52 protein-coding genes and 1 pseudogene are annotated in these 57,671 nt (G+C 37.3%); 16 read left to right on the top strand and 37 right to left on the bottom strand.

Features of this window, described 5'->3' with window-relative positions; genetic code table 11:
* The first annotated feature begins 57 nt into the window (after nt 1-57).
* Nucleotides 58-627, top strand: coding sequence for a DUF2062 domain-containing protein (locus tag ACS604_RS16185; RefSeq protein WP_440202992.1), 570 nt, complete (start codon nt 58-60; stop codon nt 625-627).
* A gap of 31 nt (nt 628-658) precedes the next feature.
* Here ACS604_RS16185 and ACS604_RS16180 read toward each other — a convergent pair whose 3' ends face one another.
* From ACS604_RS16180 to ACS604_RS16170, 3 genes are all read right to left on the bottom strand, one after another.
* Entirely contained in the window at nt 659-1,531 is an 873-nt protein-coding gene (locus tag ACS604_RS16180; RefSeq protein WP_474772250.1) for a 5'-methylthioadenosine/S-adenosylhomocysteine nucleosidase, read from the bottom strand.
* 143 nt (nt 1,532-1,674) lie between these two features.
* Entirely contained in the window at nt 1,675-2,865 is a 1,191-nt protein-coding gene (gene apbC / locus ACS604_RS16175) for an iron-sulfur cluster carrier protein ApbC (protein WP_004794276.1), read from the bottom strand.
* Between the two features lie 145 nt (nt 2,866-3,010).
* Entirely contained in the window at nt 3,011-3,511 is a 501-nt protein-coding gene (locus ACS604_RS16170) for a hypothetical protein (protein WP_013198830.1), read from the bottom strand.
* A 393-nt stretch (nt 3,512-3,904) separates the two neighbouring features.
* Here ACS604_RS16170 and metG point away from each other — a divergent pair, with 393 nt between their 5' ends.
* Entirely contained in the window at nt 3,905-5,971 is a 2,067-nt protein-coding gene (metG, locus tag ACS604_RS16165) for a methionine--tRNA ligase (protein WP_174741599.1), read from the top strand.
* Between the two features lie 108 nt (nt 5,972-6,079).
* Here the strand turns inward: metG and ACS604_RS16160 are convergent, their stop codons facing one another.
* The 3 genes from ACS604_RS16160 to ACS604_RS16150 all read right to left on the bottom strand — a co-directional run bounded on the left by ACS604_RS16160 (nt 6,080) and on the right by ACS604_RS16150 (nt 7,370).
* Nucleotides 6,080-6,415, bottom strand: a complete 336-nt coding sequence (locus tag ACS604_RS16160) for an EF-hand domain-containing protein (RefSeq protein WP_004794282.1) — start codon at nt 6,413-6,415, stop codon at nt 6,080-6,082.
* Nucleotides 6,396-6,584 carry an NF038215 family lipoprotein gene (locus ACS604_RS16155; protein ID WP_217487255.1) on the bottom strand — a complete coding sequence of 63 codons (189 nt, stop codon included), beginning with the start codon at nt 6,582-6,584 and terminating at the stop codon, nt 6,396-6,398. Before ACS604_RS16155 ends, ACS604_RS16160 begins: the two co-directional genes overlap by 20 nt.
* A 162-nt stretch (nt 6,585-6,746) precedes the next feature.
* Entirely contained in the window at nt 6,747-7,370 is a 624-nt protein-coding gene (locus ACS604_RS16150; protein WP_474772248.1) for a LysE family translocator, read from the bottom strand.
* Nucleotides 7,371-7,548: 178 nt separating this feature from the next.
* On the opposite strand from ACS604_RS16150, the gene ACS604_RS16145 reads away from it, so the two are divergent.
* The 5 genes from ACS604_RS16145 to ACS604_RS16125 all read left to right on the top strand — a co-directional run bounded on the left by ACS604_RS16145 (nt 7,549) and on the right by ACS604_RS16125 (nt 13,183).
* Nucleotides 7,549-8,118: a TetR/AcrR family transcriptional regulator gene (locus tag ACS604_RS16145; protein WP_474772247.1), complete on the top strand. Its 570-nt coding sequence runs from the start codon at nt 7,549-7,551 to the stop codon at nt 8,116-8,118.
* A complete protein-coding gene (locus ACS604_RS16140) occupies nt 8,115-9,758 on the top strand; it encodes an MFS transporter (protein WP_474772246.1) in 1,644 nt (547 codons plus the stop codon). Before ACS604_RS16145 ends, ACS604_RS16140 begins: the two co-directional genes overlap by 4 nt.
* Before the next feature lie 40 nt (nt 9,759-9,798).
* Entirely contained in the window at nt 9,799-10,920 is a 1,122-nt protein-coding gene (locus ACS604_RS16135; protein ID WP_474772245.1) for an HlyD family secretion protein, read from the top strand.
* A 64-nt stretch (nt 10,921-10,984) separates the two neighbouring features.
* On the top strand, nt 10,985-11,866 hold the full coding sequence (locus ACS604_RS16130; RefSeq protein ID WP_474772244.1) for a 1-aminocyclopropane-1-carboxylate deaminase/D-cysteine desulfhydrase: 882 nt from the start codon (nt 10,985-10,987) through the stop codon (nt 11,864-11,866).
* 117 nt (nt 11,867-11,983) lie between these two features.
* Nucleotides 11,984-13,183: a BaiN/RdsA family NAD(P)/FAD-dependent oxidoreductase gene (locus tag ACS604_RS16125; protein ID WP_111855911.1), complete on the top strand. Its 1,200-nt coding sequence runs from the start codon at nt 11,984-11,986 to the stop codon at nt 13,181-13,183.
* Nucleotide 13,184: 1 nt separating this feature from the next.
* Here the strand turns inward: ACS604_RS16125 and ACS604_RS16120 are convergent, their stop codons facing one another.
* The 3 genes from ACS604_RS16120 to ACS604_RS16110 all read right to left on the bottom strand — a co-directional run bounded on the left by ACS604_RS16120 (nt 13,185) and on the right by ACS604_RS16110 (nt 15,615).
* Nucleotides 13,185-13,355 (bottom strand): hypothetical protein, encoded by a 171-nt coding sequence (locus ACS604_RS16120; RefSeq protein ID WP_238612669.1) that lies wholly within the window; start codon nt 13,353-13,355, stop codon nt 13,185-13,187.
* Nucleotides 13,356-13,483: 128 nt separating this feature from the next.
* Nucleotides 13,484-15,160 (bottom strand): mechanosensitive ion channel, encoded by a 1,677-nt coding sequence (locus ACS604_RS16115; RefSeq protein ID WP_174758236.1) that lies wholly within the window; start codon nt 15,158-15,160, stop codon nt 13,484-13,486.
* Nucleotides 15,161-15,381: 221 nt separating this feature from the next.
* Complete coding sequence (locus ACS604_RS16110; RefSeq protein ID WP_004794299.1) at nt 15,382-15,615, bottom strand: hypothetical protein; 234 nt, start codon at nt 15,613-15,615, stop codon at nt 15,382-15,384.
* 290 nt (nt 15,616-15,905) lie between these two features.
* On the opposite strand from ACS604_RS16110, the gene ACS604_RS16105 reads away from it, so the two are divergent.
* Complete coding sequence (locus ACS604_RS16105) at nt 15,906-16,325, top strand: hypothetical protein (protein WP_171065174.1); 420 nt, start codon at nt 15,906-15,908, stop codon at nt 16,323-16,325.
* 48 nt (nt 16,326-16,373) lie between these two features.
* Here ACS604_RS16105 and ACS604_RS16100 read toward each other — a convergent pair whose 3' ends face one another.
* A complete protein-coding gene (locus ACS604_RS16100) occupies nt 16,374-17,135 on the bottom strand; it encodes a ferredoxin--NADP reductase (protein WP_174758237.1) in 762 nt (253 codons plus the stop codon).
* Nucleotides 17,136-17,221: 86 nt separating this feature from the next.
* On the opposite strand from ACS604_RS16100, the gene gigC reads away from it, so the two are divergent.
* Nucleotides 17,222-18,106, top strand: a complete 885-nt coding sequence (gene gigC / locus ACS604_RS16095) for a LysR family transcriptional regulator GigC (RefSeq protein WP_474772243.1) — start codon at nt 17,222-17,224, stop codon at nt 18,104-18,106.
* A 19-nt stretch (nt 18,107-18,125) separates the two neighbouring features.
* On the opposite strand, the gene ACS604_RS16090 is transcribed toward gigC, so the two are convergent.
* The 15 genes from ACS604_RS16090 to ndhC form a co-directional block, all read right to left on the bottom strand.
* Entirely contained in the window at nt 18,126-18,419 is a 294-nt protein-coding gene (locus ACS604_RS16090) for a cold shock domain-containing protein (RefSeq protein WP_005803269.1), read from the bottom strand.
* 115 nt (nt 18,420-18,534) lie between these two features.
* Nucleotides 18,535-19,170: a uracil phosphoribosyltransferase gene (upp, locus tag ACS604_RS16085; RefSeq protein WP_151964524.1), complete on the bottom strand. Its 636-nt coding sequence runs from the start codon at nt 19,168-19,170 to the stop codon at nt 18,535-18,537.
* A gap of 100 nt (nt 19,171-19,270) precedes the next feature.
* Nucleotides 19,271-20,767: an NADH-quinone oxidoreductase subunit NuoN gene (gene nuoN, locus ACS604_RS16080; RefSeq protein WP_004794312.1), complete on the bottom strand. Its 1,497-nt coding sequence runs from the start codon at nt 20,765-20,767 to the stop codon at nt 19,271-19,273.
* Nucleotides 20,768-20,769: 2 nt separating this feature from the next.
* Nucleotides 20,770-22,368, bottom strand: coding sequence for an NADH-quinone oxidoreductase subunit M (gene nuoM / locus ACS604_RS16075; RefSeq protein ID WP_004794314.1), 1,599 nt, complete (start codon nt 22,366-22,368; stop codon nt 20,770-20,772).
* 1 nt (nt 22,369) lies between these two features.
* Complete coding sequence (gene nuoL, locus ACS604_RS16070; RefSeq protein WP_474772241.1) at nt 22,370-24,259, bottom strand: NADH-quinone oxidoreductase subunit L; 1,890 nt, start codon at nt 24,257-24,259, stop codon at nt 22,370-22,372.
* On the bottom strand, nt 24,256-24,564 hold the full coding sequence (gene nuoK / locus ACS604_RS16065; protein ID WP_000529822.1) for an NADH-quinone oxidoreductase subunit NuoK: 309 nt from the start codon (nt 24,562-24,564) through the stop codon (nt 24,256-24,258). The genes nuoL and nuoK overlap by 4 nt, the downstream gene beginning before the upstream one ends.
* Entirely contained in the window at nt 24,564-25,082 is a 519-nt protein-coding gene (nuoJ, locus tag ACS604_RS16060; protein ID WP_014205902.1) for an NADH-quinone oxidoreductase subunit J, read from the bottom strand. The genes nuoK and nuoJ overlap by 1 nt, the downstream gene beginning before the upstream one ends.
* Nucleotides 25,082-25,624: an NADH-quinone oxidoreductase subunit NuoI gene (nuoI, locus tag ACS604_RS16055; protein WP_004794319.1), complete on the bottom strand. Its 543-nt coding sequence runs from the start codon at nt 25,622-25,624 to the stop codon at nt 25,082-25,084. Before nuoI ends, nuoJ begins: the two co-directional genes overlap by 1 nt.
* Before the next feature lie 18 nt (nt 25,625-25,642).
* Entirely contained in the window at nt 25,643-26,659 is a 1,017-nt protein-coding gene (nuoH, locus tag ACS604_RS16050) for an NADH-quinone oxidoreductase subunit NuoH (RefSeq protein ID WP_004703499.1), read from the bottom strand.
* A gap of 3 nt (nt 26,660-26,662) precedes the next feature.
* The gene (gene nuoG, locus ACS604_RS16045; protein WP_144735480.1) at nt 26,663-29,347 is read right to left on the bottom strand and encodes an NADH-quinone oxidoreductase subunit NuoG; all 2,685 of its coding nucleotides are present in this window, start codon (nt 29,345-29,347) and stop codon (nt 26,663-26,665) included.
* A gap of 11 nt (nt 29,348-29,358) precedes the next feature.
* Nucleotides 29,359-30,690, bottom strand: coding sequence for an NADH-quinone oxidoreductase subunit NuoF (nuoF, locus tag ACS604_RS16040; RefSeq protein WP_474772234.1), 1,332 nt, complete (start codon nt 30,688-30,690; stop codon nt 29,359-29,361).
* Nucleotides 30,687-31,196 (bottom strand): NADH-quinone oxidoreductase subunit NuoE, encoded by a 510-nt coding sequence (nuoE, locus tag ACS604_RS16035; protein ID WP_474772232.1) that lies wholly within the window; start codon nt 31,194-31,196, stop codon nt 30,687-30,689. The genes nuoF and nuoE overlap by 4 nt, the downstream gene beginning before the upstream one ends.
* 13 nt (nt 31,197-31,209) lie before the next feature.
* A complete protein-coding gene (nuoC, locus tag ACS604_RS16030; protein WP_004794331.1) occupies nt 31,210-32,997 on the bottom strand; it encodes an NADH-quinone oxidoreductase subunit C/D in 1,788 nt (595 codons plus the stop codon).
* 84 nt (nt 32,998-33,081) lie between these two features.
* On the bottom strand, nt 33,082-33,759 hold the full coding sequence (locus ACS604_RS16025; protein WP_002050353.1) for a NuoB/complex I 20 kDa subunit family protein: 678 nt from the start codon (nt 33,757-33,759) through the stop codon (nt 33,082-33,084).
* A 6-nt stretch (nt 33,760-33,765) separates the two neighbouring features.
* A complete protein-coding gene (gene ndhC / locus ACS604_RS16020; RefSeq protein ID WP_003653481.1) occupies nt 33,766-34,317 on the bottom strand; it encodes an NADH-quinone oxidoreductase subunit A in 552 nt (183 codons plus the stop codon).
* Between the two features lie 424 nt (nt 34,318-34,741).
* On the opposite strand from ndhC, the gene ACS604_RS16015 reads away from it, so the two are divergent.
* Together ACS604_RS16015 and ACS604_RS16010 are read left to right on the top strand one after the other, a co-directional pair.
* Nucleotides 34,742-36,160, top strand: a complete 1,419-nt coding sequence (locus ACS604_RS16015) for a GGDEF domain-containing protein (RefSeq protein WP_474772230.1) — start codon at nt 34,742-34,744, stop codon at nt 36,158-36,160.
* Nucleotides 36,161-36,251: 91 nt separating this feature from the next.
* Complete coding sequence (locus tag ACS604_RS16010; RefSeq protein ID WP_002120022.1) at nt 36,252-36,605, top strand: hypothetical protein; 354 nt, start codon at nt 36,252-36,254, stop codon at nt 36,603-36,605.
* A gap of 22 nt (nt 36,606-36,627) precedes the next feature.
* On the opposite strand, the gene bfmS is transcribed toward ACS604_RS16010, so the two are convergent.
* From bfmS to ACS604_RS15995, 3 genes and pseudogenes are all read right to left on the bottom strand, one after another.
* A complete protein-coding gene (bfmS, locus tag ACS604_RS16005) occupies nt 36,628-38,277 on the bottom strand; it encodes an ATP-binding protein (protein ID WP_213072133.1) in 1,650 nt (549 codons plus the stop codon).
* A 32-nt stretch (nt 38,278-38,309) separates the two neighbouring features.
* Nucleotides 38,310-39,026 (bottom strand): response regulator transcription factor BfmR, encoded by a 717-nt coding sequence (bfmR, locus tag ACS604_RS16000; protein WP_003653488.1) that lies wholly within the window; start codon nt 39,024-39,026, stop codon nt 38,310-38,312.
* Nucleotides 39,023-39,206 (bottom strand): annotated as a pseudogene (locus ACS604_RS15995) (hypothetical protein). Before ACS604_RS15995 ends, bfmR begins: the two are co-directional and overlap by 4 nt.
* A gap of 353 nt (nt 39,207-39,559) precedes the next feature.
* Here ACS604_RS15995 and ACS604_RS15990 point away from each other — a divergent pair.
* The 3 genes from ACS604_RS15990 to ACS604_RS15980 all read left to right on the top strand — a co-directional run bounded on the left by ACS604_RS15990 (nt 39,560) and on the right by ACS604_RS15980 (nt 44,002).
* The gene (locus ACS604_RS15990) at nt 39,560-42,391 is read left to right on the top strand and encodes a ribonucleoside-diphosphate reductase subunit alpha (RefSeq protein ID WP_004794340.1); all 2,832 of its coding nucleotides are present in this window, start codon (nt 39,560-39,562) and stop codon (nt 42,389-42,391) included.
* Nucleotides 42,392-42,445: 54 nt separating this feature from the next.
* On the top strand, nt 42,446-42,580 hold the full coding sequence (locus tag ACS604_RS15985) for a preprotein translocase subunit YajC (RefSeq protein ID WP_081399196.1): 135 nt from the start codon (nt 42,446-42,448) through the stop codon (nt 42,578-42,580).
* 138 nt (nt 42,581-42,718) lie between these two features.
* The gene (locus ACS604_RS15980; RefSeq protein WP_174738671.1) at nt 42,719-44,002 is read left to right on the top strand and encodes a ribonucleotide-diphosphate reductase subunit beta; all 1,284 of its coding nucleotides are present in this window, start codon (nt 42,719-42,721) and stop codon (nt 44,000-44,002) included.
* Nucleotides 44,003-44,704: 702 nt separating this feature from the next.
* Here ACS604_RS15980 and ACS604_RS15975 read toward each other — a convergent pair.
* Nucleotides 44,705-45,289 (bottom strand): recombinase family protein, encoded by a 585-nt coding sequence (locus ACS604_RS15975; protein ID WP_004794350.1) that lies wholly within the window; start codon nt 45,287-45,289, stop codon nt 44,705-44,707.
* 801 nt (nt 45,290-46,090) lie between these two features.
* Here ACS604_RS15975 and ACS604_RS15970 point away from each other — a divergent pair.
* Together ACS604_RS15970 and ACS604_RS15965 are read left to right on the top strand one after the other, a co-directional pair.
* Nucleotides 46,091-46,678 (top strand): recombinase family protein, encoded by a 588-nt coding sequence (locus ACS604_RS15970; protein WP_034596371.1) that lies wholly within the window; start codon nt 46,091-46,093, stop codon nt 46,676-46,678.
* A 576-nt stretch (nt 46,679-47,254) separates the two neighbouring features.
* A complete protein-coding gene (locus tag ACS604_RS15965; RefSeq protein ID WP_004794354.1) occupies nt 47,255-47,623 on the top strand; it encodes a hypothetical protein in 369 nt (122 codons plus the stop codon).
* A gap of 91 nt (nt 47,624-47,714) precedes the next feature.
* On the opposite strand, the gene ACS604_RS15960 is transcribed toward ACS604_RS15965, so the two are convergent.
* From ACS604_RS15960 to ACS604_RS15925, 8 genes are all read right to left on the bottom strand, one after another.
* A complete protein-coding gene (locus ACS604_RS15960) occupies nt 47,715-48,122 on the bottom strand; it encodes a hypothetical protein (RefSeq protein ID WP_004794355.1) in 408 nt (135 codons plus the stop codon).
* 480 nt (nt 48,123-48,602) lie between these two features.
* A complete protein-coding gene (locus ACS604_RS15955; RefSeq protein ID WP_174742407.1) occupies nt 48,603-49,592 on the bottom strand; it encodes a hypothetical protein in 990 nt (329 codons plus the stop codon).
* On the bottom strand, nt 49,546-51,060 hold the full coding sequence (locus tag ACS604_RS15950; RefSeq protein ID WP_440202983.1) for a glycosyltransferase: 1,515 nt from the start codon (nt 51,058-51,060) through the stop codon (nt 49,546-49,548). Before ACS604_RS15950 ends, ACS604_RS15955 begins: the two co-directional genes overlap by 47 nt.
* Before the next feature lie 10 nt (nt 51,061-51,070).
* The gene (locus ACS604_RS15945) at nt 51,071-52,120 is read right to left on the bottom strand and encodes a YheC/YheD family protein (RefSeq protein WP_116772764.1); all 1,050 of its coding nucleotides are present in this window, start codon (nt 52,118-52,120) and stop codon (nt 51,071-51,073) included.
* On the bottom strand, nt 52,120-52,914 hold the full coding sequence (locus ACS604_RS15940; protein ID WP_440202982.1) for a serine hydrolase: 795 nt from the start codon (nt 52,912-52,914) through the stop codon (nt 52,120-52,122). Before ACS604_RS15940 ends, ACS604_RS15945 begins: the two co-directional genes overlap by 1 nt.
* Before the next feature lie 3 nt (nt 52,915-52,917).
* Entirely contained in the window at nt 52,918-53,643 is a 726-nt protein-coding gene (locus tag ACS604_RS15935; RefSeq protein ID WP_004794365.1) for a CatB-related O-acetyltransferase, read from the bottom strand.
* 3 nt (nt 53,644-53,646) lie between these two features.
* Nucleotides 53,647-55,305 carry a glycoside hydrolase family protein gene (locus ACS604_RS15930; RefSeq protein WP_474772228.1) on the bottom strand — a complete coding sequence of 553 codons (1,659 nt, stop codon included), beginning with the start codon at nt 55,303-55,305 and terminating at the stop codon, nt 53,647-53,649.
* Between the two features lie 115 nt (nt 55,306-55,420).
* On the bottom strand, nt 55,421-57,671 hold a 2,251-nt coding region (locus ACS604_RS15925), incomplete at its 5' end, for a BapA/Bap/LapF family large adhesin (RefSeq protein WP_474772226.1).

The raw sequence follows: 57,671 nt of genomic DNA, 5'->3' as shown, positions 1-57,671 counted from the left end.
TCAATTCATATATTGTTTCTGATTTTTTTATATAGAGCACCGCGCTCTACTACTTTAATGATTATGGCAAAGCACTTTTTTCAATCTTGGCTTCCCTCGCCCGAGAAAGTTTCAAATATGAAATTTCTAAGGATTTTTGGTAAAAAGACCTTGAATCCTGTGCTTTGGTATGTCAATCGAAAATCAATTACTCGAGCTGTTTTTGTTGGGACTTTTTTTGGTTTACTGCCTATCCCTTTTCACAGTGTATTTATTGTGATGGCAGTCTTACTATTCGAAGTAAATTTACCAATTAGCTTGATGCTAGCTTGGCTTAGTAATCCACTTACTCTAGTTCCTATTCTGTATATTGGTTTTTGGTTTGGCGCACATATTTTTCATGTGCATATGATCAACAAAGAAATGTTACTAGGTGTATTGCATCAAATTTCTCGCTGGATTACTCATTTCGGACATGGACACATTGATTTTAGTCTCGCAAAAATTTTGATGACGGGTCTGGTTGTCGAAGCTTTTGTATTTGCCGTTATTTTATATCTATCTACAGAAATTTTCTGGCGTTGGATGGTTATTAAAAACTGGAAAAGTAGACGCCGTCATAAAAAGCAAGAAGAAGAAGTTTTATAAATCTCCAAGCTTCTTGCTAAGTCTTAAATTATTATTTTGGTAGTTTTGATTTCATATACTCTTCGGCGACATTGAGTACATACTCTTGGCAAGCCTCTCCCGTACCTGAGTCATAAGCTCCGTTATTGGTAATATTATTAGATAAAATTCGAATTCCTAGAAAAGGAACATTCAACTGACTTGCAATTTGTGCAACTGATGCCGCTTCCATTTCCTCAACTGAAGTGCCATAACGCTGATGGAAAAATTGAATACGATCAAGTTCGTTATTCCAAACATCTGCTGAACCAATCGTTCCCTCAACTACCTCACCTTTGTCATAACGGACTTTATGTGCCGCCATTAACAGCTCTTGATCACCTTCAAATTTGCGTATTGCAATCGGTTCTGGATTAGACTCCTCTGTTGGCAAAACATCAAAAGCTTCAACCCAAGTGAGCGAATTTGACCCAGCACCCAATGGCTGTTTAGGAGTTCTAAATGCACCAATATTGGTCGCATATTTTCCTAAAACGATATCATAAACGTGTAGATCTGGGTCGTGCCCACCTGCTGTTCCCTGATTAATGATCGCAATCGGTTTATAACGCTCAATAGCTAAAGCAGTTGCAGCAGCCGAGTTACTCATTCCCATGCGCGTTTTAGAAATAATCATTGGATAACCGTTATAGGTACCCTTCCAGAATGTCCACCCACCAATTTGTTCAACAACCTTATTCTCTAATTTTGAAGCCATTCTTTCCGACTCTACAGGTAAGGCACCTTGAATAACAATCGGCTGTAATTTCTGTTTTTGTTCCTGAATTGTTGGTGTTTGAGAGACGGATGAGTTGTCATCATTACATCCAACTAAAAATAGGGCGCTACATAAACTGATTACGCCAAAAGCACATTTAAATTGCATTTTTTACCCTTTCTTTTTAAAAAGTGTAAAGTAGCAATCTATATGCCAATTTCAAGTTTAGCTTTGTTATTAAGATTCAGTACTTTAAATTTTTCTTTTAACCAAACAATAAAAAACCCGACTTTACGTCGGGTTTTAATAAGTTAAAAAATACGTTTATCATCACGTGTGCGTTGAGGGATTTTTTCAATCTGTTCCCACATCGCTTTAGCAATATCAATATAACTATCAGCTGCATCATCCATTGCTACAACGCTAGGTTTACCCTGATCAGCATGCTCACGAATCTGAGCATTTAGAGGCAAGCGACCTAATAATGGAATATGGTATTGCTCAGAGAGCTTGTCACCGCCACCAATACCAAAAATTTGCTCTTCATGCCCACAGTTAGAGCAAATATGAGTCGACATGTTCTCAACGACCCCTAATACTGGAATTCCAACTTTATTAAATAGCTCGATTCCTTTAGTTGCATCTAATAATGCAACATTTTGTGGTGTAGTCACAATGATTGAACCAGTAACTGGAATACGCTGTGCAAGCGTGAGTTGAATATCACCAGTGCCTGGTGGCATATCAATCATCAATACATCTAAATCAGGCCAAAGCGTTTGATTAAACAATTGCATTAAAGCACCCGTTGCCTTTGGTCCACGCCACGCGACAGGTGTGTTGTTATCACCAGTTAAATGTCCAATCGATAACACAGCCATTCCATAGGCATCTAAAGGCACGAAATTTTCACTTTCTATAAGAGGTGTTTTGCCTGCATTACCTAGCATTGTCGGAATACTTGGGCCATAGATATCAGCGTCCAAAACCCCAACCTTAAGTCCCATTTTTTGCAAGGCAAGTGCTAAATTGACCGTAGTTGTCGATTTACCAACACCGCCCTTACCAGATGAAACTAAAATAACATGCTTAATGCGTGGATGAAGCGGAACATCTCTTTGTTGGGGAGCAGCTTTTTGAATAGGGGGATTATTCGGATCTGGTTCTGATTTAGGTGAAGCATCAAGCACAGGAGGTAAGTTTGAACTTTCTTGTGTAGGGCGCTTCTGTTGCACTACATGTAGGTTTAATTCTTCAATACCACACTTTTCTAAAGCCATTGCTAAATCATCATGAATTTGCTGCAAGTGCTCTTTTTCATCAGGAAAGGTATTAATAGTAAGTTGTAATACACGCCCCTGAACTTGGAGCTGACTAATGCGATCTTTTAAAGCATCTTTTGAATGGGGTAGTAAATAATTTTGGAGTACGGTTTGGATTTCATCTTCTTTCACTTCTTGTGCGGGTGAAAAAACAGACTTTAGAGAAGAAAGCCAAGACATATTGTTTACTCCAAAAACAGATCATTACAGCTTAATGGAGATAGTGTAACAGTATTGGTCCGCACTCGCTCACCTTGGGATGAATAATTACTCACTTACAATCTCATCTTTTAGGTAAGGAGTGCAGATTTTAGTTTAGATCAGCTTATTCAGCAGAATCATGGTTTTTCAATTTATTTAACTTATCAGTTGCTGTTTTCTTTAACTCGTCAAATTTTGCTGTTGCTTGAGTTTTTAACTCATCAAATTTTGTTGCAGCCTCATCTTTTAGCTCTGCTGCCTTAGCTTTGGCATCATCAAGTTTATGACTTGCCTCAGTACGTAAATGATCGAACTTATCTTGCAGAGTATGCTGAGCATCTTCAAGTTTGCCTTTCAAATCACTTGCTTTATCTTCAACCGCCTCTTTACCAGCAGCTTGCTTCTCTTTTACATTTTCCTTTAAATCATCCAAAGCTTTTTCGCCTTGAGCTTTTGCATCTGCCGCTTTTGCTTTTAATTTGTCTACTGTATCTTCAACTGCTTCTTTACCAGCAGCTTGTTTCTCTTTTACATTTTCCTTTAAATCATCCAAAGCTTTTTCACCTTGAACTTTTGCATCTGCCGCTTTTGCCTTTAAATCATCTAATTTATTTTCAGTAGTCATCGTTGTTATCCTCTAGTTAATTAAAAAATTACCTGAATAAGTTATTAGTTATACATCGTTATGGCTTGTTTTCTGACCGTAACTGCAATTTGAAACAAAGACAATACAGGAAGATTCAAATATTTTTCGATTTGTTTATCTGTTCTAAAGAGAAATAACTGCGCAATTAAAAAACCGATTTTTACGAATACTCATTGTTGCCCAACAAAGATATTATTCCGCCACTCAAGCACAGCTCTCGCCTTACGCTTGGGGGAAAGATTATTAACCTTTGCTTATCCCACCACTCCAGCTTAGCTCTCGTCTTGCAGTCGGACAAAGCGTTGCTTTGTTTTTCCTCCTTCATCAGTTAAAATCTTCCACCTTATAAATACGAATGAGAGAATGAAATCCGTGCGTAAAATTTTAGTCACTAATGCCCTTCCTTACGCTAATGGTCCAATTCATATGGGTCATTTACTCGGTTACATCCAGGCAGATATCTGGGTTCGTGCCATGCGGGCAATGGGTCATGATGTGACTTATGTATGTGCGGATGATGCTCATGGTACTGCCATCATGCTACGTGCTGAGGCAAACGGTATTAGCCCTGAGGAGCAAATTGCGAACGTTCAGAAAGAACATATTCGTGATTTTGATGGCTTCGGTGTACATTTCGATCACTATGATTCAACGCATAGCGATGCCAATAAAGCACGTTCAACAGATATCTATATTAAAAACCGTGAAGCTGGAAATATTGCAGTTCGCCCTGTAACTCAATTATTTGATCCAGAAAAAGGCATGTTTTTATCTGACCGCTTCATTAAGGGTACATGCCCAAAATGTAAATCAGAAGATCAATACGGCGACTCATGTGAAGTTTGCGGTACAACTTATAATGCGACCGAGTTACTTAACCCTCGTTCGACTTTAAGTGGTGCAACACCAGTTGAAAAATCATCAGATCACTACTTCTTCAAACTACCGAACTTTGCTGAGTATTTACAGAAATGGACCCGTGATGAAGGTCGCTTACCTGTCTCGATTGCAAACAAACTCGATGAATGGTTTGAAGCAGGTTTAACCGATTGGGATATTTCTCGTGATGCGCCTTATTTTGGTTTTGAAATTCCAGATGCGCCAAATAAATATTTCTATGTTTGGGTAGATGCGCCAATTGGTTATATGTCTAGTTTTGAAAATTACATTAAAACTAAACGCCCAGATTTAAACTTTGATGATTTCTGGAAAAAAGACAGTCAAAACGATGTTTACCATTTCATTGGTAAAGACATTGTTTATTTCCATGCATTGTTCTGGCCTGCAATGTTAGATGGTGCAAACTATCGCACTCCGACAGGCTTATTTGTAAATGGTTTCTTGACGGTGAACGGACAAAAAATGTCTAAGTCTCGCGGTACATTTATTAAAGCAGAGACTTATTTACAGCATTTGAATCCAGAATATTTACGTTACTACTTTGCTTCTAAACTTTCAGATAAGGTTGAAGACTCTGATTTAAATCTTGATGATTTTATTCAAAAAGTAAATTCTGACTTAGTCGGTAAAGTAGTCAACATTGCTAGCCGTTGCGCTAAATTTATCAACAGTAGCTTTAACAATACTTTATCTGCTGAATGTGCAGAACATGAATTGGTACAAAGCTTTATTGATGCAGGCGATTCAATCGCTAGTGCATATGAAGCACGTGAATTCTCACTAGCTATTCGTGAAATCATGGCGCTTGCTGATCGTGCAAACCAATATATTGACGAGAAAAAACCGTGGGCACTTGCTAAACAAGAAGGTCAAGAACAACAAGTTCTTGAAGTGTGCTCAGTTGGTATCAACTTATTCCGTCAATTAGCGGTGTACTTAGCTCCAGTTCTTCCAACTTTGGCTGAACAAGTTCAAAGTTTCTTAAAACTTGAGAGCTTCAATTTCGAGTCACGTAAACAAATTCTTGTAAACCATGAGATTGCACAGTTCCAACCGCTTATGCAACGTGTTGATCCAAAAGCTGTTGCTGCAATGGTGGATGCATCTAAAGAGTCTTTAGGTACTCCTGCTCCACAAGCAACTAAAGCAGCGGCGAAAAAGGACAAAGCTGCCGAGAAAAAAGCTGCCCCTGCTCCAGCAGTGGGTGAAGCTGAAATTATCGGTATCGAGGACTTCTTAAAAGTTGACTTGCGTGTTGCTCAGGTCGTGGAAGCAGGTACAGTTGAAGGTTCAGATAAATTACTTCAACTGACGTTAGACGTTGGTGAAGCTGAACCACGCAATGTATTCAGTGGCATTCGTAGCCAATACGCGCCAGAAGATTTAAAAGGTAAATTGGTTGTCATGGTTGCTAACCTTGCACCACGTAAAATGCGTTTTGGCATTTCAAATGGAATGGTACTTGCTGCTGGAAATGGTGAAGGTATTTTCATTATTTCTCCAGATAACGGTGCAAAACCAGGCGATAAAGTTTCTTAATCAGCCTTAATAAAAAAGCTTCCTAAATTGGAAGCTTTTTTATTTTAGAAATATCAAAACTGAGTGAATTAAAATATTAAATAAATTTAGAAAGCGAGTACTTTCAAATTATGACCACGGCCACCCTTCACAAGGGTTATTAAATAAAACATGTATGTTTCCTAACTCCTCATTTGTTAAATAACCGTTCTTATTTTCATCTAGATAATGAAATAGCTCTGTTTGCTTATTTTCGCCTTGAAAACGTTTATCACTGGGCCAGTTGTAAGGATAGAAATCTTCAACACGTTGAAATTCTTTTAGGCTATACATGCCATCATGATTTAAATCATATTTTTCCTGAAAAAGCTTCCAATCTAAAGAAGCAGGCTCACATGCATTTACCATATTCAAAATACAGTAAGTTGCACATCCAGCAAGTAACTTAATAGTTAGCTTGCTCATGATTATTCACTTGTATATCGGAAATTTTATAATCTTTTTCATGAACCGGAGTACCCACAATACTCATGGTCCGCTCACTTGCTGGCTGTTGCTTGCTCATTGTTCTCATCTCACATCCTGTAGTTAAGATGAGAAAAACTACATAAATGCTCACCATTAGTTTTTTCATAACGTGATCCTCATTTCTTTTTGTTTTATTTATTAAGTTACCACTTTTAAAGTGTTTAAGTGCTAAAAAAGATATTTCAATTTGTATATATTTTACGCAAAAATAAAGCCAGACTATAAATAGCTGGCTTTGGATTTTTTAGATATTTTAATTAAAGACTTATCATTTGAAGAAAATTAACTTTAAGCCTAATACACTCACAATACTTCCAGCTACTCGGTCAACACCAGTTTTTGCTTTTAAGTACATTGTTCTAGGCTTCTCTGAAGAGAGCAGCATTGCCACACATGAGTACCAACCAGCATCAATCAAAAAACAAATCACTGGTAATGCGACGTAGTAATAATTTGGGATTTCTTTTGGTAACAAAGCAGTAAATACACTCGCTAGCACGACTGCAATTTTCGGATTACTTAACTGCGTAATAAGACCATAACGATATGCCTGTTTATAGGTCATTTTTGATTTGCCATCATTTTCCATGGCAATTGGTTCTTTAGCATGTTTAATAATTTTAAAAGCCAGCCAAAGCAAATACAGCCCACCACCAATTTTTAAAATCAAATAAGCAGAAGGCACTGCCAATAAAACGGCTTGTAACCCCATAACAGCTAACAGGCCAAACAGAGCTGCGCCTGTCCCCGTCCCTAATGCTGTAAACAACCCATGTTTACGTGATTTAGAAATTGAATTTTGTGCCACATAAATAAAGCTTGGCCCAGGACTTATTGCTCCAAGCATCAATGCCATGGCAATTGAAAAAAGAGGAATAAGGGACTCAAACATTGTATTGACCTAGCATCACGCAATTGCGCGGTATTCTAACAGCTTTTTATGACGCATATAAAAATGCAGAAGATATAAATGCTGAAAATTGAATTTTCATGTTTTTACAATTTATATCTTCACAACGGACAAAAATGTCCGTTAAATATATAACCTTTGAAACTCCCCAATCGATGACATGAGTAAACGTCAAAAAATTGCTGCCCATAATCGGGATGAATTACTCAATGCAGCCGAAGAATGTTTTCGTATTCATGGTATTAATGTTCCCTTACAAGTTGTAATTGACCACGCTGGTGTCGGCAGAGCAACTTTTTACCGCAACTTTTGTGATCGCAAGGCTTTAATTAGCGCACTTTTAGAGCGTGCGATTACACAGCTAGAGCAAAAAGCAGCTCATTTTCAACAATTCGAGGACGGTTTATTTCGTTTAATTGAAGGACACATTGGGCAACTTCCCAAGCTCGCAATTTTGCAAGATTTTTGGAGAGTAATTGATCGACAAGACCCAATTATGTTAAAAATTTATGAACGGCGGAATAATGCACTTAACCCACTGATTGAAAATGCGATAGAACAAAAATTATGCCGAGCTGATTTCACTGCTGATGACTATGCAATGGTCACTGCTATGTTGAGTTCTTCATTTCAAGGACATGAACCAGAAGAACAGACTCGCTTAGCAAAACGAGCAATTGAATTACTATTTCATGGTATTCAAATACAAAAAATTCGAGGGATAGAATGAGTAAAACGCCTCGTTATTTAGAAACACCACCCGACTGGACACCAGAAGAGCAACCGACTCTACCTGGCTCACCGGCAGCTATTGCGCATTCTATACCTAAGCGGTTTATTTACTTCTTTATCGGTTTATTTGTCGCGCTTTCCGCAAGCTTAAGTAATGGTTTTATTACGGCAAACTTACCCTTAATCCAAGGTGAATATGGACTAACACCTTCCGAAGCTGCTTGGCTGCCTGCGGCATATGTCATGGCAAATGTCAGCTCAAACCTGATTTTATTTAAAGCCAGACAACAATATGGTCTGAGAGTATTTTCAGAAATAGGGCTCGTTATTTTTATTGCCGTACTGGTTTTACATATTTTTGTACACACATATGAAATGGCACTATTCGCACGGGTTGTAGCAGGTTTGGCTGGTGCACCACTCAGCTCATTAGGTATGTATTACACCATGCAAGCTTTTAAAAAAGCAGACATGGCGAAAGGAATATATATCGCATTTGGCTTTCAGCAACTTGGCGTACCGTTAGCTTGGATTATTTCTCCGTTTCTTGTCAGTACAGACAGTTGGTCTGTTCTTTACACCTTTGAGCTTGGTTTAGCACTTTGTTGTTTAGCGATGGTTGTTTCATTGAAATTACCACGTAGCTTAAGAATCTATGTTTTTGAGAAGCAAGATTTCTTTACCTTTGCCTTATTGGCTCCTGGCTTTGCCTGCTTGTGTATTGTGCTCACGCAAGGCCCAATTTTATGGTGGTTTAATAGTGAATGGCTTGCTTACGTCTTGATTGCAGGTTTTAGCTTAGTCGTTTTAGGTTTACTCTACGAACACTATCGTGCCAATCCCTTAATTATGACACGCTGGTTAGGTACTGCTTCGACCTTACGTTTCATTTTTGGTGCTTTTGCTATCCGACTTTTAATGTCTGAACAAAGCTACGCTGCTGTTAACTTCTTAAAAACAATGGGAATGGGTCCTGACCAATTTGTGCCACTTTATGTTGTCATATTGGTGGGAATTTTAAGCGGAACACTTTTTAGTGCACTTACTTTTTCACGCGAACGAATTATCTTCCACTTACTTTTTGCAGAGTTCCTTATTCTGGTTGCCTGTGGACTAGATTATCACCTAACTAGTGACGTCCGACCTGTGAACTTCTTTGCAAGTCAATTCTTAGTAGGTTTCGCAGGTGGTTTATTTATTGGACCGCTACTGCTTATTGGCTTTGCCCAAACTTTGGCTAAAGGCCCATCTTACGTAGTGACCTTTATCGTATTATTTTCTGCTACCCAAACTTTCGGTGGTCTTGTTGGGTCTTCTTTCTTCTCGACCTATCAACAACATCGTACGCAAAACTATCAGGCAGAGATTATTAAAGATTTAGAACAAGCAGACCCTCTAGTCGCTCAAAGGCTCTCGACCTATCAACGCAGTGCATCAATCACGACTACTGACCCAGCATTACAAACCGCTCAATCTATGCGTTCACTTAATCAAGTGGTCACTCGTGAAGCACAAGTTCGTGCCTACAATGATGTTATTGCTTTAAACGGTATTTTTGCCATCGCCCTACTCTTATGGGGTGGATTTAATATTGCACGTAGTAAATATCTACAACGTAGAGGAATTAGCCGTCCTTAATGGCTTTCGTATTTGATGAAATAGAAATTGAGATTGATATATGTCAGATGATCAAAACAAACCGGAACCAACACCAGCTCAGGCACCCGCCAACGAGCCAACACCTCCACCTGCACCTACAAGTAAACTGATTCCGACAAAACGCTCAACACTGTTATGGATGTTAGGTGTTCTTATTGTCGGTATTTTAGTGATTTTATGGGCATGGAGAATCGGGCCATTTGCAACGAGTGTTCAGCAAACTGACAATAGTTATGTCAAAGGTAAAACCACGATTTTATCGTCACAAATTAATGGTTACGTTAAAGATGTAGTCGTTAAAGACTTTGATCATGTCAAAAAAGGTCAAGTACTCATGCATATTGATGCAACGACTTACGACCAAAAAGTAACACAAGCAGCATCAGGTGTTGAGCAAGCTAAAAATACCTTAGCCAATCAAACGCAATCCATTGCCCAGAAACAAGCTGACATTGTGGCGGCACAAGCCAAAGTGGATCAAGCCAAAGCTCAATATGAACTTTCTTTAGCCCAGCTTAGACGCTATCAACAGCTAGGAAACAGTGGCGCAGCTTCTAAATCTGAGCAAGATAAAGCCGCAGCAGATGCTGAAAATAATCTTGCAGCACTTAAGCAAGCAGAAGCTAATGTATTAGTTGCAAATGAAGCACTTAAAACAGCACAAGTTGCAAAAACTGGTTTAGAAGCACAAGTTTCAAGTGCTAAAGCACAGTTAGACCAAGCACAAACCACCAAAGACTATAGCGTTATTGTTGCTCCGATGGATGGCCAACTTAGTGAAGTTAATCCTCGTGTTGGGCAATATGTAGCAGCAGGCTCACAGTTACTCTACCTCATTCCACAGCAAACTTGGGTGATTGCCAATTTCAAAGAAACCCAAATTGCCAATATGCGAATTGGTCAGAAGGCATGGTTTACAGTCGATGCGATGAAACACAAAAAATTTACAGGACATGTTGAGCAGATCTCGCCTGCTGCTGGCTCCGAGTTCAGTGTGTTAAAACCTGACAATGCGACAGGTAACTTTACTAAAGTTGTGCAACGAATTGCCGTACGCATTACTATTGATCCAAATCAAGAAGGAATGGAGCATTTACGCCCAGGCATGTCAGTGGTTACTTCTGTCGATACAAATTCTTAAACAGCTTTTTAAAGTTCTATTTAAAAAGTTACAATGTGATCAATCATTATTTTCTCAATTTCTAATGTTTGATCACATTGCTCAATCAGTTCCCTATCAACATATTCAACTCCCCTATCCCCTGCATCTCGACATTAAGCGGTTAGATTTAATTCACCCTCAAATTTCGGGTAATAAGTTTTTCAAATTAAAATACAATTTGCTTGCCGCAAAACAACAAGCGTTATCAGGCGTTTTGACTTTTGGTGGGGCTTATTCAAATCATATTGCCGCAACTGCGTATGCAGCTCATCTTTTTGGCTTTAAAAGTATAGGCATTATTCGTGGTGAGGAATTAGCAACCCGGCCTCTAAACCCAACCTTAGCAAAAGCTCAAAGTTTAGGAATGCATTTACATTTTGTCTCACGCACTGAATATCGCTTGAGGGATGACGCAACCTACCTTCAACAATTACATAATCAATTTCCTGAAACTTTCATTATTCCTGAAGGTGGTTCTAATGAGCTAGCAGTACAAGGATGTCAGGAAATTCTCAGTCAAAGCGATTTACAAAACTATGATGTAATTTGCTGTGCGGTTGGAACTGGAGGCACAATTTCAGGGCTCATTGAACGAAGTGCACCGCATCAAAAGATTCTAGGATTTTCAGCATTAAAAGGCGACTTTCTACAACAAGACATTCAGCAGTGGACTAATAAACAGAATTGGTCGTTAACAGATGCTTATTGCTGCGGTGGTTATGCAAAAACTTCATCTGATTTACTGACATTTATAGAAAATTTCGAAGAACAATATGCTGTACCCCTTGAACCGATCTATACGGGAAAAATGATGTTCGGTCTGTTTGACCTTATCAAGAACAATTACTTCCCTGCAGGAACTCGTATTCTGGCAATTCATTCTGGTGGTTTACAAGCAGATATAAGAAATAAACCAAGCTACTGACTCACAAATATTTAGGGAGCCTTATTCACCAGAGCTGTAAATGTCTTTAGCATGACTAAGGCTCGGCATGATAGTATATGCCCCTTTTTAATTTTCAAGATTAATCGAGAATCTCTTATGTCTAACAGTCATGTCGATGTCATTGTCTTAGGTGCAGGTGCTTCTGGACTCATGTTGGCTGCACATGCTGCTAAACGTGGACGCTCGGTTTTAATTTTAGAAAAAGCCAATAAAATTGGTAAAAAGATTTTAATGTCAGGTGGCGGTAAGTGTAACTTTACCAATCTGTATGTCGAACCTGACAACTATATTTCTCATAATCCGCACTTCGTTATTTCTGCCCTGTCACGCTATAGCAACTGGGACTTTATCGGTTTAGTATGTGACTACAAAATTGCCTATGAAGAACGTAAACACGGACAATTATTTACGCTAAACGGCGCTAAAGAAATTTTAGAAATGCTTGTGAGTGAGTGTAATAAAACCAAAAATGTGGATATTCAAACCCATTGCGAAGTTGGCCAAATTACACCCTTAGAAAAAGGTGGGTTTTCACTAAACACCAATCAAGGACATTACACTTGTGATTCTTTAGTTATTGCCACTGGTGGCTTATCCATTCCAACTTTGGGTGGTTCTGGATTTGGCTATGAACTAGCACAAAAATTTGGCCATCAAGTTTTTCCAACCCGTGCAGGTTTAGTTCCATTTACTTTTTCAGATCATATTAAAGAAGTGACCACACGCTTAAGTGGTAATGCTTTGGATGTGACGTTAAGCAACTCAAAAAATAGCTTTACTGAAGCATTATTATTTACCCATCGTGGCTTAAGTGGACCAAGTTCTTTACAGCTTTCAAACTATTGGAACTCAGGCGAAAGTTTTAAAATTGACTTTTTCCCAAGCCAAGATTTAGCGACCTATTTAAAAGATAAAAAGAAAGCACAGCCTAAAGTCTTATTACGTACCCTTCTTAATGAGTTTACTGCCAAAAGTATTATCCAAGAGTTACAACAACTCATATGGCCAGAACAGAGCGAAATAGCGATTGGCAATATCAGTGATGCACAGCTAGATCATATTGCCGAGCAGTTACATGGCTTTGCAGTTAAACCATCTGGCACAGAAGGATATCGTACCGCTGAAGTTACTTTAGGTGGAATAGATACAACAGAAGTATCTTCTAAGACCATGGAAAGTAAAAAGCAGAAAGGACTGTTTTTTGTTGGAGAAGTGCTTGATGTCACTGGCCATTTAGGGGGCTACAACTTCCAGTGGGCTTGGTCTTCTGCCTATGCTGCTGCCCAATATGTATAAGCTAATTTGAGTTTTTCGAACCACTTGATGCGTTCGATGAATCTTGTGGCTGAGAAGTAGTCTGTTTTGAGCTTTCCGACTTACTAAATACAAATTTATAAGCACTTGCTAAAAAACCTACCGTAATTCCGGCAATGACAATCGGTGCTAAAAAACGACCTGGTTTCTTCATCGTATTTTCCTCACTTATTTGTTTTTATAACGGTCAAAAAAGAACGACCACTCAATATAGAGTGGTCGAACTTATCACAAAAATCAAAGATTTTTTGTACTGTTTATCTGAAATTTAATTTAATTCCCTTAAATTTCATCATTTTCGCCTGTAGAACCAAACGGTTTATTCACTGGCGGTTGTGCTGGATTCACCTGTACAGAATCTGCTGGTTTTGCATCAGATGGAGCTGTTGATGGTGGCGTTGTTGGTGTAGATGGAGTTGGTGACATAGTTGTAGCTGGAGCTGAACTACTCGTACTAGAAGGTGGTTGATAAAGAGGATTCGGTTGATTGGCTTCTTTTTTCGCTTTATCAAGTAAATCAGTTAAAAGTCGTTCTGCTGGTTGACGACCACCTAAACCGAATGCAAGAGCGAAAGCCACGGCAACCGCGCCTAGAGTCAAACCAAATGCAAGGTTAACAATTGAATCTGCAATACCCATCGCTCTTAAACCAAGCGCAAGTACCAGACCAATAATTAAAACACGAACTAAACTAGCTAACCAACGCGAACTATTATATTCACCACGTTGCACCACATTCGCTACAATATTCGCTAGCCAGAAACCAATTACTAAAATTACAGCACCCAATAGAATGTTTGCACCGAAATGGATAAACATTGCAATGAGACCACTGATTTGATCGAAACCAAGACGGTCCGCTGCTTCAGATACTGCAAACAGCATAGTAAAGAATACAATTAGCCAGCCAACTGCATTAGAAACTTTAGTTTGACCTAAAAAGCGTTGTACATCTAATTTTGCAGGAATTTCATCAACACCTGTTCCTGCAATGAGTTCAGCTACTAAGCGGCCAACAAAACGAGAAACAATATAAGCAACCAGTAAAATTAAACCAGCCGCAATAATGTTTGGAATTGCTTGCAAGATTTCATTTAGCATTGCTGTCGCAGGTTGAGAAATTGTCTCAATACCTAACGCTTCGAACGCTACAATTAATGTAGTAATAATGATGATGGCAAAAACAAATGAACCTAAGAATTTGCCTACATTAGAGCTTTTGAAAAGACCAATTTTTTCAGCTTGAGCCTGAACACCTAAGCTATTTACTAGACCTTCAACAATACCGCGTACAATTTTTGCCAAGATATAACCAACAAAAACGATAACGCCAGCAATAAAGATATTTGGTAAGAAAGCTACGGCATCATTTACCATATTTTGAACTGGAATGAGTAAGCCTGTAAGTCCTAATATTGACAGAACAATCGGAAGGAAAAGTAACAATACAAGCCAGTAAAGAATTTCACCAATGTTCTGGCTAATTCCACCTACACCCACTTCACTGCTTAACTTATCATCGAGTTGGGTTCTGGATAAAACATTGGTAATGCCTGCCCGCACCAGTCGAGCAACGATCCAACCAATAAAACCCACCACCACAGCAGCAATAATATTTGGAATGTAGACCAGTACCTGATTCACCATATTGCTGAATGGGCCACTCACTCCACTAATGTTGAGCACATTTAGAGCCGCTACAACAGCTAAAATCAGAATAAACCAGAATACAACCTTGGAGATCAGACCTTCAATATTTGGCGCTCGGCCAGTAGCAGAAGATAGTTTGGCATTGGTATTTACTTTTTGTAGAAGCTTTTTCACACCGGCTGCTACTAATAAAGCAATTATCCAACCAACCAATAAGATCACTACTGCAGCCAGGATAGGATGAAACTGATCCCAGTAATACATCGCATCAAATTGAGCGCCGCGAGGCCCATCAAAAAATTCATTCATATTGTTATGTCCTCAATTGTTATGTTCTTTTCAGTGTTATCTCTAGGAAACACCATTCGTTGTAAAAAATGACGATGAATGCGGTCTATCTCACATTATGTTTTGAATATTTTCTAATCAACACACTTCTGCACAAATACAACAAATTGATGCAAAAGGTTGCAAAAAAGCCTTCAGGTTTACACCTAAAGGCTTGATATCAAGTTAAACTGATTCGCTTATTACCCCTCATAGGTCTTTAAATTCAAATCAGAACTACCTTTAATTACATGTGGCGTAGTCTCATTTTGAAAAGCTCCTTCTTCTTTAGGAGTCTGGCTGTGGTCAGCAACCATATAAACAATAAGCGCAATAAGAAAAAGCCCAACAATAATTAAAATGTAAACTGGCAATCTTCTTTTTTTCGCAGTTTCTTCAGGACTCGTCACATGAGGTGGTTTTGAAAAGTCATGCATCTTCTTTCCCCTCTTCTATTATCATTAACTTTATATTCATCATAGCAATTCGCTTTGTTGCATTGTGTGAAAAAGCATTACTCTAAGGTGTCTGTAGTTGCAAAACTCTACTTTTAAAATAATAAAAACAGTATAAAATTTGCACACCTTAATTTAGAAAATTAAAAATAATTTCTCGTTATTCACAAACTTCGCCTATCACCCATTTGTAATACAATATGTTTTAGCGCTTACTTTTTATAAAATAGGCTATAATAAGCCCCCTTGTTTTAAAGCTGCTCTATTTTATGATGTATCGTCAGCAAAACGTAACTCTTGATCTCGACACTGACGTCACACATCAATGTTATATACACCAGACGAGAGATGAACATCTCATTGGTATTATTGAATTTAATAAACCAAGTTATGAACTCAAATGGGGTGATCTGGAGTATTTTCGTCGTCGTACGGAAGAGTTTTCAGTGATGCCATTTCCTGACTGTATTAACGCCATGATTGTTGATATTCGTAATATCAATATTTTTCTGGACAATGAAGTTCCAATTTTACCTTGGCGTTTACTTGAAGAAGACTGCCCTGTTCGCTTAGTTGTTCCTCAAGATCGTTTAGAACATTATGCAGGCCTTTTTGAACCGACTTGGCTTTCAAGCGATGTAGACAGTGCAATTGCAGAAATTCGTGAATTTATGGATATGTTTGTCCATTAATAAACATATCCATAAAAATAATTTTAAAGTTCTTTTAATTGTTGTTTGTTACCAGTAATTTTCTACTGCAATATTTCCCTCACCTCGACGATTCATCGTCAAACCACGGCGCTTTAAAGCATTTTTCGTGTCATCTACCATTTCTGGGTTTCCACAAAGCATGACATGGCTTGTTGCAGGGCTCAGTTCTATACCAGCAACTTTTTCTAATTCACCGTTCTCAATCAAAACTGGTAAACGATCATGTAACTGTGCTGATGGGTCACGAGTGATAATTGAAATAAATTTAAAACCGATGTGCCCTTCCCCAAAAGTTTCAGCAATTTCTTGAATACGGTCGACATAAGCTAATTCAGCTGCGGTACGGACACTGTAGACCAGATTAATCTTTTGATATTTAGACCATGTATCGAAATCTTGTAGCATCGACAAAAACGGCGCTAAACCCGTACCCGTTGCCAATAACCATAAATCGTGCGGTAAAGGTTGTTGATAGCGAGCTAGAGTAAGATAACCATAAGGGATTTTTTCTAAGTAAAGCTCATCACCCACCTTCAAATGTTGAAGATTAGAGGTAAATGCACCGTCAGGCACTACAATCGAGAAAAATTCTAGCGTTTCATCAAATGGAGACGACACCACTGAATAGGCACGAACAACCAGTTCATCTCCAACTTTCAGTCCAATACGCGCAAATTGACCAGCCGTAAATTTAAAATGTGCAGGGCGAGTCATGGTGAAACTAAAAAGAGTTGGCGTCCAGCGGTGTACAGATAAAACTTTTTCTACGCTAAATTTTTCAATTGACATGATTTCAACGTGGCATGAAATAGTGCGCTCATGTTAGCATGACAGCCGAAATAATGAATACTTTTAAACGTTAAGGCTTTTTAAACATGCGCATGACATTACGCCAGTTGGCTGTTTTTGTAGCAGTCGCTCAAGAAGGAACTGTCACCAAAGCCAGTGATGCGGTCAGACTGACGCAAAGTGCAGCAAGTATGGCTTTAGCCGATTTAGAGGATGGTCTTGGTGCCCCTCTATTTGATCGTTTAGGTAAACGACTGCAACTCAATGATCTTGGTCGGTTTTTATTGCCTCAAGCGCTAGAAATATTAGGTCGCTGTGAAGCTTTTGAGCAAGCTGCAAAAGGTGAATTACAAAGCATTGATTTACGTATTGGGGCAACTCTAACGATCAGTGATTATCTCATGCCAGATTTAATGGCGAACTTTTTACAGTATCATCCCAAAGCACATCTGCAATTACAGGTGGGTAACACACGCCAAATGATTGAAGCAGTCAATCAGTTTCAGCTTGATTTGGCATTAATTGAGGGCTCATGTCATCTGCCTCAACTTCAATGTATTCACTGGCGAGATGATGAGCTTGCAGTATGCTGCTCCCCTAATCACCCTCTAGCACGTTTAAATCGACCTTTAACAGCAAATGATTTTTATCAAGTTGAATGGATTTTACGTGAGGAAGGTTCGGGAACTCGTGAAGTGTTTGATAATGCTATTTTGCAAGATCTCCCAGATGCCAATATTCGCCTAACCCTAGGTCACAATGAAGCAATCTTGAAAATCGTTGCTGGTGGTTTAGGAATGTCTTGTATCTCTAAACTTGCTATTGAACCCCTAATTGAAAAGGGACAATTAGTAATTTTAGATACACCATTCTGGCAGCTTACCCGTCCACTTTATATGTTGGTACACCGTCAAAAGTATCAAGGCCCTGGTCTGAAAGCATTCTTACAATTTTGTGAAGATCAGGTTTAAAACCTGATCTTTTCATTCATTAACGTCGAAAATTTGACAACAATTCGCTTGTGATCGCTTTATTGTGATCCGCAATTTTATTTTTCTTGGTTTTCGCAGGATTTGGGTCAACACGCTCAATTTTGATCGCTTTAAATTTGCCCTGATTATCCGCGGCAAGAAATCTTACTTTTTCATTTCTTTTCGGTTCGCCCTCTGATGCAGGGAAATCAGAAATATGAAAGAAAATATCTCCTTCAGTAGTTTCAATAAAACCAAACCCTTTATCAGGGTTATATTGTTTTACCCATCCAGTATAAAACTCTTGCTTCATGATCTTTCCCCTACTTTTCCAATCCAGTCGTTGCGGTAAATAAAAAAGAGACTCACGATTCCGTTTTAAAATTATACGGTTTAATGAAGTCTCTTTTTATTACGATTTCAAAAAATTAATCTTTTTGTACACTACCAAAAATTTTATCGCCAGCATCGCCCAAGCCAGGAACAATATAACCTTGTTCATTTAAGCCATTATCAATAGATGCTGTATAAATCTGTACATCTGGATGAGCTGCTTCAACTTTAGCAACACCTTCCGGAGCAGCAACTAATACCATAACACGTATATCTTTACAGCCACTCGCCTTTAATACATCAATCGCAGCAACTAATGAATTACCTGTTGCCAACATTGGATCGATAATCATTGCAAGACGATTAGCCACATCTGGAACTAGTTTTTTATAATAAGTACGAACTTCTAATGTTTCTTCATTACGTTCAAGACCTAAAACACTTACTTTTGCACTTGGAATCAGATTAAGTACACCATCCAGCATACCAATTCCTGCACGTAAAATCGGTACAACCGTTATTTTTTTACCAGCAATACGCTGTGTAGTAACAGTTCCAGCCCATCCAGCAATTTCACAATCCACTACTGGTAAATCTTTTGTTGCTTCATAAGTCAACAACATAGTCACTTCCTGAGCAAGCTCACGGAAATTCTTAGTACTGATATCAGAACGACGCAACAAACCTAATTTATGACGAATAAGTGGGTGACGAATTTCTTGAATGGCCACAGATGTTACCTAAAAATATAAAAACGTATTTATTATAATCTTTTTTTAATGCTCAATAAAAAAAAGCCTCCAGATTTGGAGGCTTTTTTGTACACTAGAATTAGTGTTGTTGTGAAAGCATGAAATGTAATGGAGATAAAATTTCTGCTTTTAATGCTAAATTAATCATTGGATCTGGATATACACCCAAAATAATAACTAATGCAGCAGCAGCTAATACCATTAAACCACCTACTTTTTGACCCCAATGAGCGTCTGCATCAATACGAGGAGTTTCTGGTGGTGTCATATACATTACAACCATCACACGTAAGTAATAGTACAAACCAATACCACTACCCACAATAATCATTGCAGCCAAGAACCAGTGTTGAGTTGTTACAGCAGCCATTACAACCAAGAACTTACCAATGAAGCCTGCTGTTAATGGAATACCAGCCAAAGATAACATCATGACTGTTAAAGTTGCTGTAAGTACTGGACGACGCCAGAACAAACCACGGTAGTCTGCAAGACTTTGTGCTTCATCTACGTTGTTATATGGGCTAGACATTAACGCTACAGCACCAAAAGCACCGATAGTTGTTAATACGTAAGACACCACATATACAGTTACGCTACCCAAGCTCGCATAAGTCATGCTAATTAAAGCAATTAACAAATAACCAAAATGAGCAATAGATGAATAACCGAGAATACGTTTTAAGTTAACTTGACGAACAGCGAGCAAGTTACCAACTAAAATCGACAATACTGCAATGATTGTCAAAATAGTAACTAACGAGTCCACCATAATTGCGCCTGAAGCAAGCATATAGCGCACGAACAAACCAATGGTTGCAACTTTAGCAGCAGTCGCCAAGAAAGTTGCCATTGGCGCTGGCGCACCTGCATATACATCTGGTGTCCATTTATGGAACGGCGCAAGCGATAATTTAAACGCAACAGCAAAGATAATCAGTGCTAAACCTAATAACACCATTGGCTGTTTGATTGCGCCAAATAAAGCCTGTACAGAATCATAGAATGAAAGTGAACCAGTATATGCATAGATATATGCCATACCCATCAACAACATTGCAGAAGCTGTCGCTGAAAGTACAAGATATTTAATACCAGCTTCAAGTGAACTACTACGTTGATAAGTATAAGCAAGTAAGCCGTATACAGGGATCGACATTAACTCGAGGCTAATGAAGAACGATGCATAGTGAGAACTTGCAACCATCAACATTGCACCTGCTACCGAAGCAAGTAACAAAAGATAGAGTTCTTCGCGGTTATCTTTATAGGTTTCGATGTAAGCGTGAGACAAAGTACAACAAGCCAAAGCTGCAATCAAAATCATAAATTGATAGAACATGGTAAATGGATCAACCATAAACATGCCCATCACATTTGCCGGTACAAACTTACCGCCAAATACCGCAAATAAAATATAAAGTGCAGCGAGGTTTAAACCAACAACAGAAGCTGTTGCGATTAAATTATGATTACGCTTAATTGAAATTAACAGCATGACGACGATTGTTGTTAAAGCAACAATCATCACCGGAGCTAAAGGCATAAGTGTAGCGAATGATACTGTGAAGTTCATGATTATTGGATCTCCACATGGTCAAGTTGAGTAGCTGTTTGCTGAACAGTGTCAACGACTTCTTGAACTGGCACATAACTATTAACGAACCACTGCATGCTTGAATGAGATACATCCAAGAATGTTTGTGGGTAGATACCAAGCCAAACGAGACCAATCGCACAAATCATCAAAATACCAACTTCACGAGCAGATAAGTCTTTTAGTGGACTAGTGTAGTGTTGCTTTTGTTCAGGATTTGGTTCACCAAACAAAGCGCGGTGAATCAAAATCAAGCCGTATAAGCCTGCAAATACAAGGCTGATAGAAGCAAGAATCGTGAATACAGGATATTTATTAAATGAACCCATCAAAATCAGGAATTCACCAATAAAGTTACCTAAACCTGGCACACCAACAAGAGCAGCAACGAAGAACATCAAGAAAAATGGCAAGTACTGAAGCTGGCCACGAAGACCACCCATTAAACGCAAGTCACGTGTATGTAAACGTTCGTAGATTTGACCAGACATAATGAACAATGCAGCTGATGACAAACCATGTGCCAACATCATGATCATTAAACCTTGGAAGGTCAAAATGTTACCTGCGTAGATCGCAAGTAAAATAAAGCCCATGTGTGAAATTGACGTATACGCAAGTAAACGTTTCATGTCAGTTTGCTGATAAGCACACCATGCGCCGTAGAAAATACCAATCAAACCGAAAATAATCGCAATGTCTGCAAACTGAGCAGAAGCTGTCGGGAAGAATGGAATAACGAAACGAAGCAAGCCATACGCAGCTGTTTTAATCAAGATACCCGCTAAGTCTACAGAACCTGCTGTAGGTGCTTGAGCGTGCGCATCTGGTAACCAACCGTGTAATGGAAACACTGGTAACTTCACGGCAAAACCGATGAAGAAACAGATCATGAAACCGTACGCTAAGCCAGGCGGTAAGTGGTTAGCTACAGCTAATAAATAGTTGTAATCGAAACCGATCATTCCGGTCATCATGTAGCCATAAACTACAAGACCAAGAATACCGATTAACATCACTAAACCAGCGATTTGCGTGTAAAGGAAGAACTTAGTAGCTGCGTAAACACGTGAACGACCGTTTGAACCTTTATGACCCCATAACGCAATCAGGAAGTAGATTGGTACAAGCATCATCTCCCAGAAGAAGAAGAACAAGAACAGGTCAATCGCTAAGAATACACCGATAACGCCACCTAAACTCCATAAAAGGTTTAAGTGGAAGAAACCAACGTTCTTTTGAATTTCGCCCCATGAACAACCAACAGCAAGTACACCAAGTAACGCTGTTAATAACACCATGAGTAAAGATAAGCCATCCACAGCTAAGTGAATGCCGATACCGAGTGATTGAATCCACGGTAAATAGAACTCAGCAGACCAAGTTGGGATTTTTGAACCCATCTCATAGCTATAAGTTCCATTTTGCCAAAGTGCAAGACCTAAGCCCAAAGTAATGAGCATACCAATTAAGGCAATCCAGCGTGGCAAGGTTTTGTCGAGCTTATCGACTAACCAACAAATAAAACCAGCAATGAACGGAACAAGGATCAGCGCGGGTAAAATTAAATTGTTTTCCATTTTATTTCCCCACTACCTGAATAACGATCAAGATCATCAATAACACCACTACACCGAGTGACATACTTGATGCGTATTCACGCAATGAACCGGTTTGACGTGAGCTTGTAAAACTGTTTCCGCCTTTAACAAGTGCAGGAAGAACTAACCACAAACTGTCAATCGGGTCACGGCCAAAGATTTTGGCGAAGAATAAATAAGGTTTAACAAAAACGATGTCATACAATGCATCAAAACCAAAAGCGGTACGGCAAATATGTGCCAAACCTGAACCCAAACTTGTTTGAGCAAATGATTTCACTGCACCATAAGCAAATGTAAATAATGCTATACCAACAACTAAACCAACTAGCGCAATTCCTACTGCTAAATGCTCTGCCCCATGCATGCCTTCAACGAATTGTTCAGCCACATGGAATTCAGGAATTTTTGCAGTATTAAGAATACCAGCTACAGGTGCTTTTAATACGGCACCAACAAAAGTAGACAGTACAGCTAAAATGCCCAATGGAGCCCAGTAAGTTGCACCTTTAATTTCATGGTAAGGCGTGTTTTCTTGACCAAAGAATACAACCCAGATTAAACGGAATGTATAGATTGAAGTCAGGAATGCACCTGCTACACCCACCCAATATAAAGTGTGATATAGAGCAACTGATTGACCTTGTACCCAAACTTCACCAAGAATCGCATCTTTAGAGAAGAAGCCAATGGTCAAGAATGGAATCGCTGCTAATGCACCGCCACCAATCGCGAAACAAGCAAATAGGAATTTGTTACGTTTGAACAAACCACCCATTTTGAAGATGTTTTGCTCGTGGTGGTAAGCCAAAATCACCGCGCCAGAAGACAAGAATAATAATGCCTTAAAGAATGCGTGAGCCAACATGTGGAATAAGCCAGCTTGATACGCTTCCGCACCTACAGCCATAAACATATAACCTAACTGACTCATTGTTGAGTAAGCCAAAATACGTTTGATGTCTGTTTGAACGAGTGCAGCAAAACCTGCAACTAACAAAGTTACCGCGCCAGTTACTGAAATGAATTGCATCACTTCAGGAGCAAGTTCAAATACGCTGAATAGACGACAGCATAAGTACACACCAGCCGTTACCATTGTTGCAGCGTGGATTAATGCAGAAACAGGTGTTGGACCTGCCATTGCATCTGCCAACCATGTTTGCAATGGAATTTGCGCAGATTTACCAGCAGCACCCAAGAACAACATTAATGCAGTCCAGATCGTAAGAGACGAACTCTTCGTCATTACTTCTGCTGCGTGTTCAACGATGTACTGAGTATTCAGCGTACCAAATTGTTGGTAAAGCAAGAATAAAGCGATAAGTAAGAATACGTCACCTACGCGGGTAACTGTAAATGCTTTGATCGCAGCCCAACCATTTGCAGGGTTTGCATAATAGAAACCGATCAGCAAATAAGAGCAAAGACCTACGCCTTCCCAACCTAAGAATAACAACGCTAAGTTGTCGCCCAATACAAGCACAAGCATGCTGGCAACAAACAGATTGAAATAAGAGAAGAAACGCGCATAACCTTCTTCACCGCGCATGTACCATGATGCAAAGATATGGATTAAGAAACCAACACCTGTCACCATGCCCATCATGAGTAAAGATAAGCCATCTAAATGTAAGCTAATGCCTGGTGCAAAACCACCAACATTGAACCATGTCCACAGATTTTGAACAAAAACTTGCTGACCACTTGTGGTAAATGCCATTCCAGTAATCAATGCAAATAATGCAGATAAACCTACAGAACCTACACCAATAATTGCTGCAACATTTTCAGAGAGTTTGTCTCGTCCCGCCGCCAATAAAATAAAACCGATTAGCGGAAATAATACTGTTAGATATAAATAACTCATCCGCGCATCTCACTAGCAGCATCCACATCCAAATGATGGAAGCGATGATAGAACTGAAGGACAATCGCAAGACCGATACATGCCTCTGCTGCTGCAAGGGTCAAAATCAGGATGAACATCACTTGTCCATCTGGTTGTGCCCATACGCTACCCGCAAGAACAAATGCCAATGCTGCAGCATTCATCATGATCTCAAGGCTCATTAACATAAATAATAGGTTGCGTCGCACCATTACACCGTAAAAACCGAGTGCAAAAAGGATGGTTGCAACAATCAAACCATGTTCTAAAGGAATCTGGCCCATTATTCTTTTTCCTCTTCTGCACCTGGTTCACGTTTACCTAAGTGGTATGCTGCAACAAGGGCTGCTAGCAATAACATCGCGGCAACTTCAACCAATAATAAATAGTGAGTAAAGAGTGCTTGACCAACTACTTTTGGTCCAATCACTTGTGCCCCAAGCGGTGCTGAAATAGTAGTGTATTCACCACCAAGCATCCAAACTAAAAGCAAGCCGAGTAAGAAACTCATGAGTGCTGGATATGCCCAAGCATCTGAAGAAAGCCATTTACGTTCTTGTTCAACAGTGTGTTGACCTAAGTTAAGCATCATCACAACGAATACGAACAGAACCATAATTGCTCCGGCATAGACGATGATTTCAAGAGCACCTGCAAAAGGCGCCCCCACGATCATGAAAATACCAGCAACAGCAAGCAATGAAACAATTAGACTAAGTAAAGCGTGTACAGGGTTCGTGTTAGTCACTACACGAACCGTAGAAACGATGGCCACGAGTGCCATCAAATAAAACGGCCACATCATGGTAATAGACTCCGTACATCGATTGGTGCACTTTCTTTTTGTGCTTGACCTTTCTCTTTACCGTTAATCGCCATACCCGTTACACGGTAGAAGTTGTAGTCTGGGTATTTTCCCGGACCTGAAATGAGTAAGTTTTCTTTCTCATAAACAAGGTCTTGACGTACGTATTCGCCTAACTCGAAGTCTGGTGTGAGCTGAATTGCAGTGGTTGGACAAGCTTCTTCACACATACCGCAGAAAATACAACGTGAAAAGTTGATGCGGAAAAATTCCGGATACCAACGTCCATCTTCTGTTTCTGCTTTTTGTAGTGAGATACAGCCAACTGGACACGCAACCGCACATAGGTTACATGCCACACAACGCTCTTCCCCATCTGGGTCACGCGTTAACACAATACGACCACGAAAGCGTGGCGGCACAATCTGTTCAGCCGGTACTTCTGGATATAAAATCGTGTCACGTTTACGCGTTACATGGCTAAATACCATAAACAACGAACGTACAATCGATCCGAATCCAGCTAGAAATTTATACATTTTGTACTCCCTGCTGTCCTAGGCCTGATTCATCAGAATCACAGCACCAGTCACTAACAAGTTGACCAACGCCAATGGCAAACAAATTTTCCAACCAAAGTTCATGACTTGGTCATAACGTGGACGCATTAAAGAACCACGAGCCAAAACAAACATCATTACAAAGAATGCTGTTTTAATCACAAACCAGAATACTGGCGGAACAAATGGAATTTCTAAATTGAATGGTGCTAACCAACCACCAAAGAATAAAGTTACGATCAATGCAGAAATAAGTACCACGTTGACATATTCAGCAACGAAGAACATACCCCATTTCATACCACCATATTCAACATGGTAACCTTCAGCCAATTCTTGTTCTGCTTCTGGTTGGTCAAATGGATGACGGTGAGTTACCGCAACACCAGCAACCACAAAAATCAAGAAACCTAAGAATTGTGGAATAACGAACCAAACATCGCGTTGTGCTTCAACAATTTCACGAAGGTTAAATGAGCCTGCAATTGCAACCACACCCATCAATGAGATACCCAAGAACACTTCATAAGAAATGGTTTGAGCAGCCGAACGTAAACCACCAAGCAATGAGTATTTGTTATTTGAAGCCCAGCCACCAAACAATACTGCATAGACTGCAATACCAGCCATTGCCATGAAGAACAACAAACCGATACTCATGTCAGCAACACCCAGTGAAGGACTCACTGGGATTACCATGAATGAAAGAACCGCTGTTGCCATTGCAACAGCTGGTGCTAAACGGAATGTAAGTTTGTCAGCAAATTTTGGTGTCCAGTCTTCTTTGAACATGATCTTAAGCATGTCGGCAACGATCTGGAACATACCACCAGGACCAACACGGTTTGGACCATAACGGTCTTGCCACCAAGCAAGTAAACGACGTTCAATGAAAGACATCAACGCTGCAACTAAAACGACAACAAGCAAAATCACAACTGCTTGAACTACAGCGTAAGCGATTGGCCAGTTCTCAGCCCAAAGTGGCGTTTGACGTATAATTTCTTGATTCATGAATTACACTCCTAAAGCCACTGAAACAGGCTCAGCTAGTGACACCATTGGTGCTAAACCAACTGGGTAACCAATATAACCTGTAGGTAAATATTCAATTACTTGTACAGGCAAGCTCACACTGGTTTCGCCTGCTTTTACAGTAATGCGTTGACCTTCTTGAAGGTTCAAACGAGTTGCATCTTGTTCGCCCACTGCAAACATAGCTTCTGGAATACGAGTTTCCATTGCAGGTGTTTTAATAGTGAATTCACCAGAACCAAAAATATGATGCATTGGTACTAAGCGGAAACTTTCAGGGTTTGCAACTACAGGCACTGGAGCAACATAGCTACGCGCAGGACGTTTTGCCAAGCGATCGAATAAACGAACACCTGAATCACCACCTTTTAAGTGACCACCCACTTCATCTTGGTATTTGTTCCAAGATTGTGGAGAGTTCCAGCCCGGAGCCCACGCAAATGGTACTAATGATGATGCTTTTTGCGGACCAACATAACCTTCCATTGAGAATGTTAATGCTGAATCTGGATCGGTAGGCTGTTTCGGCTCATGAACTGATAACGGCGCACGCATTGCTGTACGGCCTGAATAACGACGTGGTTCACGCGCAATTTTCAAACCATGTACACGGTAACCAGCATCAGGTGCCACATCTTGAATTGCTTCAAGTACTGGTACATTTTTCACGATGCTTTCAATCACATCATCAAGCAATGTCCAATCTACAGCTTTACCTTTAATGCCAGTTTCAATGGCATGTAACCAGCGCCATGATTCTTTAATTGCATATTCAGGCTTGTAGTAACTTGGATCGTAAACTTGATAGAAGCGCTGTGCACGACCCTCTTGGCTTACAACAGTACCGTCACCTTCCGCAAAGCTTGCTGCTGAAAGAACGATATCAGCCTGTTTCACAGTTTCAGTTTCACTGTGATCAAGCACGATTACTGTTTCAGCTTTATCTAGTGCAGCTTTTACTTGAGCAGCAGGTAAACGACGGAACAAGTCATTTTCAACAATAACAAGTGTGTCGTAGTCTTGAGCAAATGCTTGTTCGAGGCTTAAGCCACCAAACAATGCCAAGCCCATAGAGTTCACTTCAGGAACCACAAGACTTAAACCAGCTTTAGAACCTAAGTTCTGAGTCAACTCAGCCGCAGCTTCCATAATAGAAGCATCTTGCAAACTTGTGCCCGCAATGATTAATGGTTTGTTTGCTGTTTTTAAAGTGTCAGCAATGGTTTGAGCGAATGCTTTTGCATCGTCATCCAGACCAATTAATACATCACCTTTCACTGCTGCTGCTACGGCAAAGCCTAAACGTGCAATATCATTTGGAGAAGCAACAACTTCACCAGTTGCAACGTCGGCAAGACGAGTTTGAGTTGCAGCCAAGATATAGATCGGAGATTTTGCTTCTTGACCAATACGTTGTACAGGTTCAGCCAACCAATCTGGAGTACGTGTTTTCGCAGCCATTTCGCGAGCTTTGTTTTTCGCAGCTTGGCGAACAGACAATGCCATACGTGGAGCAGTTTGAGTCAGGTCTTCACCTAAAATCAGAACAGCATCGTAGCTTTCAATTTCACGCATGTTCGGGTTGTAAATACCCTCGGTTTGCATGATAGATGCAGCAAGTTCAACAAGTTTTTGCTCTTTTTGTGCAACACCAGTTGAGTAATTTGCCTGACCTACAAGCTCACGTAATGCGTAGTTCGATTCCAAGCTTGCGCGAGGAGAACCAATACCCAAGACTTTTTTGCCTTGAAGTTTTGCAATCGTTTGATCTAAAGCTTGATCAACAGAAACAGTTGCAACAGTTTCACCGTTACGGAACTGAGGCTGACGTGGACGGTCTGCACGGTTTACATAACCTGTGCCAAAACGACCTTTATCACAAAGGAAGTACTGGTTAACCGAACCATTAAAACGGTTTTCTACGCGACGGATTTCACCATAACGCTCACCCGGAGAAATGTTACAACCAGAAGAACAGCCTTGACACACGCTTGGTGCATACTGCATGTCCCATTTACGGTTATAACGCTCTGAATGAGTCTTATCAGTGAATACACCTGTTGGACATACTTCAGTCAAGTTACCCGAGAATTCAGATTCTAAAGTACCTGATTCTGGACGACCAAAGTAAACACGAGATGCATTGGCATACACACCAAAGTCTGTACCGCCCGCATAATCTTTGTAGTAACGAACACAACGGTAACAAGCAATACAACGGTTCATTTCATGTGCAATGAATGAGCCGAGTTCTTGGTTGTAATGCGTACGTTTTGTGAAGCGGTAACGACGACGGTCATGACCAGTCATCACAGTCATATCTTGTAAGTGACAGTGACCACCCTCTTCACAGACTGGACAGTCGTGCGGGTGATTCGTCATCAAAAATTCAACAATAGATGCACGGAAATCCGTTGCCTCTTTGTCTTCAATTGAGATATAGGTATTGTCAGATGCTGGTGTCATGCAAGACATGACCAAACGACCACGCGTATCTTCTGGATTCGCATATTGCGTAACAGCACATTGACGGCAAGAACCAACCGAACCTAAGGATGGATGCCAACAAAAATATGGGATGTCGATGCCCAGACTCAAACATGCTTGTAGCAAGTTTTCCGAGCCGTTGACTTCATACGATTTTCCATCGACATGAATTGTAGCCATAGTCGAATTCCTTAAGCTTGTTCTACGTTGCTGGTTTGCACGACAGGACGAGTCGTCACTTTCGCTTCAAACTCACCACGGAAATGTTTGAGTGCGCCCATAAGCGGCTCCATCGCACCTGGTGCGTGGGCACAGAAAGTTTTACCGATCCATAATTTACGAGTCAATTCTTGTAAATGGTCAATATCTTCTTTCTTGCCTTCGCCTGCTTCAAGTGCTTTAAGCGCTTTAACAGCCCATGGCAAACCATCACGACATGGTGTACAGAAACCACATGATTCACGCGCAAAGAACTCTTCTAAGTTACGAGTGAGCGATACCATGCACTGGGTTTCATCTACAACCATCAATAAACATGTTCCCAAACGAGAACCTGCTTTCATAATCGTGTCCGCATCCATTGGTAAATCAATGGTATTTGCTGGTAAAAAGTCAGTTGAAGCACCGCCCGGTAACCATGCTTTAAGCTTTAAGCCTTCTCGCATACCACCAGCATGATCTTCAATCACTTCACGCGCAGTTGTACCAAATGGTAATTCCCAAAGACCTGGAAATTTCACTTTACCTGACGCACCATAAATTTTAGTGCCTGGGTCTTTTGATTTACCTGCCGATAAACCGATATACCACTCTGGACCACGAAGCATAATTGCTGGCAAGTTGTTATAAGTTTCAACGTTGTTCACAATTGTTGGACGGCCCCATGCTCCTGCAACTTGCGGGAACGGTGGCTTAGTACGAGGGTTAGCACGACGACCTTCAAGCGAGTTAATCAATGCAGTTTCTTCACCACAGATATAACGCCCTGCACCCGTATGTACATGCAACTCAAAATTCCAGCCAGAACCTAAAATATTTTCGCCTAAATAACCTTTAGCACGAATCTGTTCTAACGCTTCATTTAGATATTGAGCAGCCTCGATGTATTCACCACGGATAAAGATATAACCATGAGTCGCCTCTAAGGTATAACCCGCAATTAACATCCCTTCGATCAATTGATGTGGAAGTTTTTCCATCAACAAACGGTCTTTAAAGGTACCCGGTTCCATTTCATCAGCATTACAGATCAAATAACGTGGACCACCATCATTTGGTGCCATTAATGACCATTTAATACCCGCTGGGAAACCCGCACCACCACGACCTTTTACGGTTGCAGCTTTAATCACGTCTAACACTTCAGCAGGTTTCATGCCTAATGCTTTTTTAAAGCCAGCATAACCTTCAAGTGCTTCGTAATCATCAGCACCACGAACTTCGTCACGTTTGCTTAAACGCCAAGTTAGTGGATGAGTTTCTGGATTACCGTCGCCATAAATTGGTTTTGGTTCAGTATTCATACATACTTCTCCAATAACTGTTTGACCGATGTCACTTCAACTAAACCGTGAGTATCTTCATCAATCATTAAAGTTGGGCCTTTGTCGCAGTTGCCTAGGCAGCAAATTGGAAGCAGCGTAAAACGACCATCTGGTGTCGTCTGACCATACTGAATTCCTAGTTCGCGCTGGAATGCTTCAGCAAGTGTTTCTGCACCCATCAAGAAGCAAGCAATTGAGTCACAAAGCAAAATTACGTGACGACCTACCGGTTGACGATAGATACGGTTGTAAAATGTTGCAACACCTTCCAAATCAGCAACACTCATCGACAATAACTGTGCGATGGCATTCATTTGAGCGTCATCTACCCAACCATTACGGCGCTGTACACACTTCAATGCATCCAAAGAGGCTGCACGAGGGTATGGATAGTGACCAATGTGATGTTCGATATCGTGAATTTCGTCCGCAGTCAAAATCCCTTCAACATTCACACGTGGCTTTTTATCAGTCAAAATCATCATTATGTGTTACCTCTTAGCGATCCACGTCAGCCATAACCACGTCAATGGTCGCCAGATAAATGATTAAGTCAGATACCAAACTTCCGTTAATCACTGAAGGCATTTGCTGTAAGTGAGTAAACGTCGGTGTACGAATACGAGTACGATAACTCATCGTCGCTTTATCTGAAGTCAAGTAGTAAGTACTTGCGCCTTTAACCACTTCAGTCATAAATGATGACTCGCCCGCTGGCATGACAGGACCCCATGAAACGCTCAAGAAGTGCGTAATCAAGGTTTCAATATCTTGTAATGTCTTATCTTTCGGTGGTGGAACAGCCAATGGATGATCCGCTTTATATGGACCAGAAGGCATGTTATCCAAACACTGTTGAATAATTTTTAACGACTCAGTAATTTCACGGAAGTGAACGAGTACACGTGCATATGCATCGCCTTCATACTCAACTGGCACATCAAAATCGAAGTTTTCATAGCCACTGTATGGACGATATTTACGAACGTCAAAATCAATACCTGTCGCACGCAAACCAGTACCAGTTACACCCCATGCGAGTGCAGATTTGGCATCGTATTGTGCCACGTTACGCGTACGACCAATAAACACAGAGTTTTTTAATGCTGCTGTGTAGTATTCGTTTAAGCGCTTAGGCATCCACTCTAGCAATTCTTTAACAAGCTTTTGCCAGTTGTTTGGAAGGTCGTGTGCTGTACCACCAATACGGAACCATGCTGGATGCATACGGTAACCCGTGATTGCTTCAACAATGTCGTAAACTTTTTGACGGTCTGCGAACATATAGAATACTGGCGTCATACCACCGGCATCCTGAATTGCCGTACCACAGAACAATAAGTGGTTATTGATACGGAACAACTCGTTCAACATGACACGAATCACTTGCGCACGCTCAGGAACTTTAATACCAGCCATTTGCTCTACAGCCATCACATAAGGCATGTTTTGAGCACAACCACCTAAGTAGTCGACACGGTCAGTATAAGGAATGAAAGAATGCCATGTTTGACGTTCAGCCATCTTTTCCACACCACGGTGGTGATAACCAATATCAGGAACACAGTCCTTCACTTCTTCGCCATCTAACTGCAATACAACACGGAACGCACCATGTGCAGATGGATGGTTAGGACCCAAGTTCAAGAACATGAAATCTTCGTCAGCGTTACCACGCTTAAGACCCCAGTCTTCTGGCACAAAACGTAAGTGCTCTTGTTCAAAGTCTTGTTTCGCTTTGTCTTGCATGTACGGCGTATATTCTGTCGCACGTGCTGAATATTCTTTACGAAGCGGATGACCTTCCCAATAGGTTGGCAACAAGATACGACGAAGCATTGGATGCCCTTCGAAATTGATACCGAACATATCGTAAGCTTCACGTTCATACCAGTTGGCATTTGGCCAGATATTAGTCGCTGTCGGAAGGTTAAGATCATTTTCGTTCAAGGCAACCTTGATACGAATGTCACTATTACGCTCAAGCGATAATAAATGATAGAACACAGTGAAGTCAGATGCTGGCAAACCATCACGATGAACACGTAAACGCTCATCCATCGCAGATAAGTCAAACAGCATTACATATGGACGTTCCACTTTACGTAGGAACATAAGGACTTCTTGCACGCGTGCGCGCTCAACCCAGACTGTTGGAAACTCTTCAAAAGTCGCCTGCACGTAAAAGTTCTCACCAAATTTGGTTTTGAGTTCTTCTACGATTGCAAATGCTGGGCGTGAATCAACTGGTGTTGACTCTGGCATAGCAATGTCAGTTTCAGCCATTGGCTTGGCTTCCTATTTAATACAAATTCTGTCAATTTTCTCGATGAACATATCGGTTAGATATGTCAAAGCACCGTCAAAAAATTATTTAATCTCATCCATAGAGCGTAAGTTTTTAACGGCAATACGCTGCGCATTCTTACGGTCACGTTCTGGCATCATCTTTGGCTTATACACTGGCTGAAGATCATCACCGATCACGGCAGAAAGCGGGCGTCGCTCTAATTGAATCTGGTCTTGTAAAAGCATTAAAGCTTGAATTAATGCTTCAGGACGAGGTGGACAACCTGGGACGTACACGTCAACAGGAATAATTTTGTCTACACCTTGAACTACTGAATAGATGTCGTACATACCTCCAGAGTTTGCACAAGCACCCATCGAGATGACCCATTTAGGCTCTAACATCTGTTCATATAGACGCTGAATAACTGGTGCCATTTTTACGAAACAGGTTCCTGCAACAATCATCAAGTCAGCTTGACGAGGTGAAGCACGGATAACCTCTGCGCCGAAACGTGACAAGTCATGCACACCTGTTAAGGTCGTTGCATATTCAACGTAACAACAAGAGGTACCAAAGTTAAATGGCCACAAGGAGTTTTTACGCCCCCAGTTTACTGCTGTATGCAAGACATCCTCTAAACGAGTCATGAATACGTTTTTATTCACTTCCTCTTCTAGTGGATCTGTCACGATTTGACGTTCTTGCAATGGGTATTGATCAGCATCCGGATTCGCGCGGGTCAGAGTATATTTCATCCCGACTTACTCCTTTTCAGATGACAATGCAGGTGTAGTTTTTGACTTAACACGACCTGATGATTGAGCTGGAATCTGGCCTGTAGGGTCAGTTACGAGCTCTTCAATAGAGTTAAAGCGTGTAATTTCAGCAATGTTCATTGTTGGTGAACCGATTTTAATCGCCTCACCTGCTGATTTACGGCGATCTGCTGGTGACCAACTTAAAGCACCTACAGAGAAGGCATAAACAAGCGCAATCAATAAATCAACGACAAAGATCACGACAGTGGTATATCCCAACCACCCTACTTCACGCACAGAAGTAGACCATGCATAGAGGTAAAGTGCCTCTAAGTCGAAGACAACAAAGAAAATTGCAACTAAATAGAACTTTGCAGACAGGCGAATGCGAGCGCCACCAGCACTCACGACACCCGATTCAAACTGCTCTTGCTTAGCACGCCCCCACGATTTCCCCCCGAGGAGTAAGGGAACTGTGAGCATAAAGACGCAAAGAAATGTAACGCCGATCACGAAGGCGATAATCGCCCAGTCGTATGGAGTAATGGCACTCATGCGGGGATAACTCCTGGCAGGCCTATTATTTAACAAAGAATGTATGTATTGGCCTTCAAATACACCAAACACAAAATTAATCCCGCCAATTGTACCTGATTTCTAATTTCGCATGCTAGTTGAAGCGTCTTAGTCTTTCGGATGATTTTCTAAACAAAACTATTCTTCTATGGGTTGTAAGGGGGGTTTCACCGCACATAATCGGTTTATTTAATAGTTTTTTTGTTTATGATGATTTTTTTCATTTTTTAATTTTAGAATATTTACACAGTTCATCGACTATTAAGTTTTAATAACTTACTTTTTTATAATATTAGTTTGTTTTTTATTGTATTCAGCTTCTCCTCTGAATTATGATGAATGTTTAGTCATGCATAATATTTTATTACTCTTGGATAAGAGTATTTATCATTAAGGGCAGCTGATGCCATACTCACTTCGTGAATTTTCATTTTTCTCCTCTTTAAAAATTTTTCTCCTGTTTAGCTTCATTATTGCAGTATGTTGTTTTATTGGCATTGCATCTCGTCCTTTAAGCTTTCTCGCGTTCTTCTGGCCCGCTAACTCGGTTTTGCTTGGTTTACTTATTCGTTTTCCAAGCACACGGCGATTAAGCTCATTTGTAGGGGCTTATAGCGGCTATGTCATCGCCGATCTACTTCAGGGTACTCCATTTGCTCTTACACTCGTTTTAACAACGTCAAATTTTCTTTATGTTGTTACTACATTTGCACTCTATATGTTTTTTAATCAGCATATTAAAGCGGCCTATCGAGGTTATTCTTACCTTTTTTTATTTGCTTTATGCGGAGTAGGAAGCGTAGCAGGTGGATTGTTTGCAGCAACTTTCGTGCCCATGTTTAATACTAAATTTATGCTGGGTGGTTTGTGGGATGAATTTGGCTACTGGTTCACTTCAGAATTGCAAAATGCTTTGCTTCTTTTACCGATCATATTGAACTTACCTCAATATAGTCAGATAAAACATTATTTTTCAAGAAATCGTGGCTTACAAGCAACCGATCTTTTACCTTTCGGGGCTGTCCTCATTTCTATTGCAGCCAGTTATTATGACTCTGGACCCGGTTCGCTACTCTACCCAATTGCTGCACTGATTTGGTGTGCAATTCGCTACAAACCTATTGTTGTTGCACTCATTACAAGTCTTACGAGTGCCTACATTATTTATCATGTTTCTGGACATTATCTTTTACTCTATCCAAATGACTATTTCAGCAATACGATTTCAATTCGTATTGGGTTAATCATGATGACGATTGCCCCTCTTACGGTTTCCAGTATTAGTGTTTTACACTCAGAATTAATTCAAAAGCTTCAACACGCGATTGCGCATGATGAGCTAACCTCAAGTCTCACTCGACGCCAATTTTTGCAGTCGGTCAGACTACTTCAAGAAAAAGTGTATAAAGAAAATAAAACCTCAGCCTTTTTCATGCTTGATGTAGACCATTTCAAACAAGTTAATGACAACTACGGTCATCAAATAGGTGATCGCGCCCTACAAACCTGTGTCACTACTATTCAAAATATTTTGCATCCTCATGATTTATTAGGACGATTTGGCGGTGAAGAATTTGCAATTTTCATTGCAGATACTACAAAAGAGAGTGCGTTTGACCTTGCAGAGCAAATACGAATTAAAATTAGTCAGCAACCGATTTATATTTATGGGAAATTACCAATTTTTATACAAGTCAGTATTGGTATAAGTTTATATTCCCCTTCATCACATAGAGCGATTGAAAATTTATTTAAAGAAGCAGATGACGCTTTATACCAAGCAAAACGCCAAGGGCGTAATCGGGTCTTTATATCTTTATAGGTTTTCATTTAATCATCTAGTGTAATGAATTTTATACAATAACCTGTGTTTTGCCATGTATGCTAATAACAGATAATAAGGAGAAAAATGCATGACTCTAGAATATACGCACAAACCAAACTACTACTTGTTTGCGCAGTTACTTGTGCGACATATAGAAAGCTATATTCACAAACATCCAGATGCGAACAATGCAATTTTTGACTTGCGAGATGTCTATGAAATATTTAGACAGGATTTTGCGTCAACGACAACAAACCTAGAAGGTATTTTGCATATTGCAGATGAATATAAAATAGAAACGCTTAATGGAGATCAACCTCTTATTCAAAAATACCAGATTGATGCAAAAAACAATTCATTACTGATCGACTTTAATTCCGATGCGTTGACCAGCTTAAGAAGCGGGAAACCTATTTTGGAACCAGATGCAACTCAATTATAAGTAATGCAATAAAAAAGCACCTTTATGAAGGTGCTTTTTTATTGGCTTTCAAAGGAGGTTGTTTAAAGCGTTTTGCAGGCCATGTCATGATAAAGCGAGCTCCACCTAAGGTAGGACTTTCATCTACTTTAATCTCACCACCAAACCAGTAAGCAATACGACTTACAATAGACAATCCTAGGCCATATCCACCTGACGCACGCGTACGACTGTCATCTAAACGAGCAAAGGCTTCAAATACTCTTTGACGATCTTGCTCAGGAATTCCGGCACCATCATCTTCAACACAAACAAAGGCCATGCCATCACTGTGAACACCACCTGTAATACGAACTTTGTTATCACAATAACGAACGGCATTGCCCACCAAGTTTTGAACCACCCGATGTAAATAACGGCGCTCTGCATCGACTTTCAAATAAACAGGAGGAGCAACAAGTTCAATTTCTTTTTGCGTTTTTAAAGCTTCGGTTTCTACCGCAACCTGATCTAATACATCAAATAGCGTAATTTCAGCAAAATCTAATGAAGGTGTACCCTGCTCTAGCTTTGCATAAGTCATGATTTCATCAATTAAAGTATTGAGCGCTTCAATATCTTTATCAATCATATCGACCTGATGCATACGATGATTGTAATCGTCTTCCTCTGCCAACATCTCCGTACCAAAACGGATACGAGCAACTGGTGTTCTAAGCTCATGAGATACAGCTCTCATCAACTCACGCTGAGCCTCAATTAAACGCTGAATATGATCAGACATATTGTTATAACTTGACGCCAAGTTTGCCATTTCATCACTTCCCTCGATAGGAACACGCAATGACAAGTCACCTGACTTCATACGATTTAACGCATAACGTACTTGGCGAATTTTACGCTCTAACGGCAAAATGAGACCATAAACCCCCAAACTCAATAAGAATAGGCTAAATAAGGTAATTCCGGCAGAAAGCTGTAAAGGCATCCAGTTAAACATTGGAACCGGTCCAAGAACCAGAACTTGTGTAGGATGATTTGGTATTGGAGATACGATTGAAATGGTTGTGCCACGCATTGTTGCACTATCTTTGTACAACATGACACTTTGATCTTGGCGTAAACGACCAATTTGCTCAGAGTCTAGATTAATATCTTGAATATTGTAGATATTAATTGGATATGAAAAATGTTTTTGAATCTTGGCAAGATATTCTTGCTCTTGCCCCGGATAAAACATTAGATAATCAAGTACAAAAATAGGGAGAGCCTTCATTTGGCGCTCACTAATTTTGTCTACTTTTATCGATAAAAAGTGCTGAGGATCGTCACGTAAACCAATAATGATATACGCGATACTATTACTAGCATCGTAACGGACAACAGACTTTTGAGCTTCGATCCGTTTTTTCTCGGTACGAGATAACTCAACCTTGCTTGCATCAGTATAATAAATTGGAAGTTCCAATAAATCTGATGCATCTGAAACCCAGTCTATTTTCTGTTGCTTCCCCGGTTGTCGAGCGACCCCCTCACTAATGACATAAGAAATCCCATCAGTTAAGGATTCACGGTATTCTTGAGCACGTTGATAATTGATAATTTGTACAAGCAAATAACCAAAAACCGCAACCAAAACAACAAGAATTACCAGTCCCGCATAGATTCGCAGGAATATACTGTGTTTAAACACTCGACCAACCTTATAGGAAGTTTATTCAGATCTTATAACCCATTGGTTTCTTTAACGAACAAGTAACCTTTACTACGTACTGTTTTAATACGTTTTGGATTTTCAGGATCATCACCAATTTTTGGACGAATACGTGAAATACGGACATCGATTGAACGGTCCTGACCATCGTATTCAATACCACGTAAACGTTCGAAGATATCTTCACGCGATAAGATACGGCCAGCATTTGATGCAAGCAACCATAATAGGTCATATTCTGCGCTAGTGAAATCAACAAGCTCACCATGCAGTGTTACAGAACGGCCGCCATTATCAATTACAAGGTCATCAAATTCGATACGCTGTGCAACTTCATCTTCTACAGTTTTATCTGTGCGACGTAATAGTGCACGAATACGCGCTAATAGCACACGTGGTTGAACTGGTTTAGCAACATAGTCATCTGCACCCATTTCTAGACCAAGTACCTGATCCATATCTTCTGTACGTGCAGTTAACATCAAAATCGGTTGATGATAATGTGGACGAACTTCACGGCAAACAGTTAAGCCATCGGCACCCGGCAACATGACATCCAAGACCACTAGATCTGGTTGTTCACTAATAATACGACGAATTGCACGGTTACCATCAGTTTCTACACCAACCTCTAAACCGTTGCGAATTAAATATTCTTGAGTTAATCGCGCTAAGCGCTCATCATCTTCAACGATCAGAATCTTTGGTAACTTTTCTTCTTGGCTCATATCATTGCCCCTATAAATCTCGTTTCAATGCATCTTAAAAATCTTGCAGATACATTCGTTTATCATTTGCAATATACACACGTTTACATTGTAAACAAGTAGGCGTTCACCAAACTGATACATGACAATCGTATTTTGTTGCATTTTATTAGCCTTTGAATTTTCACATGTTTTTAACATTTATTTATTGTTATTAAATTTCATATTCTATTCATATTTCCAATGTATGAATATTAAACAAATTATTTCTCTGTTTAGTTTAAATTTATTTAAGTGTTTGTTTTTTGAGTTATCCACAAACTTATCTATAAGTGTTTTTTAACAGCTTTGCTATGCTATCTCCCATCAAATCATACAGATAAAAAATTACTAAAAAGTCAAGATTGATCTGCTATGAAAAATCCCGTATCTTGTGTTCAAAATAAACTTTAACTACTAAGTCTTGTGTTTATCCCTCAAACATCGTGGCATACTTTTTGCTCGGTTCAAACGGTCTATAAACATAACAAAAGTGACAATGGAGCTATGCTGGCATGAGCGTAATTACTTCGACTCCCGGTCAAATTCAGGTGATCAAACGCACTGGAGATGTTGCTGCATTTGATGCAGAGAAAATTTCTGTTGCGATTGGTAAAGCTTTTCTTGCTGTGGAAGGTCAACAGAGTTCGGATTCAAGCCGTATTCACGACCGTATTACCCAACTGACGGAAATGGTATTAAATACTTTCACTCGTCGTTTACCATCAGGCGGTACGATCCATATTGAAGAAATTCAAGATCAGGTTGAACTTGCTTTAATGCGTACCGGAGAACAGAAAGTTGCCCGCGCTTACGTGATTTACCGCGAACAACGTACTACTGCTCGTCAGCAAACAAACTCAAACCACCATCCTACGTTACAAGTGACCGATGCTAACGGTCAGCTTCAGCCACTTGATTTAAGTGCATTGCAAGCAACTGTAGCGAAAGCAGCTGAAGGTTTGGAAGGTATTGACGTTCAAGCTATTGTCGATGAAACCGTTAAAAACTTATATAACGGCGTAAAAGAGTCTGATATTGCCACTACAATGATGATGGCAACACGTACTCGTATTGAACAAGAACCAAACTATACTTACGTAACTGCACGTTTGCTTTCTAGTGAATTAGTGAGCACAGGTTTAGCATTCTTAGGCTTACCTACAGATACGCCTGAAAACAATGCACTCGAAGCCTTTTTGAAAAAAGGTGTAGAGCTTGACTTGCTTTCACCAGACTTGCTTGATTTCGATTTAGAGAAACTGGCAGCAGCAATTCAGCCAGAACGCTCTAATCAGTTTACTTACTTAGGTTTACAGACTCTATTTGACCGTTACTTCATTCACTCAAACGGCGTTCGCTTCGAATTACCACAATTATTCTTTATGCGTGTGTCGATGGGTCTTGCGTTAAATGAGCAAGATAAAGAAGAACGAGCAATCGAATTCTATAACTTATTGTCTAGCTTCGACTACATGGCGTCTACGCCTACCCTGTTTAACTCAGGTACGTTACGTCCACAGCTTTCTAGTTGTTACTTAACAACTATTGGTGATGACCTTTATGACATTTATGGCGCAATGCGTGACAACGCTATGCTTTCTAAATGGGCTGGTGGTTTAGGGAATGACTGGACACCTGTACGTGCATTGAACTCTTACATTAAGGGTACAAACGGTAAGTCTCAGGGTGTAGTTCCATTCTTGAAAGTTGCGAACGATACAGCTGTTGCAGTAAACCAAGGTGGTAAGCGTAAAGGTGCCGTGTGTGCATACTTAGAAACTTGGCACTTAGACATCGAAGAGTTTTTAGAACTTCGTAAAAACACTGGTGATGACCGTCGCCGTACACACGACATGAACACTGCGAACTGGGTTCCAGACTTGTTTATGCAACGTGTATTTGAAGATGGTGAATGGACACTATTTACCCCTTCTGAAACTCCAGACTTGCACGACTTAACTGGTGCTGAATTTGCTGAGCGTTATGCTTACTATGAGTCTGTAGCGAAAGAAACCAACATGCTACACAAGAAAGTACGTGCTAAAGACTTATGGCGCAAAATGCTTTCTATGTTGTTCGAAACTGGTCACCCATGGATTACGTTCAAAGATGTATGTAACTTACGTTCACCACAACAACATGTTGGTGTAGTTCACTCATCTAACTTATGTACTGAAATTACCTTGAATACAAATCAAGACGAAATCGCAGTATGTAACTTGGGCTCAATCAACCTTGTACAACACGTTCAAGGTGGTGTGTTAGACCGTGAAAAGTTAGCTCGTACAATTAAAACAGCAGTACGCATGCTCGATAACGTTATCGACATTAACTACTACGCTGTACCACAAGCGAAAAACTCGAACTTGAAACACCGCCCAGTGGGTATGGGTATCATGGGCTTCCAAGATGCTCTATATGAAATGAACATCGCTTACGGTTCAGACGCTGCTATTGATTTTGCTGATGAATCAATGGAAGTGATTAGCTACTACGCGATTGAAACTTCAAGCAACTTGGCTGTTGAACGTGGTTCTTACTCGACATTTAAAGGTTCATTGTGGGATCAAGGTATCCTTCCAATCGACTCTTTAGAAATTGTTGCGAAATCTCGTCCAGAGCGTATGTTCGAAGTTGACCGTACTCAACGTTTAGACTGGGACACTTTACGTGCCAAAGTTCAAAAAGACGGTATGCGTAACTCAAACGTGATGGCGATTGCTCCTACTGCAACCATCTCTAACATTTGTGGTGTTTCTCAGTCTATTGAGCCAACATTCCAGAACTTATATGTGAAATCTAACTTGTCTGGTGAGTTCACTGTTATTAACCCTTACCTCGTTCGTGCATTAAAAGATCGTGGTCTTTGGGACACAGTGATGGTTAATGACTTGAAACACTTTGAAGGTTCAGTACAAAAAATTGCTCGTATTCCTGAAGAATTAAAAGCAATCTTTGCTACTGCATTTGAAGTAGATACACGTTGGATCGTTGATGCTGCATCACGCCGTCAAAAGTGGATTGATCAAGCTCAGTCTCTTAACCTTTACATCTCTGGTGCTAATGGTAAGAAACTTGACATCACTTACAAGATGGCATGGTTACGTGGTCTTAAGACGACTTATTACCTCCGAGCTTTAGGCGCAACTTCTGCTGAAAAATCTACAATCAACACAGGTGCTTTAAACGCAGTTAAACCTGCGACTGTTGAAGCGGCGGCAGTTGCTGCCCCTGTTGTAGAAGCGAAAAAACCAGAAGCTGTTGAAGAAGATGGTTTTACCCAAGCGGCTCCAGTTCCAATGGCTTGTTCAATCGACAACCCAGATTGTGAAGCTTGCCAATAACATTCAATAAAATTGCTCTTTTTCACTAAAGAGCAATTTTAAGAGGTAAAGATTATGCTTTTTCATCTCAGCCATAACTATATGCTTGGTGTTGGAGTTTTAATCTTTGCCTTTCTTTTCTTTTATATACCGCTGATTTACGCATTTTTCACAATACGTAAGCAACAGCGTAAGCAAAATAAGTTGTAGTGAGTAGAGACCAGAGGCCCAAAATTTGGTCATGCATCAATAAAACTTAATTTTGTTTACACATTAAAAGCGTATAGTAGGGACATCTTCGTTTAAGAGATGTCAAATATAGATATACACAACGAAGAGAGAACAAAAATGTCTATCCTTAGTTGGGACGATTTTGAAGATGATTCGCAAAAACCGGCTGCACCTGAACACAAGTCTGCGCCCATCCAACCGGAAAAAACGTCTGATTCGCAGAATGTATCTGCTGCGCAGTCATCATCGCAGAGCGTGGCAACTCCACAATCCGCTGGAACCCATTCCGTGCGACCAACAGTTGCCTCCGATACGGTGGCTAGAGCCTCTGCAGCCTTAGAACACTTAGACGTTGCCCCTGGCCTTGAAGAGCTGGAAATGGGCGCGCAACGTGTTCAAGTTGACGACAAAGCAATGATTAACTGTCGTGCTGACTTGAACCAGCTTGTTCCATTTAAATATGAGTGGGCTTGGCAGAAATATCTTGACGGGTGTGCAAACCACTGGATGCCGCAAGAAGTAAACATGAACCTAGACATCGCGCTTTGGAAGTCTGAAAACGGCTTAACTGAAGATGAGCGTACGATCGTTATGCGTTCTTTAGGTTTCTTCTCGACTGCTGACTCTTTGGTTGCAAACAACTTAGTATTGGCAATTTACCGCCACATTACTAACCCTGAATGCCGTCAGTACATCTTACGTCAAGCATTTGAAGAAGCGATTCACACTCACGCTTATCAATACTGTATCGAATCTTTAGGTATGGATGAAGGCGAAGTCTTCAACATGTACCGTGAAGTTCCATCTGTTGCGCGTAAAGCAGCGTGGGGATTGAAATATACTCAATCTTTAACTGATCCTAATTTCCACACAGGCACACCTGAAAACGACCAGCGTTTACTTCGTAACTTGATCGCGTTCTACTGTGTTCTTGAAGGGATCTTCTTCTACTGTGGCTTTACTCAAATTTTGAGTATGGGTCGTCGTAACAAGATGAACGGTGTTGCTGAGCAGTTCCAATACATCTTGCGTGATGAGTCTATGCACTTGAACTTTGGTATCGACATGATTAACCAAATCAAGATTGAGAACCCTCACCTTTGGAGCGCTGAGTTCCAACAAGAAGTGGTTCAAATGATTGTTGAAGGCACAATGCTTGAAATCGAATATGCGCGTGACACTATGCCACGTGGTGTATTGGGCATGAACGCAAGCATGATGGAAGAATATTTGAAATTCATCTGTAACCGTCGTTTAGCGCAGCTTGGTTTACCAGAGCAGTTTGCTGGTGTAACTAACCCATTTGCGTGGATGTCTGAGATGATGGACTTACGTAAAGAGAAGAACTTCTTTGAAACTCGCGTAACTGACTACCAAACTGGTGGTGCGTTAAGCTGGTAAGTTTAAGCATCTGCTGAATAAAAAACCGCTATCTATAGCGGTTTTTTTATTTAAGACATATTTCATTAAATTAGAAAAATAGCAGATAAAATAAATAACAAAATCAACAATATATAAATTTAAATTTATATTAATTTCAACTGAATAAAATAAGCATTTTTAATATTCAGACACTAACAACCACAAATCCAAAACATATTATAGACAATAAGAGCTGGAGCATTTACAGGATAAGTACCACTATCCAGCACCTTATATAACCTGCTCTTATATTTAATAGTTAATAATTTTTCCTTTCGGCTAACCACTAGACCAACTCTATAAATAAAATAAATAGAATCATTATTAGTTATTCGTCTATATACAAACTGTACAGAATCTTCTTTTTGAATTTTTGAATGATCAACTACAATAAAACCATTACATCTAGAGCACTTCCATTTCTCTAAATCAATACTCTTATCCATATTTAATTTTACCAGATCATAAAAATCAACTAAATAGATAACTTTTAATAAATTAAAATTATTTTATACAACACATACAACAATATGAATAAAAAATAAAAATATCAATATGAATTTAATTTTAAAATTAATTTTTAATTTAATATGCATTAAATTAAAAATAAAAACACAATTTAATACGTAACAAAAAATAAATCATTTCAATCTATTATTAGATTTAATATTACTCACAAAATTAATCATTGGATTTTTCAATTACTCTTTGTATTACAGTCCTTGAAACAGCAAGATCCTTAGCTAAAGAATATACAGTAAATCCTTTTTTAAATTTATTAATAACATCCTGTTTTTGAGAATCCGTTAATTTTTCAGGTCTACCTACCTTTTTAGATAATCTATGATTTTTTTGTGTAACTTGATTAGATATAAAAAGCTTTTCAAAAGCAATGCAAATTTCTATAAAATGGATAAAGTTATTTTTAATATCTTCTTTCAACTCAAAATTCGCATAATCCAATATAATTAATTTAATTTTCATTTTCTCAATTAAGATAACTGTAGATAATATTTCTTGAAAACTATTCCCAAGACAATCAATCCCTTTAACAATGAGAAAATCACCTTCTTCCAAGGAATAGTTAATTAGATTAAAAAAAATATTCCTTATAGCAATAGATTTATCTACTGCTACCAATTCAAAAATTACTCTATTGGGATGAACTTTGTGATTAAAGCTTTCTAGTAAGGAAATAAAAGATTCTTTTTCTTTTCCTAGATCTTCAATATTTGAATTTGTTCGTATATATGCATAAATACGCATAGCTCCCCCCTATCCCTTAGAGCGAAGTGAAGTATGTCTACTAAAGTAAATTTAAAATATACTCTTAGTTCTTCACTTATTGATTGTTATATAATTAGTTTATTAATTTCATAGTTTTATAGTAGTGTAATAATTTTCACATTTCTACTATTTTAAAAGCTCAACCATCACAACAATTAAAAATATAATATTTTAAAACATTATATAAATAACAAATTAGTAGAAAAGTACTTTAATATTTAAATTTAGATCTTATAAAGTAATATAAGAATATTATAAATAGAGACAAAACGAAAAAATAAATGATATAAATTTAAAAATTAAGAAAATTTAAAATTATAACTTTTCATAAATCATTATACGAAGATGTTTTAAAACCTGCATTTTATTTTAATAAATTTAAACACAAAGTAAAAATAAAAAAACACTTATTTATCATAAAGATATTGAAAAAAATAACATTACATCATTAGCCATATACTACTTTTTTATGTTATATATATTCAAATTAATCCAGTAAAAAAATAAAGCTAGATTTTAATATTAGATTAATATTAAATTTAGAAAGACTTAGTAACAAGGTAATTAAACATGAAAAAAAATACCCACAACAAACTCATAAAATTCTTAACTAATATAATAATAATAAAAAATCTGATGAACAGTGATGCTTTAACTATGCATTTAATTAATATGTTTTAAACACTGTATAGTACACTTTTGTGATTTAGTTCATGTTTTTTTTAAAAAAATAAGATGCTAAGATTTGTTTTGTTTTTGTTTAATTTTGGTGTTTTTAATATGCGTACATATGCCTATGTTAGAATAGAGCCTAATTTGCAATTTGAATTTTCTAGATATATCTCCTTTTTTAGTGAGTATGGTTATAAGATTCAAAAGAATAGATTAGTAGTAGAAGAAGTATCTGTTGATAAATCTATTATTTATAGAGATAAATTTCTTAACTTAATAAGTTATTCATTAGAAGAAGGCGATATTTTAGTGATAAAAAGCATGGATTGCTTGGGTAATAGTTTTGAAGAAATTTTAGGGATAGTTGATAAAATTGATCAAAAAAAAATCCGACTAATTTGCTTGGATTATTCTAAAAATGAAATTAATGGTGATTTGAAAATTTTCTTCCTCCATTTTCTCAAATTATCAGCCGAATTTGAGAAGTTGTTCAAGTCGGACAATAAGAGGTTGAAGGATCAAAAACCAACAAGAAAAGTTGGTCGGCCAGAAATATTAAATAATGAACAAAAAAATAGAGTAATTGAACTATTTAAGAAAGGTTATAGTGTCTATTCACTCGCTAAAGAATTTTCAGTTACAAGAACAGTAATTCAAAGGATTTTAAATAATGCAACGAAAGGTAATGCATTGTAATCATTATTTTTTTAACTTTAGACTCTATTATATGCACATGGAATAATATAAAAAGGAAAGTAATGATTAATTTAGTTTTAATAAGTATTAGACTACCAAGTATACTTAATTCGAGATAATATTAAATTTCAAGCCCAGAAAAAATATGCTCAACCCTTTGAAATTAAATAATATTTTACGATCTAAATCTAGAAATAGTTTATTATAAATTACTTTTTCCTATGATTTGTTAAAAGTAATTTTTAAACTTTCTATCATAATTATTTCCCTATAGAATAATTACTAAATAGAGGTGTGCTCAATAAGTACAAATAATACTTATTTTCAATATATTAAAAAAAAATATTTTATATATTTACTATTGATTATGTTATATTTACATCGTAGAGTTATTTTGCATAAATTTAAATGATCCAATTATCAAGAAAATCTTGACAATCAAAATCAATTTAAAACACTGACTTAACAATTCAACCATTTGAAATTTATAAATTTTAGCTTTAAAAAAGCGATTTTATGCTTTTAAAGCATTTGTTATGAAAATTTATTTATTTTAAAATATGATAAATATTTAATATGAATGATATTTTTTTGAATTTTTTAATAGGCTCAACAACAGGTAAGATTTATATTCCCACAGGAATTGGACCTTTTCCAACAATTATTATTTTTGATACAGGTTTAATGAAAAGTACAAAAACTTATGCTAACTTCTATGCAAAAAGAATGAAAGAAATAGGTTTTTCTGTTTTTATAGTAAAATTAAATAAAAAAGATGAAATAGGTACTATAATAGAGTTTATTTTAAGTCATAATGAAGTAAATATTAATAAGCTATATTTAATAAAAATTGAAAAAAACAAACTAATAGATTCCAATATAGAATTATATAAAGATTATTTTCAAGCTATCGCATCAATCAATTGCTTTAGTTTAAATAGCTAATGGATTTAAAGACAAGATCTTAAAATTATTTGAATAATTCATAAAAAAACTAAGCTACCTAAAGCTTAGTCTACTTTTTTATACTTAGTTATCAAAAACCATGGCTGACAGATGATTTAGAAACGTAAATTGAATTTTGTGGGTTCGCATCTTCTACCCAACACGATTTAGAGACATTAATCTTCTCACCACTTACTAAAGTAATCTTTGTCTGTTTCACATCGCTACTAACATCACTCGCTGCATAGTAATGATGTTTATCACAAATCACTGTTTTCTTATGATTACTTGCATATTGAGTAGCTTTATCTGTTGTAACTTCACCAGTACCTAAGCTAGGATGGCCTGATTTTTCTGCTATCAAATACAATTTATGACTAGCAATGGTATTAATAGAAGCTGGCGAATAAACTGATTGATGCCCATATGGCTGATTAACACATCCTATCAAGATTAGTGTCAATGTAAGTACGAGCTGAGTTAGAATTAAATTCTTCATTAATTTTAATCCTCATGTTAAATATTTAAATATCCATTTTCATAAAATCCCTCTTAAAATAAATTTTATAGAATTAGGATTATCAACAATAGATATATCAATAAAATAATTTTAAGTGAAATTTAATCTTACCCTTTTAAATTAGGATAAAAGAAATCAATATAATTCCAAGTTCTCTATTAATTAAGAAGAGTCCACCTCCTAAAAGGCGGTGGACTTAGTGAACATCACTCAAACCTGAAATACGAGGATAGTTATATAATTAATACCCTCAAGATTATATTTACATGAGAATGCATCAGTATCAATTATGAATTAATTAAGTTCAAAATATTTTTCCCTATTAAAAAAAATATTCTTACTTTACATACACTAAAGCTACGCACATCTTAAAAAATGTTTTAAATACATGTTTTAAATACAAATAATTATTACTAAAATTTTAAGAAAAGAGTTCTAAAACTTGTAGTATGATTAAAGTTATAAATTTAAGAAGTCCTTCTCATCAGAATCTAGTTTTATGCCAGATTCTATTATTGTTTTTTTAAGACAATTAACAATTATTGAAGAATTATAAAAGTTATTATATTTATTTAAAGGAAGTAAAAGCTTCCTATCATTTGCTACTAATGATAAATTTGATAAAAAATTTCTCATAAATATATAACCAGAGAACGAATTATCTTTAAAAACTGGGCTCCCATCAACGTATTTTCGTTTTATTATACTGTCTGGCAAATTTAATTTAATGTCATTCATTTTATTAGACAAAAAAGCTAATCTATACCACAACTTATTGTAAGGTATTTGATAAATGTTATTTTGTAAACTACTAGTAGTAGTTGGTAAAAGAATTCTACCCTTTCTATCAATATCATCTTTTCTTAATAATCTTTCCGACCAATTTGCCATACCTTCAAGATACCAACTTGGTTTTAATGGACTATATCCGTATTGATAAAGATGAAATATCTCATGAGCAACAACAGTCCAGTAATTTCCTGGAAAATTTTCTAATCTATTGTTTAATTTAATCAATAATGCTTTATCTTTTTTTATTCCATCAAAACTAGCTAGGTAAGGTTTATCGTAAGCAATACCGTTATAACTTATGCTAACCACATGAATATCAATATAATTCACTTGAGATTTATATCGAGGGCTATTAAGAGGATTAACAAAACCTAAATAGTCCAGTGCATCTATAGTTGCATTAGCTTGAATTGCAATATTTTCTACATAATCTGGAATATTATTTTTATTGATATCTGTCTGCTCTATCTCATTCAGGCTATAAATCACCCTAACTTTTGCAGATTTATAATATTTTTTTTCTTCATCGACCGTCATATTTTTTTTGTCCGCCGCTAAACAAGCCAAGCTCATTAATGAGACTCCAAAAAAGAAAATAATCTTTAAAATATTATTTAAAGATAATATTTTTCCATAACTTAAAATTATTTTCATCATTGAATCTCCATACAGATTTAGCGCAGTTCTTATGGAAGAAACTTATTTTCTCTCTGTTATTCAATAATTCTATAGTAGAGTTAATAAATTTCTCATTGTCATTATCTTCAATCAAATAGCCATTATAGTCATTAATAATCATTTCACTTGGACCATAATCAATATCAAAAGAAATTACTGGGCAACCATTTTTTAAAGAATCCAATATAGCCATACAGAATCCTTCAGATCCACTAGTAAATAACATTAGATCTGCATTTTTGAGTACAGAATTTACATCAGAAACGAAATCACATAGCCGTACTACACCTACCAAATTATTATTTTCTATAGTTTTTATTAAGTTTTCCTTTTCAGGTCCAAAACCATAAATATCTAGGGTTGCTTTAGGAACTTTTCTATGAATTTCACCAAATAATTCTATAAGTAGATCTAATCTTTTTACTTTATCAAACCGTGCTAAGCAAACACACTTATATTTTTGTCTGGAATTTAAGCTATTTTCGAATGTTGCTTTTTTATAAAAATGGGGAATAACAGTGTAGTTTGGATAGAAACCAAATCTTTCACTAAAATCATTTTTTTGTTTCTCTGTTAAAAATATGAGATGATCTATTTTCTCTAAGTTCTCAATATAACTCTTGTAGTGAGCATTAGTTTTTGAATCTTTTTCTCTAGCTTTTGAATAATGTGCGGCATGAATAATGCCAATAACAGTAGAGTTCTCCCTTTTATTCAATAGTATATTTTTTGCAAAAACTATAGCTCTATCAATAATATAAATCTTATGCTCATTTGCATTAATTTTAGATAAAGTATATTCAAATAGTTCAATTTCCGAACTAAATTTTCGTGAAATTATGCCACCGTCTTCATACAAATATAGACTAACAATCTTCCCTTCCTTATTATAATTTCGTGATAGGACAAGATGATTATTAATATCATAGAAATCTTCAGCAAGAATTAATCTGTTACTATCTAAAACTTGTGATGAGCTTAAAATCCCTTTTTCATTAAATTTTAATCTTTTAACTATTTTGCCAGATTCAAAAATATTTATATGACTCAAAAGACCTTGCTTATTTTTAACATAATATTTGCAGAGTTTATTTCTATCATCAAAAACTTTAATATTTCCTAAACTATCACTTTCAATATTTTTTTCTTCGATGGTAATTTTACTACTATCTTCTGGATTAAAATCAATTGAAAATTTGCTTTTTTGATAGTAAGAATATAAATTGAAAAAATTAATATTTTTACTTGCATCTAAATCTAACAATTTGCTTGTATACAAATCCTTATAAAGAAGATTAACCATAGGATTATAGGAAAGAGTACATATATTTACTTTAATTCCATTTCTACTAAATAAATCTGCTCTTTTTATTAGCGCAATTAATAGACCATTTTTTTCCGGCTTAATTGCAGGATAAAGCATATATATACCCTTTTCTTTTAACATTATAATTCTCTTATCTTAGATTTATAGGTAAAAAGTTATTCTTGAAAGGTGGTTTTGCATTTTCTTGCAACCATTCGTAATAATCAACCTGAGCTTTTGCTACCGGATAAGCCATAAATCCAATTCCTGGCCCTGCATTAACTTCAAATATAGCAATATTCCCTTCTTGATCGATACCTAAATCTAAACCTAATGAATCTAAGCGCCATGCATATTGCTTTTGAAAAGCGAGTGGAAATTTTTCGAAAATTTTCTTTATACTTTTATTAATTTTTTCAAATGAGTTTGGATAATATTGTTCTAAAAACAATTTTTCACGTGTTGTGATTAATGCTCCTTGCATACCATTCGTAATATCAATATTTTTATTAATATTTACATAAGGGAAAAATTTTATTAATTTCCACTTACCACCAGCCCCCCTACTAATTTGCATCCGGAAGACTGTGTTGAGTGCATTATTTGTAGAACTGTTGAAATATCTGCTTAGAGAATAGCCTTTATTCTTAATTTCTTTATCAAAAAAACTTCTCAATTCATTTTTATTAAACTCATTTTTTCTATCTAACTGTTTTACTATATATTTTTTATCTAAAAACTCGACGGAAAAAATTCCTTTCCCCTGATTACTTGATAAGGGCTTTAGTATAACTTTTTTATATTTTTGAATTGCACCCAAAAGATCCTCAAATTCTTTACAGTCCTCAACACTTATCAAAAATTCGTTAATATCTTCAATTTTCTGAAGTTTTAGATCAACATTCTTTTTTGTCCCAATTCTATTTGATGTAAAAGGAATTCTTTCTGCTAATTTTAAATATATTTCCTTATCTTCTGCCTTAACAGCGAGTCTATTTTGAATTACATTAGGAAAGTTAAATTCTTTTTCTAAAACTTTTCCATTTAATATAGTCTTGCCTATCACCTTTTCAGTTTCAAAACACACATCTTTTGCTGTAAAAACATAAGCTTCATGCCCACGGCTTTGAGCAACAATGATGAAGATTTCTTCTACATCAGTTAAATTTTTTGCTGGTTTTAAAATTCCAAATACAGACATTATATTACTCCAATTAAATCATTAATCATTTCTTGATCAATCAATCTAGTGTGATCATTTTTTGAATATCCTAGACAAGCAATAAGATAATTATTGCGTTTTTTTACTATCTGTACGCTATTAAATACATTAGGAAAAAGTGTTCCTGTTTTAATAAATATTCTTTCATTAGTATCAAAATCAATATTGACATAACTTTTATTTCTTTGAACAACAATACTCTGATGACTATAAAATAGAAAAGACTCTATTTTTTTATTTTCTAATATATTAATAACTAATTTTAATAAGTCATCGACAGTTGTATATTGTTTACTTTTATATAAACCATGCGAATTTAAAATATTTGTAAGTTTCATCCCAATTCTATTTATTAATCTTTCTACATGTTCTTCATAAGAAATATTCGTTTTTTCTTCAATTACTTCTTTTAAGACTTCGGCACTCGTATTGCTTGATTTAAATATCATGTTTTTAAGTAAATCATTGATTGTTATAAGATCATTTTCAAATAAATTATAACCACTCCCAACTATTAAATTATTTTTTTTAACTCTTACAATTTCTCTTAAAGAAATATTTAAATCAAATACTAAAAATAATGTTAATAATTTTATAACTGAACCAGGTACAATTTTGATATTTTTATTCTTAGAATAAACTTCAATAATATGCTCATTATCAATAATAAAGATTGATAAAGATTTAGCAGAAATTCTCTCAATTTTTTTCATAATTGAATTAAATTCAGTTAATCCTATTACTTTCGTATCTGTACTTGTAATAGTGCTCATAGTTTACTCCATTATTAATTTTTCCAATTTCATTTTTTCTATATTATTTTTTTGAAAATCAAATTCATTTAGAAAACATTGAATATTATCTATTTCTAGATTTTGGATGTCTGAAAATCCATATTCCCACCATTTTGACTCTAATAATCTATCAATAGTATCTTCATCAAATCTGAATTTTATAATTTTGGCTGGATTACCACCCACAATTGCATAAGGTGGTACATCTTTTGTAACGACTGAATTTGCAGCAATTACTGCCCCATTTCCAATAGTTATTGTTGGTTTCAACAATGCCCTTGCCCCAATCCAAACATCATGTCCAATATCCAATACTTTTTGTTCAATATTATTTGGTAACCTTCGAGCATTTTGATCCATCTTATTAATTTCTAAATATTTTTGATAAATTATAAAATTTCGATCATATGTTGTTGCTGAAGTCGTTAGCCATTCATGAGGATGCCTTAAACCTAGTACCCTTACTCCCTCTGCTATTGAGCAATACCGACCTACTTTAGTAGTAATTGGCAATAGAGACCAACTATAGGAAAATGCTCCCATATTCCAAATATTGTTACCGACTAAAAATGCGCAAAAGGGTTCAATTTCTACTTTTTCGAGAAAATTAATGTAATCTTCGTCGAGGAATCTTGAGTTACCATTACGAGTAAAATATATATGATATTCACTCATAACTTTTTTTAGCTCTTTATATTGTCTTTTCATATATCACTCAAAATAGTTATAAAAAGCTACTAAACCAGATAAATTATGCTCTTGATCATCTATTCGTGCTCTAAAACGATCATGTCTAACATAGAATGCATTCTTAATTTTATCTGGCCTAGCCATATACATTGCTAATTCAGGATAAAAAAATCCTGTAGAACGCTGGAACTCAACTCTATATTTAATTAATTCTTTTAATTCATTAAACTTGGCTTCTTCAAACAACTCGAGATAATCATTATCTCTCATATATGAAACCATTTTATATGCTGACATCATCATTTCTAAAAATGTTGCATAAGCAGTTTTTCTATTTTTAATAAATTCCATATGATTAAGATAGTTATTCATTCCAAATCTAAAATACTTTTCTTCTGGACAGATTTTTGTTAATTCATTTGTACAGTAACTCAACCAATGGTCATGATATTTATCATATTTTTTAGAAATAAAATTATCAAACATTAGCTTAACAGTATCAAGTAAGTCTTTATTTTTATTAATCTGATATAAACGTAGGAGCCCTAAAGCAGCTTCTCCATCGTAATATACAATTCTAAACTTTTCTTTTACGCATAATGACGGATAATTTAAAATATGGCTAGTTTGACCATATTCATCAATCATATATTGTATCCCTTTTGCTAGCATTTCAGCATTTTTCAAATACTTATCATTACCAGTTATTTCTTGATATTTAGCAAGCATAAAAATTGCAGTTGCATTTGATCCTAATTTTATTTCTAAATCTTGTTCACCATCAATCATAAATCCTTTTTCTTCTATAATTTTATAAAAATTATCAAAGGCATATTCAATAGATTTTTCAATTTTATTTAAATATTTTTTATTAAAAACTACTTCTAATGTTTCCAATAATGCATATATCGACGTACAATGTCGAACAGTATTATAACTCTTAATTTCTCGATCATAAGCTGGGAAATAACCATAAATAAAACGACCATCATCCAAAATTTGATTATATAAAAACTCGGAATTATTAATAATAAGTTCTTTTATTTCGTCCTTATAATTTTCAGACTTATATCTTATTCCGTTTACAACTCCTCCAGTCTGTAAATCAATAAACTTCTCATTTTCATAAAAAGCAGATACAGTATCAAAAACCCATACTTTTTTTATATCATCTAGTTTAAATACCTTAGTAATATTTTTATATTTAGATTTTATTGCATCATTAAGGTTTTTTTCATCAAAAAAATTAGGTTTATCAAAAGAAATACCTTTTATAATAGCTTTCCCATATATTTCTTGCTCTAGAAAACATATGTGAAATTTATCATCAAAGCTAATTCCTTTCCTGTAGTGATTATTATGTTCTTGATTTAAAACATCAAAGTCAACTTCACTCCAGCTCTCTTCACTAATATTACATGCAATATCTATTTTAAAAAACTCAGGTATTCTTCTGTTTTTAGAATATAACTTATCCAAAAATGAATATATTCTTTTTAACACTGTATTAAAATTTTTATCAAAAGTGTTCCATACTTCACATCTTTTTTTATTATCACCCATAGATAAAAAAATACACATACCATTCTCATATTCAGAATGAGTTTTCAATTGAATTAACAACCAGTTTTTTAATTTTTCTTTGAATTCCTCAAATTTACTATATGTATTAATTTCCATATTATCACTTCAAAAAATCTTTTAACTTATTATAACATATCACATTTAATTTCAAAATTATTTAAACAAAATAAAAAGAGGACCCGTAGATCCTCTTTTTATTCAAACAATCAAATTAAAATAATATTTGACTATTTTGTAGCAATTCATCAATTGTAGTATTAGTATTTTTAAGAGTTAAGATTTCTGTAGAATTATAAGAAGTTCCACTTCCATCTCTATCTATACTAATTACTGTGTCACCACCTACTTGTGTAGCAGTTACATATTGACCGATATTTGTATTATTAACAGACTGACCCGATAATAAACTACTTATATCGATTTTATCTCCTTGTGCTTTATTAAAATCACTCCAGGTATCTAAACCATTTCCACCTGTAGGATCCGTTGCATTAAGAAGCTTAAATATAACTGTATCTGCACCAGTACTAGTTGTATAAACATCATTTCCTGATGTGCCAGAAATTAAATCATTTCCAGCGCCAGTTTCATAATGTCTACCCAAATTAATTGTTAATGCAGCAACATTACTTTCATCACCATTCGCAGCTATAAGTTTATAATTAAAACTTGTAGTTTGGCTTCCCTCTGCTGTGGCATTTGGAGTAAATGTATATGTGCCGTTTGCTGCAATATTTAATGTTCCATTACTGTAAACTAAAGTTTGACCAGTAGCTTCAACAAATACTCCAGCTGCATTTTCTACAAATAATTTAGTACCTATACCGCCTGTTACATCAGTACCATTACCGCTATCATCTGTAATTACATTACCTGTAGCTGGAGTAAATTCTCCAGAAGCAGTAAATGCATCATAATGTGTCAGTGTTGGTTGAACTGAAGTTTGAACTGAAGTTGAATTAGTACCATTAACAAGGAATGACTCATTACTTTCAGTACTTGTATAAATTACACGCCATTGTGTCGCCACACTATCCGCTGGTATCGAATAACTATTATCAATGATCGTAGCATTTGACCCCCCTAGGAATGGATGACTATAAGTTGTAGTTGGTGAAACATATACAGTTTGCCAGCTACCACCTACCAATTTTTGTACGCTATAACCAAAGGTATCATTATTGGCGCCAGATGAATCAGTTGTAGTAACTTTAATAGATAAGACAGCTGACGCATTTTTATCTACAGTAATAACATCTGAAGTATCCGTGCCAGGATTACGCGTATAAGTATAACCACCAAATAAGCTACCAGTACGAGTAACGGAAGCAGTCATTGAACCAAGATCTGCCGATTTTGTTTCAACAAAGTTTTTATAATCTACTTGAGCTCCATTGCTGTCATTAGTAGCAACTAAGTCAACTGTGCCATCCAAAGTAGGATCAGTTGGCCAATTAATGTCTACTTGAGAACTATCAATTCGGATATTAAGATTAGCTGTTGCCGTATTTCCATCAACATCTTGAATTGTATAAGTAAACGTATCGACTTTGCCTACTGAGTTAGGAATTTCCGGATTTCGGATGTATTCATAATTCCCATCCTTATCAATATACAGGTCACCATAAGCACCTTCTATTTTTTGGAAACCATTAACAGATTGATCAACAGTTAACGTGTTACCCGTTTCAGAGATTACTTGCGTAACGACTAATGGCTGACCTTCAGGATCGACATCCGCTACATCCCCTGCTCCCTCAGGAACAATGACGTTACCACTTACAACAACCTCACCATAATCAGTTGCTACACCACCTGATGGGATTGTTAAAGTTGGGAAACCTAAACCTGTAAAGTTAAGTCCTTGGTCATTTGTCATGACGATGGCATATTGACCTTCAGGTAAATCATTAATCGTGGTGCCACCTGTATAGAATCCTACAAGTGCTGCAAAAGCAGTTCCAGCATTTGGAATATGCTCATAAAGCTCATACTGACCAGTGTTTTCATTCAAACGAAGAACATCGAGGCCTAAACTCACAATACCTGCACCCAAATACAAACCACTGATATCAATATTGAAATCTTGAAGTGTTCCTTGAGGAACTTCTACTTGCAAGGCGTTGTTCACAGCCCATGTCCAATCGAGAATCAAACCATCATAAGAAGGTAAAACTACAGATGTCTTAGATTGTGTAGGTACTGGGCTTGTAGTTGGATCGATATTAGCATCAAGCGTTGCCAAGTCATCATTCGCAACCAGATCAGAGTCTGAGTCACTGTCGCTGTCAGAATCCGAGTCGCTGTCAGAATCCGAATCGCTGTCAGAATCCGAATCGCTGTCAGAGTCCGAGTCGCTGTCAGAGTCTGAGTCGCTATCAGAGTCGCTGTCGCTGTCGCTATCAGAGTCCGAGTCACTGTCAGAGTCCGAATCGCTGTCCGAATCAGAGTCACTGTCGCTA

This window comes from Acinetobacter sp. Li1LvA2, from assembly GCF_056156705.1.
Note: the sequence above shows the minus strand (reverse complement) of the source record. Positions and strands in the feature narration are given on the sequence as shown.

What these genes read in the sequence shown, in the direction of transcription:
- nuoN (WP_004794312.1), bottom strand. Translation starts at nt 20,767, where the DNA reads ATGAACTTCACAGTATCATTCGCTACACTTATGCCTTTAGCTCCGGTG.
- nuoI (WP_004794319.1), bottom strand. Translation starts at nt 25,624, where the DNA reads ATGTATAAATTTCTAGCTGGATTCGGATCGATTGTACGTTCGTTGTTT.
- ACS604_RS16155 (WP_217487255.1), bottom strand. Translation starts at nt 6,584, where the DNA reads ATGAAAAAACTAATGGTGAGCATTTATGTAGTTTTTCTCATCTTAACT.
- ACS604_RS16110 (WP_004794299.1), bottom strand. Translation starts at nt 15,615, where the DNA reads ATGCATGACTTTTCAAAACCACCTCATGTGACGAGTCCTGAAGAAACT.
- ACS604_RS16025 (WP_002050353.1), bottom strand. Translation starts at nt 33,759, where the DNA reads ATGAAATATACTCTGACCCGCGCGAATCCGGATGCTGATCAATACCCA.
- ACS604_RS16105 (WP_171065174.1), top strand. Translation starts at nt 15,906, where the DNA reads ATGTATCGTCAGCAAAACGTAACTCTTGATCTCGACACTGACGTCACA.
- ACS604_RS16135 (WP_474772245.1), top strand. Translation starts at nt 9,799, where the DNA reads ATGTCAGATGATCAAAACAAACCGGAACCAACACCAGCTCAGGCACCC.
- ACS604_RS16125 (WP_111855911.1), top strand. Translation starts at nt 11,984, where the DNA reads ATGTCTAACAGTCATGTCGATGTCATTGTCTTAGGTGCAGGTGCTTCT.
- ACS604_RS16160 (WP_004794282.1), bottom strand. Translation starts at nt 6,415, where the DNA reads ATGAGCAAGCTAACTATTAAGTTACTTGCTGGATGTGCAACTTACTGT.
- ACS604_RS16185 (WP_440202992.1), top strand. Translation starts at nt 58, where the DNA reads ATGATTATGGCAAAGCACTTTTTTCAATCTTGGCTTCCCTCGCCCGAG.
- ACS604_RS15980 (WP_174738671.1), top strand. Translation starts at nt 42,719, where the DNA reads ATGTCTATCCTTAGTTGGGACGATTTTGAAGATGATTCGCAAAAACCG.
- ACS604_RS16115 (WP_174758236.1), bottom strand. Translation starts at nt 15,160, where the DNA reads ATGAATGAATTTTTTGATGGGCCTCGCGGCGCTCAATTTGATGCGATG.
- ACS604_RS15960 (WP_004794355.1), bottom strand. Translation starts at nt 48,122, where the DNA reads ATGAAGAATTTAATTCTAACTCAGCTCGTACTTACATTGACACTAATC.
- ACS604_RS16180 (WP_474772250.1), bottom strand. Translation starts at nt 1,531, where the DNA reads ATGCAATTTAAATGTGCTTTTGGCGTAATCAGTTTATGTAGCGCCCTA.
- ACS604_RS16100 (WP_174758237.1), bottom strand. Translation starts at nt 17,135, where the DNA reads ATGTCAATTGAAAAATTTAGCGTAGAAAAAGTTTTATCTGTACACCGC.
- ACS604_RS15985 (WP_081399196.1), top strand. Translation starts at nt 42,446, where the DNA reads ATGCTTTTTCATCTCAGCCATAACTATATGCTTGGTGTTGGAGTTTTA.
- ACS604_RS16090 (WP_005803269.1), bottom strand. Translation starts at nt 18,419, where the DNA reads ATGAAGCAAGAGTTTTATACTGGATGGGTAAAACAATATAACCCTGAT.
- ACS604_RS15940 (WP_440202982.1), bottom strand. Translation starts at nt 52,914, where the DNA reads ATGAGCACTATTACAAGTACAGATACGAAAGTAATAGGATTAACTGAA.
- ACS604_RS16015 (WP_474772230.1), top strand. Translation starts at nt 34,742, where the DNA reads ATGCCATACTCACTTCGTGAATTTTCATTTTTCTCCTCTTTAAAAATT.
- ACS604_RS15955 (WP_174742407.1), bottom strand. Translation starts at nt 49,592, where the DNA reads ATGATGAAAATAATTTTAAGTTATGGAAAAATATTATCTTTAAATAAT.
- nuoC (WP_004794331.1), bottom strand. Translation starts at nt 32,997, where the DNA reads ATGGCTGAAACTGACATTGCTATGCCAGAGTCAACACCAGTTGATTCA.
- nuoM (WP_004794314.1), bottom strand. Translation starts at nt 22,368, where the DNA reads ATGGAAAACAATTTAATTTTACCCGCGCTGATCCTTGTTCCGTTCATT.
- ACS604_RS16010 (WP_002120022.1), top strand. Translation starts at nt 36,252, where the DNA reads ATGACTCTAGAATATACGCACAAACCAAACTACTACTTGTTTGCGCAG.
- apbC (WP_004794276.1), bottom strand. Translation starts at nt 2,865, where the DNA reads ATGTCTTGGCTTTCTTCTCTAAAGTCTGTTTTTTCACCCGCACAAGAA.
- ACS604_RS16145 (WP_474772247.1), top strand. Translation starts at nt 7,549, where the DNA reads ATGAGTAAACGTCAAAAAATTGCTGCCCATAATCGGGATGAATTACTC.
- ACS604_RS15930 (WP_474772228.1), bottom strand. Translation starts at nt 55,305, where the DNA reads ATGGAAATTAATACATATAGTAAATTTGAGGAATTCAAAGAAAAATTA.
- nuoJ (WP_014205902.1), bottom strand. Translation starts at nt 25,082, where the DNA reads ATGTGGCCGTTTTATTTGATGGCACTCGTGGCCATCGTTTCTACGGTT.
- ACS604_RS15970 (WP_034596371.1), top strand. Translation starts at nt 46,091, where the DNA reads ATGCGTACATATGCCTATGTTAGAATAGAGCCTAATTTGCAATTTGAA.
- gigC (WP_474772243.1), top strand. Translation starts at nt 17,222, where the DNA reads ATGCGCATGACATTACGCCAGTTGGCTGTTTTTGTAGCAGTCGCTCAA.
- ACS604_RS16120 (WP_238612669.1), bottom strand. Translation starts at nt 13,355, where the DNA reads ATGAAGAAACCAGGTCGTTTTTTAGCACCGATTGTCATTGCCGGAATT.
- bfmR (WP_003653488.1), bottom strand. Translation starts at nt 39,026, where the DNA reads ATGAGCCAAGAAGAAAAGTTACCAAAGATTCTGATCGTTGAAGATGAT.
- nuoE (WP_474772232.1), bottom strand. Translation starts at nt 31,196, where the DNA reads ATGATGATTTTGACTGATAAAAAGCCACGTGTGAATGTTGAAGGGATT.
- ACS604_RS15965 (WP_004794354.1), top strand. Translation starts at nt 47,255, where the DNA reads ATGAATGATATTTTTTTGAATTTTTTAATAGGCTCAACAACAGGTAAG.
- ACS604_RS15990 (WP_004794340.1), top strand. Translation starts at nt 39,560, where the DNA reads ATGAGCGTAATTACTTCGACTCCCGGTCAAATTCAGGTGATCAAACGC.
- ACS604_RS16170 (WP_013198830.1), bottom strand. Translation starts at nt 3,511, where the DNA reads ATGACTACTGAAAATAAATTAGATGATTTAAAGGCAAAAGCGGCAGAT.
- nuoG (WP_144735480.1), bottom strand. Translation starts at nt 29,347, where the DNA reads ATGGCTACAATTCATGTCGATGGAAAATCGTATGAAGTCAACGGCTCG.
- ACS604_RS15945 (WP_116772764.1), bottom strand. Translation starts at nt 52,120, where the DNA reads ATGTCTGTATTTGGAATTTTAAAACCAGCAAAAAATTTAACTGATGTA.
- nuoL (WP_474772241.1), bottom strand. Translation starts at nt 24,259, where the DNA reads ATGAGTTATTTATATCTAACAGTATTATTTCCGCTAATCGGTTTTATT.
- ndhC (WP_003653481.1), bottom strand. Translation starts at nt 34,317, where the DNA reads ATGAGTGCCATTACTCCATACGACTGGGCGATTATCGCCTTCGTGATC.
- ACS604_RS16150 (WP_474772248.1), bottom strand. Translation starts at nt 7,370, where the DNA reads ATGTTTGAGTCCCTTATTCCTCTTTTTTCAATTGCCATGGCATTGATG.
- ACS604_RS16130 (WP_474772244.1), top strand. Translation starts at nt 10,985, where the DNA reads ATGTTTGATCACATTGCTCAATCAGTTCCCTATCAACATATTCAACTC.
- ACS604_RS15975 (WP_004794350.1), bottom strand. Translation starts at nt 45,289, where the DNA reads ATGCGTATTTATGCATATATACGAACAAATTCAAATATTGAAGATCTA.
- nuoK (WP_000529822.1), bottom strand. Translation starts at nt 24,564, where the DNA reads ATGGGCCAGATTCCTTTAGAACATGGTTTGATTGTTGCAACCATCCTT.
- ACS604_RS15950 (WP_440202983.1), bottom strand. Translation starts at nt 51,060, where the DNA reads ATGTTAAAAGAAAAGGGTATATATATGCTTTATCCTGCAATTAAGCCG.
- nuoH (WP_004703499.1), bottom strand. Translation starts at nt 26,659, where the DNA reads ATGAATCAAGAAATTATACGTCAAACGCCACTTTGGGCTGAGAACTGG.
- ACS604_RS16140 (WP_474772246.1), top strand. Translation starts at nt 8,115, where the DNA reads ATGAGTAAAACGCCTCGTTATTTAGAAACACCACCCGACTGGACACCA.
- nuoF (WP_474772234.1), bottom strand. Translation starts at nt 30,690, where the DNA reads ATGAATACTGAACCAAAACCAATTTATGGCGACGGTAATCCAGAAACT.
- ACS604_RS15935 (WP_004794365.1), bottom strand. Translation starts at nt 53,643, where the DNA reads ATGAAAAGACAATATAAAGAGCTAAAAAAAGTTATGAGTGAATATCAT.